The sequence below is a fragment of the Chloroflexota bacterium genome, assembly GCA_016235055.1.
Lineage (GTDB): Bacteria > Chloroflexota > Anaerolineae > JACRMK01 > JACRMK01 > JACRMK01.
Genome location: JACRMK010000039.1, coordinates 1 through 47,692, shown reverse-complemented (window position 1 = coordinate 47,692; position 47,692 = coordinate 1). Strand labels below are relative to the sequence as shown.

Below are 47,692 nucleotides of genomic sequence, written 5' to 3'. Positions count from 1 at the left end.
CGCGCGCGGTGATGGCGGTTGTCGCTGGGAGGCTGGCTGGATTGGGTCATGCTTCATGCTACTCATTCCCACTCCGCAGTGCAAATTGCCACCTTTTACCCCTTGACAACGCCACTTTTACGCTAACCTATGACAATTAGGTCAGAGACCTGCCCCTACTGACGTCGTGTTGGTCATCCGTCCGACGGTACGGAACATCACCAGGGCAACGATACTCAGCGCCGCGCCGATCACGAAGATCGGTTCCGGCGGGACGCCCATCGCGTGCAGGAACACGCCGACATACAGCCCGACGATGCCGCGCACGCCCATCAGCAGCGACTGCGTGGCCACATACTCCGCGACACGCGACGGTTCCGCCAGTTGGATCGCCGCGTTCAGAAAGCCGATATCGGTGCCGGCCGCGATCAGTCCCGACGCCACGAACGCCGGGATCAGCGTCCATGCATTGCTCGCCCAGATGTAGTTGAGCGGCACGATCGCGCTCAGCGCCGCCGAAATCGCGAGCACGTACGGCCCGCCACGCCGGTCGATCTGCCGCCCCCAGTACGGGTAGCTGAGCATCCAGAACGCCGACTGCGCCAGCCCGAGTATGCCGAGGTCGGTATATGACAGGTGCAGCCGGTCGACCTGCATCAGCGGATAAAGCGAGCTGGGCATCAGGCCGCCAATCCCGAACATGATCATGCCGAGCAGGTGCAGCGCGTAGCGATGGTCGCGCTGCGGGATGCGCCAGATGAAGCTCAGCGCCGACGCCCGCTCGAACGACACGGTGCGCTCGTCCACCGGCAGGCGGCTGTACACGAGCGCGGCGCCGATGCCGGCCAGCCCGGCCAGCGGGTACAAAGCCTGCGGGCCGCCCAGGTCGAGCAGGCCGCCCATCAGCGGCGCGACACAGACCATCGCCAGCGCCATGCCGAAGCGCACCAGCGCCATGACGCGGCCGCGCTGGTCGGGCGGGTACAACCTCTGCACGATGCGCGCGTAAGCCGGGCCGGGGATGTACTCGATCAGCGCGAAGCCGAGCACGGCCAGCAGAAACCCGTCCAGTGACGCGTTCAGCCCCGTCAGCAGAAACAGCCCGCGCGACGCGACCCAGCACAGGACGACAAACCGCAGCGCGCGGCGCGGCCGCAGCGAGAACACCAGCGGCCCGGCCATGATCAGCGAGATGTAGCCGACCGCGCCGTAAGACGCGATCAGTTCCGGCCCGCCGCCGAGCCGCCGCACCACGACCGGCACGAACTGCGCGGCTGCGTTCAGCAAACCGTAGAGCATGCCGCCAGCCAACTCGACACGCAGGGCGGCGCGCGCGCCGGGCGCGAGATCGCCCGCGGCGTTGCGCTCCACGCGCCGCCACACCCTGCGCAGTGTTTGCGGCAGCGTCATGCGCGCCTTAGCCGCCGCGGTCGTGCAGCAGTGTGGCCAGCAGATCGATCTGGCCGATGTGGTGCGCGGCGTGCAGCAGGTTGCGGTGCAGTGCCTGCACGATGCTGTGCGGCTCGCCGCGAATCGTGATCGTGCGGTCGAAGTCCGCCGGCGACAGGCTGGCGAGCGCGTCGAACAGCGTCTGCCAGCCGATCTCCCAGCGCTGCATGATGCCGGCGCGCGTCTCGTCGGCCTCGGCGATGAACTCGCGCTCGCGGTACCGGTCGGGTTTCTCGCCGTCGGTCGTCAGGAAATCGGCCCAGCGCGAGCGCAGGTTGCCGCCGAGATGCTTGACGAGGATCGCCACGCTGTTGGTGTGGTCGTCGCCGGTGCCGAGCCGCTCGAAGAACGCGCGGTCGCTGATACGTGCCAGCGCCGCGTCGGCCATCTCTTTCTGCGCCCGATACTGGCTGATGATGTCAGCCTTATATGATTCGATGAACGAACACACTGCCGCCTCCCGCATGATCAAGATTAAAAATCTCAACACAAAGACACGAAGACACCAAGGAACAAACCAGAAGAAGTCTTCTTTGTGTCTCCGTGTCTTTGTGTTGGATTGTTTTTCTCTAGTCCAGCAGCTTCTCGCCGCGCGTGTAGCGCTTGACGGCGTCCCAGTCGAGCGTCAGGCCGAGGCCCGGCTTGTCCGGGATAGCGAGCATACCGTCGGCGTCGAGTGTCCACGGCTCGGCGACGATGTCGTCGATGAACGGCGAGCCGGTGAGATACTCGACGAAGTCGGTGCCTGGGATAGCCGAGGCGAGGTGCAGGTCGGCAGCTAGCCCGACGGCGGTGTTCCAACCGTGCGGGATGAAGCGCACGCCGTGCTCCTGCGCCATCCACGCGATGCGCCGTTCCTCGCTGATGCCGCCCACCTTTGTCACGTCGGGCTGGACGATGTCGAACGCGCCCGCCTCTAGCCATGGCTGGAATGCCTGCCGCCGCGTTAGCACCTCGCCGCCGGTGATCGGCAGGGGCGCATGCTCGCGTAGCCGCACGTAGTCGTCGAGCGCGTCCGGATGCAGCGCCTCCTCAAACCAGTATACGTTGTATTCGGCCAGCATGTCGGCGGTGCGCCGCGCCCATTTGTAGCCGTTCGTCCAGTGCGCGTCGCTGCCGCCGGCGTCCACCATCAAGTCGCCGTCCGGGCCGAGCGCGTCGCGGGCGGCGCGCACGATCGCCTCGTCCTTCTGATGCGAGTGCCGCCCGAACGGGCCCCAGCCCATCTTGACGGCGCGGAAGCCCTGGGCTTTGACTTGCAGGATGTGCTCCCGCAACGGCTCCGGCTCGTCCATCAGGATGGAGCCGTAGGGGCGCACGCGCTCGCGGTAGCGCCCGCCCAGCAGGCGGCCGACCGGTTGGCCGGTTGCCTGGCCGAGGATGTCCCACAGCGCGATGTCGATGCCGCTGACGGTGTGCGTGATGCTGCCGCCGCGCCCGAGCCAGAACATGTGCTGGTGCAGCTTTTCGCTGACGCGCTCCGGCTCCAGCGCGTTCTCGCCGAAATAGAGCGGCGCGAGCACGTCGAGCGCGGCGCGCGCAAGCGCGTCGTTGGTGAAGACGCTCCCAACGCCGGTTAGCCCTTCGTCGGTGTGCACGACGACCAGCGTGTGCACGCAGTCGTCGGGGCGCAGTTCGTTGCTCCAGCCGCCTTCCGGGGTGGCCCCGCGCAGGCCGGCGCAGCGAATGTCGCGGATTATCATAGTCGATCTCGTCCTGTGCTTTGGTAATGCTCGGACTGTCGGCCGCTCAACTATCGACGCGTATTGCGTGGCACGCCATTTCGGCACGGGAACGCGCGATGACTCGCAGCGTGGCGGGCCGAGCATTCTTACCGCAGAGCACGCAGCGGCAAACAGGGTTCTCCTCAGCGGCCTCTGCGCTCTCTGCGGTTAGTCCTTCTTCAGTTCATGCAATAACTTCAAACTCGCATCGACCGTCACGACCGGCGCGCCGGGCGCGAACGGGCAGACCCACAACTCGTAGCCGCCTTCCTCGAACGCGTACGGCATCGCCATGTACCAGTGCACGCCGTTGGTATAGCCGCTGAAGAAGGTCGTCTCGAACGGCGATTCTTTCTTCACCGCCACGCCGATCTCGGCGAACGGCTCGACCGGGATGCCGACGAGCGCGCAGTTGCCCAGCCGGATCGCCTGGAACTCGATCTCCAGCGACTGCCCGGTAGAGCGGATGCGGTTGCAGTTCTGGTGCAGCAACTGGCGGCGCACCTGCATGTTCGCCTCGCGGATCTGCGTCTCCGGCGCGCCCTGTTTCCGCAGGTCTTCCAGCCGCTGTTGCAGGTCGCGCAGGTGCTGCTCCTCGGCGGGCGTCGGCGGCTCGCGGTAGTCGAGCGGTACGGCGACCTTGCGCGCGATGGCGTGGACCGTGCCGTCGGCTTCGCCGGCCGGCACGCGCTTCACGACGCCCATCGGCCACGACGACTCGACGACGCGCACGACCTCACGCTTGCGCGGCTGCGTCTCGATCAACTCGGCCACACGCCCCACTTCCAGCGCGATCATCTTGCCGACCCAGCGCGCATCAGCCGGATCGCAGGCGGCGTCGCGCACGGTGTCCTGATTGCCTGCCGCGCCCTGCAGGAAGAGGCAGAGGCCGCCCATGACCTGCTCCACGGCGTGCGCGACCGTGCCGGGGTAGTCCGGCGACAGCAAGCGGTTGTCGAACGCCATGATCGTCGGGTGCGCCTGGTAGTTCACCAGAATCGCGATCACGTTGCCGTCGAGGTCATCGATGCGGATGACGCCGACCTCATGATCGACGAAGCCGTCGGGGTTAGGCCCCATCAGGATCGGCGTCGGATCGCCGCCCTTGAACGACAGCGTGGCCGGGTGGTTGACCAGGTCGGACTTGCCTTCCGGCCAGACGATGCGCCGGTTGCTGTTGACCGCGCACGAGCCTTTGCCGCCGGCGACGCGCGCGGGGCGCATGGCACGGTGCGCGGCCAGCGCGGTGCCCGCCAGCCGGTCGGTCAGGCTGGCAACGTACGGCTCGATCATCTCCGCGCCTCCGCTGAACCACGGCTTGGAGAGGTTCGGGCCGGCGTGCGTATGCGTGGCCGAGAGGCGAATATGCGTGGCGGGAACGCCGGTCAGTTCGGTAATGCGGTGGCGGCACTCGACCAGCCAGTCACCGCTGGGCGGGAACAACAGATCCCAGACACCGATAATGACCTCTTCGTTGCCGTCGGAGGCGGCCAGCACCGTGCAGTTCAGCGGGCGATCGACGCCTTCGGCGCGATCGTGCGCCTGCGCGCTCCAGTTGCCGTGCGCGATGCCAACCGGGGGTGTCACATCACAGCGCGCCGCGCCTGCTTTGAATGATGACATGGCAAAACCTTTCATCGCAAAGGATTCAGAATCATTATTGACCGCAAAGAGCGCAGAGAGCGCAAAGGAAAACCATAAGAGCAGGCCGGGAGGTTAAAGGTTGAGTGCCAGCCGGCGAATGCCGGTGCGTATGACGCGCACGTTGAAGTTGAGCAGCAAGCCCAGTTTGCAGCCCGTCAGTTTCAGGTACGTCAGGACCTGGGCGTCGTGAATAGGCGCCAGCGTGTCAATCGCTTTCAGTTCGACGACAACTAGACCGCTCACGAGGAAGTCAAGGCGAAAGCCGCAATCTAGCCGAACATCTTTGTACTGCACAGGGACTGGCTTCTGTCGTTCGAAGCTGATGTTGCGCAACGCAAATTCATGCGCAAGGCATTCTTCGTACGCGGATTCGAGAAGCCCGGGTCCCAGATGCCGATGGACTTCTATGGCCGCGCCAATAATTTGGTTCGATAGCGAATTTTCGTCCATCAGTTGTATTCTCAGGTTTTACTTTGCGCTTTTTGCGTGCTTTGCGGTTAGCCGGTAGTTTTCTTGGCGCTCTTTGCGTGCTTTGCGGTTAGCGTGATTTTCTCTGCGGCTCTTTGCGTGCTTTGCGGTTAGCCGGTAGTTTTCTTGGCGCTCTTTGCGTGCTTTGCGGTTAGCGTGATTTTCTCTGCGCTCTCTGCGTCCTCTGCGGTAAGTGTTTTTCCTTTGCGCTCTTTGCGTGCTTTGCGGTTAGCCGGTAGTTTTCTTGGCGCTCTTTGCGTGCTTTGCGGTAAGTGCCTTTCCTTTGCGCTCTTTGCGTGCTTTGCGGTTAGCCGGTAGTTTTCTTGGCGCTCTTTGCGTGCTTTGCGGTTAGCGTGATTTTCTCTGCGCTCTCTGCGTCCTCTGCGGTAAGTGTTTTTCCTTTGCGTGCTTTGCGGTTAGCCAGTTTGCCCCGCTCCCTGACCCCTATTCCTTCAAGCGCGGGTCGAGCGCGTCGCGCAGGCCGTCGCCCAGGAAGTTGAAGCCGAGCACGGCGAAGACGATGGCCAGCCCGGGATAGACCGCCAGCCAGGGTGCGATCTCCATGTATTTGCGGCTTTCGTTCAGCATCACGCCCCACGACGGCTCGGGCGGCTGCGTGCCCAGTCCGAGGAACGAGAGCGAGGCCTCGGTCAGGATCGCCGTCGACATCTGCAGCGTCGTCAGCACGATGACGGGCGCCATGATGTTGGGCAGGATGTAGTTCCAGATGATGTGCAGATCGCGCCCGCCGACCACCCGCGCCGCCTCCAGATACAACTCGTTGCGCACTGCCAGCACCGAGCTGCGCGTGACGCGCGCGAACGCCGGCGCATAGATGATGCCGATCGCCAGCATGGCATTGGTCGTGCTCGGGCCGAGCAGGCCGGCGATCACGATCGCCAGCACGAGGCTCGGAAACGCAAACATCACATCCACCAGGCGCATCACCAGATTGTCGAAGCGACCGCCGATGTAGCCGGTCAACACGCCGGTGACGCCGCCCAGCGCCAACGCCAGCCCGACCGCGACGATGCCGACCCACAGCGAGATGCGCGAGCCGTAGATGATGCGCGAGAAGACATCGCGGCCCAGCACGTCCGTGCCGAGCAGATACTGCGTCTCCGGATACGGCGACATCAACCGCTTGCCGCCCTGCGACGTGGGGCTGTACGGCGCGATGACCTGCGCGAACAGCGCCACCAGGATGACCAGTGTAATGACCGCGGCGCCGATCGCGCCGATCGGATGGCGGCGCGGCAGGCGGCCAAGCTGCACCCACCAGGGAATTCGGGGTCGTTCGACAAAGACGGGGGCCGGCGAGAGGGTCAACGGAGCTTCGCTCATAGGTTTGCGGCCGTCAACTGTATTGGATGCGCGGATCAAGATAGGCGTACGCGATATCCACCAGCAGGTTCACGACGACGAAGACCGTCGCCAGAAACAGGGCGGTGACCTGCACGACCGGATAATCGCGGCCGAAGATGCCCTGCAGCAGGAACCAGCCCACGCCGGGCAGGCCGAAGATCTGCTCGATGATGACCGAGCCGCCCATCAGCGAGCCCATCTGGATGCCAATTACGGTGATGACCGGGATAAATGCGTTGCGCAGCGCGTGCCTGAAGACGACGCGCGGCTCGTTCAGGCCTTTGGCGCGCGCCGTGCGGATATAATCCTGCCGCAAGACTTCCAGCATCGACGCCCGCGCCATGCGCATCTCGACCGCCATCAACTGCACCGAGAGCGCCAGCGCCGGCAGGAACATCTGCTGGAGATTGCCAAACAGGTCCTGCGTCGGCGGGATCCAGATGATCGACGGCACCCAATGGAACCAGACGGACGTGATCAGCAGGAACATCGTCGCCAACCAGAAGTTCGGGAACGCCAGCCCGATCAGGCCGCCGCCGCGCGCCAGCAGGTCGATCGGACCGTCGCGCCGCACCGCCGACAGCACCCCCAGCGGTATGGCGACGATCACCGACATGGTAATGGACAGGAAGGCCAGTTCCAGCGTGATCGGCAGGCTCTGGACCAGCTTGTTGACGATCGGATCGCGGGTGCGGAACGAGCGGCCCAGGTCCCCACGCGCGATATCGGTCAGCCAGCGCACGTACTGCACCGGAATCGGCTCATCGAGCCCGAACTGGTGACGCAGCACGGCCTTTTCTTCCGGCCCGTAGGTAGGATCGGCGCCGACCATTGCGTCCACGATATCGGCCGGCATCAGCCGCACCATCAGGAAGATCAGCAGCGACATGCCGATAATGGTCGGCACGAGCAGCACCAGCCGGCCGAGAATGTATTTGCCCATAAGCACGATTAATACACGGGGCCGGCCGGAGCATCGCAGTGACACTCCGGCCGGCCGAAACGCTATATGTTACGCCAGCCAGGCCGTGCGCAGGCCGGTGAAGAAATCGGTGAACGCGACGTACATATCCTGCACCTGCTTGCGGACCGCGATGAACTTGTATTCCTGGCACAGCGTGATGTGCGGGAACTCGTCCAGCGCGATCTCCTGGATGCGGCGCGCCTGCTGGTGCCGCTTGGCGCTATCCAGTTCCGTCACCAGTTGGTCGTACAGCTTGATCGCCTCGTCGTTCTTCCAGCCGTCGCCCTTGTTGAACCAGGTGGCGGCCGCGCCGGTGGTCGGGCGGCCGTACTCGTTGATGAAACCCGACACGTCGTGGCGCATGCCGCGCGCCGTGCAGCAGAAGTCGAAGGTACCGTCGCCGTTGCGCTTGGCGAACGGGCCGATCTCCTCGGCCACCACCGTCACGTCGATGTTGATCTTCTTGAGTTGCTCTTTGACCACCTCGGCGACCTGCGTTGAGGGGTTGTTGCTGATTGCATACAGCGTGATCGGGAAGCCGCCCGCCAGGCCGGCGTCGGCCATCAACTTCTTCGCGCCGTCCACGTCGTACTTGTAGAACGAGGCCGCCAGTTCCTTCGGGTCGATGAACCAATCGCCATAGCCGGTGGTGACCGGGCCGGTCAGCACGGCCTCGCCGGCGAACACCTTTTCCATGATCTCCTGGCGGTCGATCGCCTTGCTCATCGCCTGGCGCACCGGCTTCTTGTTCCACGGTTTGCCGTCGCCCTTGATCGTGAACTGCAACTGGCGCGGCGCGGAGAACACGCCCTTCAGAATCACGAGGTTCGGATCGTTCTTCAGCGTGCGGGCGGTGTCGGCCAGCACGGTGGTGCCGTCAATCTGCCCGGCGCGCAGCGCGGCCACGCGCGAGTTCTCGTCCGGCAGGACCTTGTAGACCAGATCGTCGAGGTAGGGCAGCCCCGGCTTCCAGAACTCCTTGTTGCGGGTGTAGACGACGCGGTCGCTGGCCACGTACTCGACCAGTTTGAACGGGCCGGTGCCGATGCCGGTCGTGACGAGGTTGCCTTTGTCGTATGCACCCTTCGGGATGATCGGGCTGTAGCGCGACCACGCCAGGTAGCCCAGCACCGTCGGATCGGGGCCTTTCATGTTGAACTTGATCGTATACTTGTCCACGATCTCGGTGCTGACGATGCTCGGATACTGCGCGATCTTGATGCCCGGCGCCGGCGGGTTGGCCTGCAGGTCGATCGAATACTTCACGTCCTCGGCGGTCACTTCATCGCCGCTGTGGAACTTGACGCCCTTGCGCAGCGTCCAGATCCAGGTCTTTTCGTCCGGCGTCTCCCATTTCTCGGCGAGTGCGGGCTGGACTTTGAGGTCCTTGTCCCACTCGACGAGCGAATCATACATCATTTCCTTGCCCCAGTGGTTTGAGGTGCTGATCGCGCCAAAGGGAATCAGGTTGACCGGGTCCTGGTCGAGCGCCCAGGTGACCTTGCCGCCCGACTTCGGCTTGGCCGCCGCGGGGGCCGTTGTCGCGGCGACCGGGGCCTTAGTGCCGGCGGCCGCCGGGGTGTTGGCTGCGGGCGCTGCGGTCGGTGGCGCGCCACAGGCCGCGAGAACCACGCTGGTCACTGCCGCGCCGCCGAGCGTGAGTGCGCCACCCAGGAACGTGCGGCGGGTCATCTTGGGTGTTTGTCCTGCCTGATGTTCGTCCATGCTCAATCCTCCTCAGGATGATGTGGCTGACTGGGGACGGTGTCCCCGATGGCCGCCGTGTGCGGCGGAGTCGGTCGGTTCCGGCATCCACCTGCACCGGCGTATTGAGGAAATGATTGCTGTGCCGAAATTCCGGCGCATCGGTGCGCCGGTGCGGGCGCGGTGCAGCGACCCGTTCGTCCAGATCTAAGCCATGCCCGGAAGCGGGCGCCGGCGACCAGCAGCCGTCTATTTGTCGGTGCGATAGTGGTTGACCACGTCCATGTTCAGCGTCACGCCGAGGCCGGGTTTCTGCGGGATCGTGGCGACGCCGCCCTTCAGCGTCGTCGCGACGTCCACCAGTTCGCGGCGCAGCGGCGACTCGCTGACGGTGTATTCGCAGAACGGGATGTCGGGCGTGATCGCCGCCATCTGCAGCGTTGCGGCGACGAGGATGCCGGACTTCCAGGCATGGAAGACGCACAGGCGGGCGTGGCGCTGCGCCATGAGCATGACGCGGCGGCACTCGGTGAAACCGCCCGCGCGTGACACATCGGGCTGGATCACATCGACCTCGCCCTGCGTGATCAGCGCCTCAAACGCATTATAGGCGCAATCCTGCTCGCCGGTCGCGATGCGCATGTCGCCGTTGGCGGCGCGCGACAACCGGCGGTAGCCGTCCAGATCGTCGCCTTCCAGCGCTTCCTCGAACCAGAACGGCTTGTACGGCGTGAACGCGCGCACGCGCTGGATCGCATCGCGCGCCTTGAACGGGCACCCGGCGTCAATCAGCAGATCGGTCGCATCGCCGACCGCGCGGCGCGCCGTCTCGACGAGCTTGACATCACCGGCCAGACTGCGTCCCATCGGCCCCCAGCCGAACTTGACGGCGCTGAAGCCCTGCGCGACGTACTTCTGCCCAACGGCGGTCATTTCGCCGGGATCTTCGGTGAAGAGCGTGCTGGCGTAGACGCGCACACGGTCGCGGTACGCCGCGCCGAGCAGTTGGTGCACCGGTTTGCCGAGCGCCTGCCCGGCGATGTCCCACAGCGCGATATCCACCGCGGCAATCGCCGACTGCGCGACGCCGTTGCGCCCCAGCCACAACGTCGCCGTCTGCATTTTCTGCCAGAGCATCTCGACGTTCAGCGGGTCCTCGCCGACCAACACATTGCGCAGGCCCTGCGAGCGCGGCCAGGACGACCAGGCTTCGACGATCGCCTTGACCGCCAGCGGCATCGAGTCGGCTTCGCCGACGCCGATGATACCCTCGTCGGTGTGCACGCGGACAATCACATCATCCTGAATGCCGTCGGCGATATGGATATTGTGCTGCGGAATGCGCAACGGGATGACTTCGACTTCGGTGATCTTCATCGGTTGTACCCCGGATAGTGAAATGGGCGAGCCGGCGTCAGGCACCGCACCGCTGGTATGGTGGCGATTTTATACCAGATTTGCCCCGCTCTTGTCAAGAATTGTATGTCACACAATTGACACGCGCACCGTTTTTTTGTTATTATTCGGGCGACAAATCGACCTTAGTCCCTAGGACTATAGATCGTTCCGGCAAATTGTACCTCAGACATGAATACAAACCGAATTCCGTCCCACGCCCGCACGTCGGTGGAAATCGAGCAGTGGCTGGAGGAGCGCATCCGGCAGGGCACGTACGGCGAGGGCAAGCAGCTGCCGACCGTGCGCGACATGGCCGGGCGCATGCATGTGAACAAGAATACCGTCGTGCGCGCATACCAGGCACTGGAGCGCAAGGGTTACCTGGAACTGGTGCGCGGACGCGGCGCTTTCGTGCGCGAGAGCGAGCCGGCGCTCGGTGTGGCCGATAGTCGCTGGCTGGCGCGACTCGACCAGTTGCTCGACGACGCCAAGCAGCGCGCCGTCAGCCGCGACATCGTGCTCGGCGAGATCGCGCGCCGCATCGACCACGTGTACGGCGCGCCCGGCCTGAAGCTCGCCTTCATCGAATGCAACGCCGCCGACATCGCGGAGATGGGCGGCACGCTGAGCGATGCCGTCGGCCGGCCGCTGCAGGGCATGATGCTGGCCGACTTCCTGCGCCGTGCGCCGGAGTACGCCGCGCGTTACGACCTGCTCGTGACCACCTTCTACCATTTGAGCGAAGTGACGCAGGCGCTCGGCGCGGAGAGCAAGGGCAAAGTGATCGGCGTCCACGCCATGCCGACGCATGACGCGCTGCTGAAGATCGCGCGCCTGCACGCCCAGCAGATCGGGCTGGTCTGCGACCGCGCGGGCACGGTGGATAATCTGAAGCACATCATCCGCACCTACCATCCGTCGGCGACCATCACACCCGCGTTGATCGAAGATTCCGCGCGCCTGCGCGCCATGCACGAGCGCGCCGAAGCGATTGTGGTGACGCGCTCGTGCATGGCGCGGCTCGATGCGCTCAAGCCGAAGGCGCCAGTCATCACCGTCGTGTTCACCATCGACCAGCAGTCGATCGACTTCCTGCGCGAGCAGATCGCCGTGCGCGAGGGCGCGCCGGTTGCGGCCTGACGCCGCGCCTCCATGGACCCCATCAAGTTTGAAGTGATTCGCAACGCGCTGCTGGAGGCGACCGAGGAGATGGCCGTCTCGCTGCGGCGCAGCGCCTACTCGACCAACATCAAGACGCGCGCCGACTTCTCCTGCGCGTTCTTCGACCGGCAATTGCGCGTCGTGGCGCAATCGTTCGCGCAGCCGAACCACCTCGGCTCGTTCGTCGAGCTGGTGCCGCGCGCCGTGCGCGAGTTTGGCGCGGACAACCTCGGTCCCGGCGACGCGATCCTGACCAACGACCCGTACCGCGGCGGCGTGCACCTCAACGACATCACGTTGATCGCGCCGGTCTACGCGTCGGGCGACGCAGACCGGATCGGCTACGTCGCCTCGCTGGCGCATCACGTCGATGTGGGCGGCGGCGCGCCGGCCAGCATCGGCGCGTTCCGCGAAGTGTTCCAGGAAGGCGTCATCATCCCGCCGGTCAAGCTGGTCAGCAGCGGCCGCATAATCGACGACATCTTCCGGCTGATCCTGTCGCAGATCCGCTCCAAGCACGAGACGGCCGGCGACTTCCGCGCCCAACTGGCGGCCAACAACACCGGCGCGCGCCGCCTCGCCGCGCTGGCCGCGCAGGTCGGCCCCGCCGTCCTGCAAACGTACATCGACGAGTTGATCGTCTACACCGAGCGCCGCGCGCGCGCCGAACTGGCCAAACTACCGCGCGGCACGTTCCGCGCCGAAGGCTGGCTGGACAACGACGCGTACAGCGACCAGCGCGTCAAGCTGGCCGCGCAGGTTGTCATCGACGAGCAGGGCGTGCTGTTCGACCTGACTGGCTGCGACCCGCAACGGCGCGCACCGGTGAACGCAACCTACGCGCAGACGTTCTCCGCCTGCGCGTACGCGCTCAAGTGCCTGCTCGACCCCGACTTGCCGACTAACGCGGGGTTTTACGCATGCGTGCGGCTGATCGCGCCGGCGGGCACGGTCGTCAACTGCCAGTCGCCCGCTCCGGTCGTCGCCGGCTGGGAGACGAACGCGCGCCTGACCGACGTCATTTTCCACGCGCTGGCGCCTGCCCTGCCGGAGCAGATGCCGGCCGGCACCAAAGCGATGATCTGCCACGCCGGCTTCGGCGGCATCAACCCGCGCGATGGCGACTACTACTGCTTCCTTGAAACGGTCTCCGGCGGCTACGGCGGACGGCACGCCAGCGACGGTCCCGATGCGGTGCAGACGCACGGACAGAACACGGAGAACGCGCCGATCGAGGAGACGGAACGCAACTACCCGGTGCAGATCACGCGCTACGAACTGGTGAACGACTCCGACGGGCCGGGCCGCTTCCGCGGCGGGCTCGGCGTGCGGCGCGACTACCGCTTCGACCATGCGCTCACGTTCACGGTACTCGCCGACCGCGACCGCGAGGGGCCGCACGGGCTGTTCGGCGGCCACGCCGGGCTCAAGGCCGAATACGTGCTGAACCCCGACGGCGCGATGCGCGTGCTCTCATCCAAGACGACCGTCGAACTGGAGCCCGGCGACGTGGTCAGCTACCGCACCTGCGGCGGCGGCGGGTACGGCGACCCGCGCGAGCGCGAGCCGGAGCGCGTGCGGCGCGATGTGCGCGATGGCAAGGTCAGCGCCGAGCGCGCGCGAACGGTGTACGGCATTAACCCGTAGGGGCGAAGCATTTGCACGGCTGTATTTGGTTTACGCTTGGCCGCGCACGCAAATGCTTCGCCCCTACCATGATTATGATATGGAAATCAACCAATGTTCAATCTGATCAAAACGTTATGTGAGCTGCCCGGCCCGGGCGGCGACGAGAAGTCGGTGCAGGACTACCTGAGCGAGAACTGGCACGAGCGCGTCGAATCGCTGTCGCTGACGAAGGTCGGCAACCTGATCGCCAAAGTCGGCGGGCGCGGACCGCGACTGCTGCTGGCGGCACACGCCGACGAGCTCGGCTACATCGTCCGGCATATCGACGACAACGGCTTCGTCTGGATTTCGACTGGCCAGCTCGATACATTGCAGAAGCCGGCGATGCGCAGCATGCTGCTGCCGCTCGGGTTCCCGGCGCTGGTGCTGACCGCCACCGGCTATGTCGAGGGCATCTTCGCCACGCTGACTGGGCACATCCTGAGCGAGGAGCAGCGCGCCAAGACGCAGCTCGACTGGAACGACGTCTGGGTCGATATCGGCGCGCGCAGCCGGGCCGAGGTGCTGGCGCGCGGCGTGCAAGTCGGCGACCGCGTCATCTGGAACCCGCCGACGCGCCGCATCGGCGACATCGCCTACGGCAAGGCGATGGACGACCGCATGCTGCTGGCAATCATGGACCGCCTGCTCGACGTGCTCGACCGCAGCAAGCTGGCGTACGAACTGCACTACGGCTCGACGATCCAGGAAGAGATCGGTCTGGTCGGCGCGTACTCGGTGACCGACGACGTCAGGCCCGATCTGGCGATCGCGCTCGATGTGGGACTGGTGGGCGACGTGCCGGGCGTGGACCCGCGCCACGCCGACGCGAAGCTCGGCGGCGGGCCAATGCTGGTGCACAAAGACAGCATCTCGTACAACCGCGCGCTGACGCTGGCGTTGGGCCGCGCGGCGCAGAAGGCGAATATCCCGATCCAGCAGGCGATCTTTGCGCGCTTCGGCAGCGACAGCGGCGCGTTCATCCGCAACGGCGTGCCGGCCGCGCTGATCGCCGTGCCGACGCGCTACACGCACAGCCCGTTCGAGATGATCCACCTTGGCGACGTGGAGCAGATGGTGCAGTGGCTGAAGGCGTTCCTGGAAACGGCGGCGTAAAGGGAGAGGGCGGTACACCGGGGCGCGGTTCAGGATGCTCGGATCTTGCCCCAAAGATCGGCAACGCCGAGCGTTTGCGCCCAGCGATCAATATACGATTGGTCGAGTTCGTCGCCAACCGTGCTAACGATACCCGAGATATCGCGCACGTGTTTCTCGGACTCGCCCATGCGCAAGAAGCGCAGCTTGTATAGAATCACATCTTCGGCGGAAAGCATCATAGCCGAAGCGCCCGTGCGGGCGTCATATTGAATGCGTCGACGGCGCGCGAGGGCCGATTCGTCAAGCGGAGCGCCCGTCGTCAGATACAGGTCGGCCTTGTAGCTGCTGATGCCGTCGATGATGTTGAACGGCTGACCATGAACCAGGGCATCGACAATGCCTTCGTGGGAGATGTAGTAGCCGAGCGCGCGGATCGCGTCGACCAGCCGTCCCGATTGCTCAAGCGGCATGCGCATGGCGATGTCGATATCTTGCGTCATGCGCGCTTCACCATACAAGCTGCTGGCAAACGAACCGCTGACCGCATAGACGATATCCAGCGCCTCGAGCGTGCGGATAATGGACGCAGCGAATTCAGGCAGGCTTTGTGGTTGCATAGGTCGCGTGGATGTGCCTACGGTAGCGCGCGCACAACTCTTCGTCGCTGATGTCCGGCGCGCGCTGGCGCTCGTACGCGATGATCGCATGATGCACGAACTCGCATAGTTCAAACATCAACTGCAGGCGGCGCTCAGGCGTGAACTGCCGAAGCACGGCCAGTTGCGCGAGGTCCAGATCGGCCCGCGCGCGCTCAATCACGCGGTCGAGATCGGTGTCAGAAGGGTGTGCCATTCCAAACATCCTTGAACGCTATCTTGGCATCAGCGACGGGCACGGCCATAGGCATACGCCGACCTAAATGACATTGGCAAGTTTGAGTCAGAATCCAATCGGAGGATGCTGTGAGTGCCGTACGAACCAAGGTTTTTGTCAGCTATAGCCATAAAGACAAGAATTTCCTTGATCGGCTTCAAGTGCATCTTAAACCAATAGTACGCGAAGGCATAATAGACGTATGGGTAGATACGAAGATATCCGCTGGCGACAAATGGCGCGAAGAAATACGGGCCGCCATCAATTCCGCTACCATAGCCATTTTATTGGTGAGTGCAGATTTCTTGGCATCCGAGTTCATTGCTAGCGATGAATTGCCGGGGATATTGAAGGCGGCAGAAACTGATGGAATGCGTGTATTAATTGTTGTGGTAGGGCATTGCTTGTTCGGGCGAACGAAGACTTTATCGCAGTTTCAGGCAGTCAATTCACCCGACAAACCATTGACTAGCCTATCGAGAGCCGAACAAGAGAAGGTTTTTAATCGGGTTGCCGTGGCTATCCTACAGCCGATCCAGCGGGTTGCGATACCGAAGAGAAACTTTGTGCCTATACCTCTCATTAAGACACAGTTGGCAAATCACGATCTGAGCATCTATGCAAAACCACCATTTGGGGATTTCTTTGTACAAGGTGTTCCCTTCAAAATGGAAAATGCCAGGCTCAGTTTGGGCGATCCATCCGTGAACAACAAAAGGGTTCTCATATTCCACCAGAAGGCCTTCGCAAACCTTAAGGCCATGCACTTGCTGATTAACGCTGGAGATGGAAGGAAAAGTTATGGCGCAAAAAAGATTGGACACATCATGCTCGTTATGCAACCGGGACCGAATCCAGATCCAACAGCAATTGTGCTTGGAGTCAATGTTAGGGAGTGGGCGATTGGCAATTTCGTTCGAATTGCACCAAATGAACCATGGCCCGAACCATTAACAGATACCGTAACGGATCCTGATTCGTGTGAAGCTTGGAGAGGAACAACAAGCAACGGTCAAGTAGCGGTAATTGATATGCTTACCATAAATATCCCCACTGAACGACAAAATGATCGACTTGTGGGAATTGAGTTCATCCGCGACATTCAGCCAAGCACAATACCTTTGGACTACTTTGTGTCAGGGTTGACCCTGGAGTTGTATGACTAGGTCCCAAGCTCATTCCCAACCTGTCCACGAAATCCGCTTCCTGTACGACCTCAAGACGCCGATGCGCGACGGCGTCAAGCTCTCCACCGACGTGTTCCTGCCGAAAGGCGGCGGCAAGTGGCCGGTCGTCTTCCTGCGCACGCCATACGAGTCGCTGCACGGCCCGCACGTCGACTGGGCGTGCTGGTGGGCGCGGCGCGGCTACGCGGTCGTGATCCAGGACGACCGCGGACGCTTCAAGTCGGAGGGCACCTTCTACGCCTACCACGACGACGGACGCGACGGCCACGACGCGCTCGCCTGGATCGCGGAGCAGCCGTGGTGCGACGGCAAGATCGGCATGAGCGGCCGCTCGTACGGCGGCATCGTGCAGTGGCAGCTCGCGCCGCTGCGCTCGCCACACCTGACGGCCCTCGCGCCGCAGGTCATCATGGGCGACTACTACAGCGGCTGCCACCGCATCGGCGGCGCGGTGCAGTGGGCGCTGACCGCGACGGCCGCGCTCACGTTCTCGACTGCCGTCGCCTACACGCAGATCGGCGCGACGCACATCTTCGGCAACCAGAAGATGTACCGGCACCTGCCGCTCGCGACGATCGACGTCGAGTTGATCGGCCGCGAGATCCCGTTCTACCGCGACTGGTTCAAGCACTCGTTGTACGACGACTACTGGCGCGCGATCAACACCGAGGAGAAACTGCACGAGATCGACGTGCCGGTCTACCAGCAGGCGGCCTGGTACGACCCGTACACCGCCTCGGCGTTCCGCATGCACACCGGCATGCGCGAGCGCGGCTACTCCGAGCGCGCGCGCAAGAACCAGAAGATCTACTGCATCCCGTGGACGCACCACCTGCCGGAGTCGTCCAAGCTCGGCGACCTGGACTTCGGGCCGCAGGGCTACGTCGATCTCAAGATCGAGGACTTGCGCTGGTTCGATTACTGGCTGAAGGGCGTCGACAGCGGGGTGATGAGCGAGCCGCCGATCCGCCTGTTCGTGATGGGCGCGAACGAGTGGCGCTTCGAGAACGAGTGGCCGCTGGCGCGCACGCAGTGGACGCGCTACTACCTGCACAGCCGCGGGCACGCCAACACGCTGTACGGCGACGGCACACTCACGCCCGACGCGCCGAGCAGCGAGCCGGCCGACCGCTACGACTATGATCCCGACAACCCGGTGACGACGCTGGGCGGCAACAACTCAACCTGGACGTTCATGAAGTTCGCGAAAGACCCGATCTACCCCGGGCCGATCGACCAGCGCTCCGTCGAGCGGCGCGACGACGTGCTGTGCTACACGTCGCCTGAACTGGATCAGGATCTGGAAGTGACCGGGCCGTTGGAGGTGGTGCTGTACGCCTCGTCGTCGGCGCGCGACACGGACTTCACGGCCAAGCTCGTGGATATCTACCCGGACGGCAAGGCGATCCACCTGGCCGAGGGCATCGTGCGCGCGCGGCACCGCAAAGGGTTCACGAGCATCGAGTTCCTGGAGCCGAACGAGGTCGCGGAGTTCCGCATCGAGCTGGCGCCGACGAGCAACGTCTTCAAGGTCGGGCACCGTCTGCGCGTCGAGATCTCGTCGAGCAACTTCCCGCGCTTCGACCGTTGCCTGAACACGACCGACGATATCGGCTACGGCACGCAGTGGCAGATCGCGCAGCAGACGGTGCTGCACACGAGCGCGTACCCGTCACACATCGTGCTGCCAGTTATCAGTAGACAGTAGACAGTCGTCAGTAGCCAGACAACAGTGAACAGTCAACAGTGAACTGTACGGCGGGCGTGACGACGAGGAGCGTAGGGGCGCATTGCATGCCCCCGGTGCGATGTGACGAGGCGTCATTGCGAGGAGCGCCGTTTGCGACGAAGCAATCTCGGTTTGACCGTGATGAAAGATTGCTTCGCCCTCTTTGGAGGGCGCGCAATGATGAGAATGAGCCCTAATGGATCCAATCCAGTTTGAAGTCATCCGTAACGCACTGCTCGAAGCGACCGAGGAAATGGCCGCTTCGCTGCGGCGCAGCGCGTACTCGGTGAACATCAAGACGCGCACGGACTTCTCGTGCGCCTTCTTCGACCGCGAACTGCGTACGGTGGCGCAGGCGTCGGGCCAGCCGGTGCACCTCGGCTCGCTGGCCGAGTTCGTGCCGTGCGCCATTCGCCGCTACGGCCCGGAGAACCTCGGACCCGGCGATGCGATTCTGTGCAACGACCCGTACATGGGCGGCGTTCACCTGAACGACATCACGCTCATGTCGCCGGTCTTTCATGCCGCATCGGGCGAGCGGCTCGGCTACGTGGCGGCGCTGGCACACCACGTCGACGTCGGCGGCGGCGCGCCCGGCAGTATCGGCGCGTTCCGCGAGGTCTTCCAGGAGGGCATCATCATCCCGCCGGTCAAGCTCGTGCAGGGCGGGCGCATAGTGGACGATGTCTTCCGGCTGGTGCTGTCGCAGATCCGCTCAAAGCGCGAGACGGCCGGCGACTTCCGCGCGCAGGTGGCGGCCAACAACACCGGCGTGCGCCGCATCGGCCTGCTGGCCGACACGTACGGCATCAATATCCTGCAGCAGTACATCGACGAATTGATCGCGTACACCGAGCGCCGCGCGCAGGCCGAGATCGCGCACCTGCCGCGCGGCATCTTCCGCGCCGAGGGTGTGGTGGACACTGACGGCTTCAGCGCCGATCCGGTGCGGCTCAGCGCGACGGTCACGATCGACGAGAGCGGCGTGCTGTTCGATTTCACCGGCTGTGACGCCCAGCGGCGCGCGCCGGTCAACTCCACGCACGCGATGACGTTCGCCGCCGGCGCCTACGCGCTCAAATGCCTGATCGACCCCGACGTGCCGGTCAACGAGGGCTTCTACCGCCAGGTGCGCATGATCGCGCCGGAAGGGACGGTCGTCAACTGCACCGCGCCCGCGCCGGTTGTCGGCGGCTGGGAGACGCAGACGCGGCTGGTGGATGTGATCTTCAAGGCGCTGGCGGCCGCGCTGCCGGAGCGCATCCCGGCCGGCACCAAGGCGATGATGGCGCAGGTCGCCTTCGGCGGCATCGACCCGCGCGACGGCGAGAGCGGGTCAGAGACCCGTTCCTACTACGCCTACTACGAGGCGATCGCGGGCGGCTACGGCGCGCGCCTGACAAAAGACGGCGCCGACGCCGTGCAGGCGCACGGCCAGAACACCGAGAACGCGCCGATTGAGCAGACCGAGAACAACTACCCGATCCGCATCGCACGCTATGAGTTGATCGAGGACTCCGACGGCGCGGGGCGCATGCGCGGCGGGCTGGGCCTGCGGCGCGACTACGAGTTCCCCGGCCACGACGTCTCGTTCACGATCCTGTCGGACCGCGACCGCTGGGGCCCGCACGGGCTGTTCGGCGGCAGCGCGGGACAAACGGCCGAGTACATCCTGAACCCGGCCGACACGGCGCTGCCCGGCCGTGCGGCGCAGCGACTCGGCTCCAAGACGACGCTCCAATTGCACGCGGGCGACGTCGTCTCGTTCCGCACCTGCGGCGGCGGCGGGTACGGCGATCCGCTCGAGCGCGACCCGCACCAGATTCTGCGCGACGCGCGCGAAGAGAAGTTGAGCATCGAGCGGGCGCGTAAGGTGTACGGCATTGAAGTGGACCCGGCGTTCTGGACGACGATCAATGCCGACTTCGCGTGGCTGGACCCGGGGCCGCTGGTGGACGGCGAGCTCGAACTTGTCATCGCCGAGCGCCAACCGGAGAACCCGGCCAAGCGCTACGTGCCGGCCTACGAGGTTCAGATGCGGCACGCTGGCCACGCTGAAGCGGCTGGGCGCATCAATCTGCGCATCGGCAACATTCCGGGACTGGTGCTGTACGGCGGGCACATCGGCTACGGCGTCGAGCCAGCGCATCGCGGGCGGCACTTCGCGGCGCGCGCGGTGCGGTTGCTGCTGCCGCTGGCGCGGCGGCACGGCATGACGTCGCTGATGATCACCTGCAACCCACAGAACATCGCGTCGCGCCGCAGTTGCGAACTGGCCGGCGCGCACCTGCTGGAAATCGTGGACCTGCCGCCGACGACGGAACTGTATGCGCGCGGCGAGCGGCAAGTCTGCCGCTACCGGATCGAATTGTAAACCAACCGACCCGAAGGGTTTTGCAAACCCTTCGGGTCTATACACATCGGAGCATTCAGCATGCCCTACCGGCTTGGCATTGACATCGGCGGCACCTTCACGGACGCCATGCTGATCAACGAAGAAACCGGCGAGATTCGCATCGGCAAGGTCTCGTCGACGCCGCGCGACCCGTCGCTCGGATTCCTCGAAGCGAGCGCGCGCATCCTGCGCGAGGCGGCCGTGTCGCCCGGCGATGTACGCTACGTCGTGCATGGCACGACCGTGGCGACCAACGCGATCATCGAAGGCAAGTTGGCCAGCACCGGCTTTATCACGACCGAGGGCTTCCGCGACCTGCTGGAAATCCAGCGGCAGATTCGCCCCTCGCTGTACGACCTGCAGTTCGAGAAGCCGCGCCCGCTCGTGCCGCGCTACCTCTGCTTCGGCGTGCCGGAACGGCTCGACTGGCAGGGCAACGCGCTGAAGCCGCTCGACACGACGGCGGCGCGGCAGGTCGCGCTACAGTTGAAGGCCGAGGGCGTCGAGGCGGTCGCGGTTTGTCTGCTGCACGCGTACATCAACCCGGCGCACGAGCGGCAGATCGGCGCGATCCTCGCCGAGGTCTTCCCGGAGGCAATCGTCTCGCTCTCGTCCGACGTCGCGCCGGAGATTCGCGAATACTACCGCGCCAGCACGACCGTCATCAACGCCGGCATCCGCCCGATCGTCGCGCGCTACCTGCAGAGCATTGAGGAGCGCCTGCGCGCGATGGGGTTGAGCGCCGAGCTGCTGATCATGCAGTCAAGCGGCGGCGTCTTCACGTTCGCAGCGGCGCGCGAGAAGCCGGTCTTCATGGTCGAGTCGGGCCCGGCGGCCGGCGTCATCGCCGCCACGCATCTCGGCGACACGCTCGGCTTCCGCAACATCCTCTCCTTTGACATGGGCGGCACGACCGCCAAGGCTGGGTTGGTCGAGGACGGGCGGCCGAAGGTGACGAAGGAGTACGAGGTCGGCGCGGCGGCGCAGAGCGGCAGCGGCCGCGCGCGCGGCAGCGGCTACCCGATCCGCACGCCGGTCATCGACCTGGTCGAGATCGGCGCGGGCGGCGGCTCGATCGCCTGGGTGGACTCCGGCGGCGCACTGCGCGTCGGACCGCAGAGCGCGGGCGCGGACCCCGGCCCGGTCTGCTACGGCCAGGGCGGCACCGAGCCGACCATCACCGATGCAAACCTGGTGCTGGGGCGGCTGAACCCGGACTACTTCCTCGGCGGCGAGATCAAGCTCGACGTGGAGCGGGCGCGCGCGGCGATCAAGGAGAAGGTCGCCGACCGGCTCGACATGGACCCGATCGAGGCGGCCTACGGCATCGTCGAGATCGCCAACGCGGCGATGGTCAACGCGCTGCGGCTCGTCTCGGTGCAGCGCGGACACGACCCGCGCGATTTCGTGCTGATCGCGTTCGGCGGCGGCGGCCCGGCGCACGCCAACCGGCTGGCGCAGACGATGGAGGTGCCGACGACGTGCGTGCCGATGAGCCCGGGCATCTTCTCAGCGCTTGGTCTGCTCGTCACCGACCTGAAGCACGACTACGCGGCGACGTTCATCCAGCGCGCCGACCGGATCGACGCACCGGCGATTGCGCGTGTGTTCGCGCGCATGGAGGCTGAGGGCCGCGCCGAACTGGCGCGCGAGGGCATACGTCCCGCCGACATGGCGTTCGCGCACATGATCGACATGCGCTACGTCGGCCAGTCGTTCGAGTTGACGATCCCGCTGGCGGCGGGAGACGCGGGCGAGTTGAACGCGGAGCGCGTGGCCGGCCTGCTGGCGCTGTTCCACGCCGAGCACGAGCGCGCCTACGGGCATGCCTCGCCGGGCGAGCCGGTCGAGTTCGTGAACCTGCGGCTGACGGCGATCGGCCGCATCGGCAAGCCGCGCCTGCGCGCGGTCGGCGCGGCGGACGGCGCAGCGCACGCCAAGGGTGCGCGCTCGGTCTACTTCGCGGAGCGCGGCGGCTTCAGCGATGTGCCGCTGTACGACCGCTACGCCCTGCGCGCCGGGCACGTCGTCGCCGGGCCAGCGATCATCGAAGAGTTCGACTCGACGACCGCCGTGCACCCCGGCTATGCTGCAAAGGTGGACGAGTACGGGAATTTGCTTCTTCAGAAAGTTGAAGTCCCTGAATAACGCGACTGGATCGCGACATAGTCGCACAGGAGACATTGCATGAGAATTGAGGTTATTCCTAACCGTGGGCCAGCGACCATGTCATACGAAATCGGTGACGGTCTTGATTGGGCTACTAATGTTGGCATTGCTACAGCTTTTACCTCGCTGTCAGCTTGCCGCGAAATCGAAGGCCAAATCCGCGATATGTTGCATAGAAAGCCTTCATCCAAGGTGCGAGTAGTTGTTGGACTCTATCAGAGGTTTACAGCGCCATCGGCACTCAACAAGCTCTTCGCGCTTCAAACCGAAAAGCCGAATCAAGTTGAGATCAGAATCGCGAGGAACAGGCGTTTCCATTGGAAGCTCTATCTATTTAGTAAAGGACAATCAATGCGACTGTATGTTGGGTCTGCAAATCTGACAGACGATGGATTACATGCATCGGGCGAACTTTCTGTGAAGATTTCTGCCAAACGAAGTGAAGTAATATCAAAAGTGCTCACGCGGGAATTCAATAGCCTTTGGGGCAAGGAATCTTTTCCACTTACTCGACAATTCCTACGCAATTATCAAAAGGTAGAGCGGCCCCCGAAAAGATTCACTCCGTCTGCTCAAGATAACAAGATCGCCTCCTTGCTCCAAAAAGAAGATCGAACTCCACGTATGCCCTCAAGGACAGCACGTCCGCGCATAGCGTTTGTCTCGGATGATGTATCGAAAACGACAGCGAAGCAAGTCCGAGACAATACCGATTGGACATCTAAAGGGTGGGATTACATTTGTTATCCGAGAAAGGCATGGTTTGAGCGTATTCGGGATGCCGGTGTAATCGTTGAGATTATCAGGGCGAGCTATCACACGTTTCAGGTACAGTTTCGACGTATCGAAGATACGATCCAATTGAAGACAGACGATGGAACCTATTTCATCGCACACTCTCAGATTGGAAATGGGCAGCGGCGCAAGTATTCTTTGGTAAAGCAGGAATTGAAACAGATCGGGCTAACTTGGGATCGCATTAAGAAAGACCCTGTTCTGACTCAAGAACAACTCAAAGTTCTGTGTGAATTGTGTCATCTGAAGAAGAATCAAGTGCTGAAGACGTGGTAGGGCATCGGAACACGAAAGCCGCAACATGCAGCGCGCTGCTCAGTTGTGACATGGTTTGTTTCGCGCATCTCGCGCTGTTTCGTGCCGTTCGCGTTCCAAACGGCCCAACGCCATAACACACTTATGACCACACCTCCATACGCCCTGGCCAAATTCAAGAACGTCATGATTCCCATGCGCGACGGGGTGCGGGACGGCTTGGAACACGAAAACCGCGAAAGCACGCGAGAAACACGAAAGGAAGCCGCAGCATGCGGCGCACCGCTCGCTCGCGGCGGGGTTTCTTTCGCGCCCTTCGCGTCATTCCGTGTGTTTCGTGTTCCAAAGAGTTGAGCGTGCATCTGTCGTTTGATTCGCGCAGATTCGCGTTATTAGCGGAAAGATGATTGAGAGTTTCCGTTGAAACCATCATACGCCTTGGCCAAATTCAAGAACGTCATGATTCCCATGCGCGACGGGGTGCGGCTCGCTTCTGATGTCTATCTACCGGCGCAGGACGGCGCGCTTGCGCCCGGGCGCTTCCCGGCGATCGTCTGCCGCACGCCGTACGACAAGAGCGCGGCGCGCTACGTCGAGATCGCCGAGTTCTTCACGCCGCACGGCTACGCGACCATCCTGCAGGACCTGCGCGGGCGCTATGATTCCGAGGGGCGCGGCCAGTATCATCACGTCGTCAACCCCGGCGAAGGCGACGACGGCTACGACACGATCGAGTGGATCGCCGCGCAGGCGTGGAGCAACGGCAAGACCGGCATGGTCGGCAGTTCGTTCCCCGGCCTGACGCAGACGCGCGCCGCCCTGCATCGCCCGCCGCACCTGACCGCAATCTGGCCCGACGTGATGCCGATCAACAGCTACGTGCACCAGGCGCGGCGCGGCGGCGCGCAGCAACTGCAGATGTTCGGCGCGCTGTTCGTGCATGCCGTCGAGTCGCAGGAGGCGCGCGACGACCCGGCGATCTTCGAGTCGATCGTCTGGGCAATGGAGCAGATGCGCGAACTGGTCTATACGCTTCCGTTCAAGCCCGGACACACCGCGCTGGCCGTCATCCCGAACCTGGAGCAGGTGTTGATCGACTACGCCACGCGCGGCACATACGACGACTACTGGGCGCAGGAGGCCAACGACTTCGCGCGCCACTTCGACCGCCACGCCGATATCCCGGTGATGCTGACCGGCGGCTGGTACGACCTGTTCGCCGACGCGACGCCGCAGTACTTCAACGCCATGCGCGCGCAGAACAAGGCGCCCGCGAAGCTGATCATGGGGCCATGGACGCACACCGGCATGCGCAACGGCATCACCTATTCCGGCGACGTGGATTACGGCGCGGATGGCGCGTGGGGCAACGGGCGCTACTTCGCGGCGCAGTTGCGCTGGTACGACCGCTGGCTGTCCCCTGACAGGGACCGCGAGCGGAACAATTCTGATGCTCCGCTTCGCTCCGCAACGCTGAAGGGCGAGGACAACGGCGTGGAAAACGACCCGCCGGTGCGACTCTTCGTGATGGGCGGCGGCAGCGGACGCAAGACCGCGCTCGGCAAGCTCGACCACGGCGGCCGCTGGCGCGACGAGCAGGAGTGGCCGCTGGCGCGTATGCGGCCGGCGACGTACTACCTGCACGGCGACGGCGCGCTCTCCACCGATGCGCCCGCGGCCGACTCCGCGCCGCGCCGGTACACTTATGACCCGGACCATCCGGTGCCGACGCTCGGCGCGAGTTCCAGCGGCCTGATGGAACTGATCAAGCTCGGCGACGGGCTTGACCCGTTCTGGGGCCGCAACATCTCGCTGCAACTGCGCCTGCGCAGCATCGTCGTCGAGGGCGGCATGCACCAGCAGCCGGGGCCGGGCATGGTCGCCGCCGAGCCGCCATACATGCCGCTGTCGATGCGCCCCGACGTGCTCGTCTTCCAGACGCCGCCGCTCGCCGCCGACGTGGAACTGACCGGACCGATCACCGTCAAGCTCTGGATCGCGTCGTCAGCGCCCGACACCGACTTCACGGCCAAGCTCGTGGACGTCTACCCGCCGAACGCGGACTACCCGGGCGGCTATCACTTGAACCTGGTCGACTCGATCATCCGCTGCCGCTACCGCAACTCGTGGGAGCGCGAGGAGATGCTAACGCCGGGCGAGGTCGCGCCGGTGCAGATCGACCTCGCGCCGACGAGCAACCTGTTCAAGGCGGGGCATCGCATCCGCATCGACATATCGAGCAGCAACTTCCCGCGCTTCGACCGCAACCCGAACACGGGCGAGCCGATGGGGCGGCACACACACATGCAGCCGGCGCACAACAGCGTCTATGTGGACGCCGCGCACCCGTCGCATGTGGTGTTACCAGTAGTCAGAAGTCAGTCGTCAGAAGACAGTGAGCAGTGAATGGTCAACGGTGAACAGTGGGCGGCACCCCGAGCGTCATGCCGGCATGTTGTTAGCCGGCATCCACTCTGGCGAGTATATGGCGCGTGCCAACTGTGAATTCCGGCCAAAACCATGTCGGAATGACGAGCCGTACGAGTGAGAACGCCGCGACGCAGGCGAAGGATCCAAAGCCCGGGGCACATTCAGCAGGTTTTCGATTCGCGTTCATTCGTGTTATTCGCGGATAACTCCTTGCGATGAAGGCTTACGTCGCCATCAAATATCATGCCGATCAGGCAAACCGGCTGCTGATCGAGGCGTTGTGCGCCGCGCTCGCGGCCGCCGGGTGGGATACGGCGGTCGTGGCGCGCGACCTTGAGCAGTGGGGCGCGTTCTCGTTCGCGCCGGACGACCTGATGCGCGAGACGTTCGCGCTGATCGAATTGTGTGACCTGGTGGTGATCGATCTGACGGAGAAGGGTGTCGGCGTCGGGATCGAGGCGGGTTACGCGCACGCGCGCGGCATCCCGGTCGTCACGGTCGCGCTTCGCGGTTCGGACATATCGGAGACGCTGCGCGGCATCTCGCGCGCGGTGCAGGAATACGACAACCCGGCGGAGCTGGCCGCGTTCTTCCGCACGATGACGCAGTAGCCAGACAAAGCCACTGGGCGCGAAAGCAAAACTGTCATCCTGAGCGCGGACGCAAAACGCAGCGCCTTGCTGATGCAACGCGCGCAAAGGATCTGAAATGCGGCGATTCAGGTGGTTCGCGCTTGCATAGCTCCCACGCGGAAGCATGACCTCCGCGCTTCATCCTGTGCCCGCCGCACCGCGGCGGACGGCGACGTAGCCGCCGTGCACAGGACATACACGACAATCTGGGACTTGTTCAACAATCGATCGATTCGCGTTATTCGCGGATAACGTTTTGTATTCAGAGGACTGACCTATGACCGAAACGACAGACTTTCTCGTCATCGGCGGCGGGTGCACCGGCACGAGCACGGCGATGCACCTCGCGCGGCGCAAGGCTGGGCGCGTGATGCTCGTCGAGAAGCACGGCATCGCGATGGGCGCGACCGGCAAGTCGTCGGCGATCGTGCGCACGCACTACACGCACGAAGCGCCGGCGCGCATGGCGCTGGCCGCCCTGCGCATCTTCGAGCGCTTCGGTGAGATCGTCGGCGGCGAGAGCGGCTTCCGCCGCACCGGCTTCCTCGCGCTGATCGGCCCGCGCGACGTCGACGCGATCCGCTCCAACGTCGAGATGCACCGCTCGCTCGGCATCAACGCCGAGGTGCTGCTGCCCGAGACCATCCGCAAACTGGAGCCGCGCATCAACGTCGAGGGCGTCGGCGCGGCGGCCTGGGAGCCGGAGTCGGGCTACGCCGACCCGCACGGCACGGCGGTCGCCTTCAGCGAGGCGGCGCGCGCGGCCGGCGCGACGATCCAGATCGGCCCGACCGTGCGGCGATTGATTCACTCGGGCGGGCGGGTGCGCGGCGTCGAGACCGACCGCGGCACGATCGAGGCCGGGCTGACCATTGTCGCCGCCGGGTTCCGCGCGAAGGAACTGCTCGCGCCGCTCGGCTTCGACGCGCCGATCAAGCCGGTGCGGCACAATATGGCGATCGTCCAGCGCGCCGCTGCGTTCGGCGCGCCGCACCCAATCGTCTCGGATCGCGTCTCCGGCAGCTACTACCGGCCGGAGGGCAGCGAGTTGACGCTCGTCGGCACGACCGCCGCCGACGAAGGGCACGTGGACCCGGAGGTCGAGGCCGAGCGAGCGGCGGATCGCAGCGAACTGCTGATGATGGCCGAGCGGTTCCATCACCGCTTCCACGACATGGGCGACGCGACGCTCAACGGCGGCTTCACCGGCGTGTACGACTGCACGCCCGACCTCCAGCCGATGCTCGGCCCGCTGCCCGGCATCGATGGACTGATCGTCGCCGCCGGCTTTAGCGGCCACGGTTTCAAGCTGAGCCCGGTGATCGGGCAGATGCTGTGCGAGCAGGCGCTGGACGGCCGCGCGTCGCTCGTGGACATCAACCTGTTCAGCCCGATGCGCTTTGTCGCAGGTAAATTGATCGGCGCACACGCGGCGTATACTGTGCAGACGTTGGGTTAGCAAATCGGGCGCATCGCAATGCGCCCCTACACTGCAACACAGGAGGTTGATTATGACCAACCGTTATCTGGTGACTGGCGTGATGGGTTGCATCGGCGCCTGGACAATCCACGAACTGACGAAGCAGGGGCAACACGCCGTCGGCTTCGACCTGAGCACCGACCCGCTGCGGCTCAAGTTGCTGATGAGCGACGAGGCGCTGGCGCAGATCAAGCTCGTCAAGGGCGACATAGGCGACTTCGCGCAGGTGGAGAAGGTCGTGGTCGACAACGGCATCACGCACATCATCCACCTGGCCGCCCTGCAGGTGCCGTTCTGCCGCGCCGACCCGGTGCGCGGCGCGATCGTCAACGTGACCGGCACGGTCAACGTCCTCGAGACGGCCGCGCGACACAAGGACCTCGTCAAGCAGGTCGTCTACACCAGTTCGGCCGCCGTCTACGGCCCGGCCAGCATGTACGGCGAGGGCGCGCTGACCGAGAGCGCGATTCTCGCGCCCGCCACACACTACGGCGTCTACAAGTTCGCCAACGAGGGCAACGCGCGCATCTACTGGCAGGACAACGGCGTGCCGACTGTCGGCCTGCGCCCGCATACCGTGTACGGGCTGGGCCGCGACCGCGGCATGACCTCCCTGCCGACCAAGGCGATGCTGTCGGCGGCAATCGGCAAACCGTATACAATCACCTACGGCGGCGCGGGCACGTTCGTGCTGGCCGGCGACGCAGCGCGCGCGCTCATCGGCTGCGCTGACACGCCGAGCGGCGGCGCGCGTGTATTCAACCTCGGCGGCAGCAACGTGAAAGTACAGGAAGTCGTCGACGCGATCGCCGAGACCGTGCACGACTCGCAGGTGACGATAACCGGCGCGCCGCTGGCGGTGCCGTCGTTCCTGGACGACGCAGCGCTGCGCGCGTTCGTGCCCGGCCTGAAGTACACGCCGCTGATCGACGGCGTGCGCGAGACGATCAGCGCCTTCCGTGACCTGGTCGCCAGGGGCCGTATCGACGTAGCCAATGCGATGGCGTAACGACAAATCCCAACCCCCAACGTCCAAATCCCAAGGGTGATCTGCGACCAAGTCATGGGCGAGCAAAAACAGGCGGTGCGTATCGGCGCGGCAACGGCTTTCACCGCAAAGCACGCAAAGAGCGCAAATGAAGAACCAAGGAAGGTCTTCTTTGTGTCTCTGTGTCTCCGTGGCGAATATGGTTTTGACGGCACACGATGACTGACACCGGACACATGGTCAGGACCTCGTGGGTTCTCAAAACCCGCGAGGTCTGGTCGATGTGGGTGATCACCAGAACGCTCCTTTCCACATGACAGTGTCTTATGCTCCGACCTGGCTGACAGTCCCGGCGGGCGAGTTCCTGATGGGCAGCGGCCCGCTCGCGGACGCGGCGCCATACCGCAACGAGATGCCGCAACAGCGCGTCGAGTTGTCCGCGTTCGTTATTGGCCGCATGCCGGTCACGAACGCGCAATACCGCGCCTTCGTGCAGGCGACAGGCCACCCGCCGCCCGGTCACTGGCCCGGCGGCAGGATGCCGGCAGACAAGGCCGCGCATCCGGTCACTTATGTGGACTGGCACGACGCGCAGGCGTACTGCGCCTGGGCCGGCGCGCGATTGCCGAGCGAGGCCGAGTGGGAGAAGGCGGCGCGCGGCGACGATGGGCGGCTGTGGCCGTGGGGTGACGATGCGCCCGATGCGACGCGCTGTCACTTCAACGGCAACGTCTTCGGTGTGTCGCCCGCCGCGCAGGGGACGATGGCCGTTGGGCAGTACCCGCGCGGCGCGAGCGTGTGCGGCGCGCTCGACCTGGCGGGCAACGTCTGGGAGTGGACGAGTTCCGCCTATCGGCCGTACCCCTACGACCCGGGCGATGGGCGCGAGAACCCGGCGAGCGCAGCCCGGCGCGTTGTGCGCGGCGGGACGTACAACCACGACGCGCGCGGCGTCCGCTGTGCCGACCGCACCGGCATCGAAGCGGGTGCGCGCGACGTGTACATCGGGTTCCGCATCGCAGCCGATGCGCCACGCGATGGGCTCGATCTGGTGGAAGTGCCGGCGGGCGAGTTCCTGATGGGCAGCGACGCGCAGGATGAGCATGCGGCGTTGCAGACCGTTTGCCTGCCCGAATTCCGTATCGCGCAGACGGCGGTGACGAACGCGGAATACACGCAGTTCGTCGCCGCGACGGGCCATGCAACGCCTGCGCACTGGCGCGGCGGCGCGCCGCCGCCGGGCAAAGAACAGCACCCGGTCACTTACGTGGACTGGCACGACGCGCAGGCGTTCTGCGCGTGGGCTGGCGGACGCTTGCCGAGTGAGGCCGAGTGGGAGAAGGCGGCACGCGGCACGGACGGGCGCGCATATCCGTGGGGCGATGCGCGGCCCGACGCGACGCGGCTCAATTTCCGGCGCGGCACCAAGCGGGCTGCGACGATGCCGGTCGGGCAATACCCGGCTGGCGCAAGCCCGTACAGTGCGCTCGATATGGCGGGCAACGTCTGGGAGTGGGTCAATTCCGTCTACCGGCCATATCCTTACGACGCAGGCGACGGCCGCGAGGACCCGGCGTCGCCGGAGCAGCGCGTGCTGCGCGGCGGCTCGTTCGCCAGCCGGAGCGCGCGCTACGTGCGCTGTGACGCGCGCAGCCTGAGCTATCCGGCGCGGCGGCGCGAGCATATCGGCTTCCGGGTCGCAATATAGAGCGGTCAGCGAATAGCGCGAATTGGTGCAAGTGGTGCAACGGTGCAGTCGCGGCACGGCGCTGATTGTCATTCCGGCGCAAGCCGGAATCCAGGCAGTCGCGTCAGGGGTCTGCGGGTTTCTTACATGTGGTTGTGGATGCCGGCGGTGCTCAGCGGCCTCAAGCCGCTGAGCGTTAACCGCCCGCTGGCCCGCTGGCTTCGGGCCAGCGGGCAACGCATGCCGGCATGACAACCATTGAAATGACGGGGACTGAAATTGTTTCGCATTCATTCGCGTTATTCGCGGACAATCTGGTATTTCTTCGTGGATAGTGACCTATGACCGTTGACCCGATCACCGGCGAGATGGCGCCGGCGCTCTACCGCACGGCGTACTCGCTGTGCGACGCGACCGGCACGGTGGCCGAAGCCGCGACCGAAGCGCTACGGCGGCATAGTGGTGGTTGCGCGTGAAAGTCACCCTGCTCGGCACGGGCACGCACATCCCGAACCCGGCGCGCCATCCGTCGGCCAGCGTGGTGCAGACGCCGCTAGGGCCGTGGCTGCTCGACTGCGGCGGCGACGCGGCGTGGCAGATGCTGCGCGCGGGCATCCAGCCGGGCGACGTGCGGCACGTCATCTTCACGCACCTGCATTCCGATCATACGCTTGGGTTCGCGGCGTTTGCATCGGGCGGCATGATGCAGGGGCGCAAACAGTTGTCGGTCTGGGGGCCAAGCGGCACACGGCGCATGGTGGAGATGGTCACGCAGTTCTACGGCACGCTCGACCCCGACGCGCATGCGCAGACCTGGCCGTCTGAGATACGCATCATCGAGTACGGCACGGGCACAGTCTTCGCCTGCCCCGAGCTGACGATCGACGCCCTGCCGGTGCGACACAGCGTTGAGACGTTCGCCCTGCGCTTCCGCGCAGAAGGGCAGATGATCGTACACAGCGGCGACACCGGCTACCACGAGCCGCTGGCGGAGTTCGCGCGCGGCGCGGATATCCTGATTCACGACGGGCAGTTGACCGCGTCGCGCATGTCCGCGTACACGCCGGAGCGGCTGGCGTACCAGCAGAACCGCCACGCGACGCCGGCACAGGCGGCGCGCATCGCGCGCATGGCCGGAGCGAAGCGATTGGTGCTGACGCACCTGTCGCCGATGAGCACGGACGCGGAAGTGCTGGCGGAGAGCTGCACCGAGTTCGACGGCGAGATTATCGTCGCGCAGGACCTGCTGACCCTTGAGTGCTCGGAGGCGGTTGATCCGCGAGTAACGCGAATCGGCGCGAATTAGGAATGATATTCGCGTTATACTGTTTCAGTTTGATTATGTCCCCATACCTGATGGTAAGTGTGGCTGTCACCCCCTCATCCCCTGGCCCCTTCTCTCCCGCGCGCGGGGGAGAAGGGGAAAAGCTGATTGGGGATTGGGGCGGCGATTGCTATACAGTACTGACACATACAACAATCGCTTGGGGACATACTCATCAGAAAACAGTATTAGGTCTTTCGCCGCGAGAGCGCAACGAGATGTTGATGGTTGCCCGCGCCAAAGGTGGTCACTCTGAGCGCGAAGGTGGCACCAGGGCCTCCCGCGCGCCCTACGCTCGCGAAGAGGCTACTATCTGCAACCTGCAATTTGTGACGAACAGCTCAGGTGCTTCGTGCGCGATGCGTTCATCAAGCCGGCGACACCGCCTTCGCACTCAGCAGGACAAGGTGCTTTGGTTCGTTAAGATCGACGTTACTCGCAGATAGCAGGGAAACGGCCATGACCCAGGTAGATTCGCTATATGGCATCATCATCGCCAAGGACGTGATGGTTCTGATGCGCGACGGCGTGCGCCTCGCGACGGACATCTACTATCCTGCGCGCGACGGCGAGCGCGTGCCCGGCGCGCATGCGACGATCCTGATCCGCACGTCGTACGACAAGTCGGCGGTGCGCTATGTCGAAACAGTCGCCAACTACTTCACGCCGCGCGGCTACGTGACCGTGCAGCAGGACCTGCGCGGGCGCTACAACTCCGAGGGCCGCGGCCAGTACCGCCATACCGCCAACCCGCACGAGGGCATGGACGGCTACGACACGATCGAGTGGATCGCCGCTCAGTCGTGGTCGAACGGCAAAATCGGCATGGTCGGCAGTTCGCATCCCGGCCTCGTGCAAACGCACGCCGCGCTGCACAGCCCGCCGCACCTGACCGCCATCTGGCCGGACGTCGCGCCGAACAACTCGTACCGCCACCAGGTGCGCTGCGGCGGCGCGATGCAGTTGCACATGTTCGGCGCGCTGTTCCTGCACGCGCAGGACTCGCAAGCGGCGGTGGAGGACCCGGCCCTGCGCCGCCGCATCTGGGCGGCGATGGCGCAGATGCGCGAGCTCGTTTACGCGACGCCGTTCAAGCCGGGGCACACGCCGCTGGCCGGCGTGCCCGAACTGGAAGAAACGCTCTTCAACTACTACACGCGCGGATCGTACGACGAGTTCTGGTCGGCCGAGTTCAACGACTTCACGCGCTACTACGACCGGCACGCCGACATTCCCGGCACGTACACCAGCGGCTGGTACGACCCGTACGTGGACGCGGCGACCTATGCCTTCGCGGCGCTGTCGCAGCAGAAGCGCGCGCCCCAGCGGCTCGTCATCGGGCCGTGGACGCACATGGGCATGCGCACCGACAACACATACATCGGCGACATGGACTTCGGCGCTGAGGGGCGCTGGGGCTTTGGCGCGTACAATGCCGCGCAACTGCGCTGGTACGACCACTGGCTGAAGGGCGACGACAACGGCGTCGAGAACGACCCGCCCGTGCGCATCTTCGTGATGGGCGGCGGCAGCGGACGCAAGACCGCGCAGGGGCACCTTGATCATGGCGGGCACTGGCGCACCGAGCGCGAGTGGCCATTGGCGCGCATGCACCCCACGACCTACTATCTGCACGGCGACGGTTCGCTGTCCACCCGCACGCCTAAAGCCGACGCCTCGCCGCGCCGCTTTACGTGCGACCCGACCGACCCGGTGCCGACAATCTGCGGTCCGGTGACCGGCTTCTTCGAGGAGATCAAGTTCGGGCAGGCGATGGACCCGTTCTGGGAGAAATACTTCCCGCCGTGGGCGCGCATGCGCCAGATCGTGCAGGACGGGCCGCTGCATCAGCAGGCCGCGCCCGGCATTGTTGGCTGCAAGCCGCCGTATCTGCCGCTCTCGATGCGCCCCGACGTGCTCGTTTACCAAACCGCGCCGCTGGCCGAGGCGGTCGAACTGACCGGATCAATCAAAGTGCACCTTTGGATCTCGTCGTCAGCGCCCGACACCGACTTCACGGCGAAGCTGATCGACGTCTACCCGCCGAGCGCGGACTACCCGGAAGGCTACGACCTGTACCTGTGCGATTCGATCATCCGCTGCCGTTTCCGTGAGTCGTTCGAGCGCGAGAAGCTGATGACGCCCGGCGAGATCGTCGAGGTCACGATCGAATTGCCGCCGACGAGCAACCTGTTCGTGCCAGCGCATCGCATCCGCATCGACATTGCGAGCAGCAACTTCCCGCGCTTCGACCTGAACCCGAACACGGGCGAGCCGCTCGGGCGGCACACCGGGTCGCAGCCGGCGCACAACGCGGTGTATAGCGACGCGGCGCACACGTCGGTTGTGGTGCTACCAGTCGTCAGCGGTCAGTAGCCAGTAGTCAGACGTGAACAGTGAACGGTCAACCGGTGCCAGCAGCAGGGCTGGCTGTAAGTCGGCCTACAAGAGCAATAGAGGTGAAGCATGCGCAAACTGATTGTGAACAATTTCGTCACGCTGGATGGCTACTACGAAGGGCCGGGCAAGCGCATCGACTCGCTGTTCGACTATTATCACCAGGCGTACGCGGGCGACCAGCACTTCGATGAATACAGCGCCGAGCGCCTGCGCGCGGCCGATTTCCTGCTGTTGAGTCACACGGCTTTTTTGAGCAACAAAGGTTTTTGGCCGGGTGTGGCAACTGATCCCAATGCCACTGCGGTCAGGCATGAGATTGCGGGACTCATGAACTCCATCGAGAAGCTGGTTATTTCGGATATCCTGACCACGGAAGAGTTAGCGCCCTGGGAAAATACGCGCATCATCAAACGGGCAGATGCTTACAATGAGATCGCCGCGCTAAAACAGCAGCCTGGCAAAGACATCCTGGTGCTCTTGAGTCGCCTGCTCTGGAATGATCTGCTGGCGCACGGTCTGGTCGACGAACTGCACCTAACGTTCTTTCCCGTGATCGCCGGCGCGGGCACGCCGATCTTCGATGGCCGCCCGCCCGTGTCGCTGAAATTGCTGCACACCCGCTCATGGCAGGGCTCGGGCAACATACTGGCCTGCTACGAGGTGGATTACAGGAAAGCGTAGACAGAGCGCATACAGCCACTCACTTATGCCGAAAGGAGGGCGCGGGAATGCAATTCGATTCGGCGGACGCCGTGAAACAGGCCGGCTTTGTCGGTTTCAAGACGACCAGAACCCTTCAGGCAATCGGTACCAGTGAAATTCCTGAAGTGGCGGGTGTGTATGTCATACTTCGGGATTCACTTCAGCCGCCTCGCCTGCTGCCCAAGAACAAGGGCGGTTGGTTCAAAGGAAAAGACCCTACGGTACCCACTGTGTTCTTGCGGGACAACTGGATTGACCAGACCGTGGTCCTCTACATCGGTCAGGCTGGCGGCGGAACTTCTGCCAACACGCTGCGAAAACGTGTGCGAAGTTACATGAAGTTTGGTGAAGGCGAAGCAGCGAGCCATTGGGGTGGACGCTTGATTTGGCAACTTGAAGACAGTAACCCGTTGCTTGTCAGTTGGAAACCAACTGGATCAGCCGACGCGCGGCAGGTTGAGCGCCGTCTACTGGAAGAGTTCAAGCTGATCTATGGGAAGTTGCCATTCGCAAACCGGCAGCAATGAATGGACCTGAGGGGGAAGCGATTTTGTTTTCGTACCTTTCGCGCCCTTTCGCGTCTTTCGTGTTCCAAATTCCATCACAGGAGCCATGCATGACTGTTGACACGCAGTTGTTCACCGATATCGACTACGAGCAGAACGGCAAGCAACTCGGCTGGATCGGCATCCCGCAGTCGCTGAACACGTCGGGCTGGGCGAACTACTACCTGCCGCTGGCCGTCATCAAGAACGGCTCTGGCCCCACGGTGGTGCTGTTCGGCGGCAACCACGGCGACGAGTACGAGGGGCAGGTCTCGCTGATGAACCTCGCGCGCCGCATCCAGCCGGAGCAGGTGCAGGGGCGCATCATCATGCTGCCGATGCTGAACCGCCCGGCCGCCGAGAACGGCACGCGCCTCTCGCCGCTCGATGGGCGCAACATGAACCGCGCCTTCCCCGGCCAGCGCAACGACACGATCACTGGCATGATCGCGCATTACGTCTCGCAGGTGCTGTTCCCGCTGGCCGAAATGGTGATCGACATCCATTCGGGCGGACGCTCGGCGCACTTCATGCCGTCGGTCAACATGCACCGCGTGCCGAACGCGAAGCAGATGCAGCAGATGCTCGACGCGGGCATGGTCTGGGGCGCGTCATACGTCTTCATCTACCGCGACGTCGGCGGCGAGGGACTCCTGCCCGGCTACGCCGAGTCGCTCGGCAAGGTGACGCTCGGCACGGAGATCGGCAGCGCGTCGCAGTTCAGCAAGGAGATGGTCCACATCGCGGAGCGCGGCGTGCAGAACGTACTGAAGTCGCGCGGCATCCTCGACGGCAAGGTCGAGGCGCCGGCCCGCCCGCCGCAGATCGTCGCCGCCGACGAGCGCGACGACTACGTCATGGCGCCGGTGAGCGGCATATACGAGCCGCGCGTCGAGATGGGCGAGCAGGTGAAGACAGGTGATCTGCTCGGCGTCGTGCATTCGTTCGAGCAGCCGTTCGCGGAGCCAACGCCAGTCAAGGCGCTTACCAGCGGCATGCTGATCTGCCGCCGCGCCTTCCCGCTGACGAAGCAGGGCGACAACGTCGCCACCATCGTGCGCCCGGCGTAACCGGCGCATGGTTTTGCATGGGCGGGGACTTGCGTCCGCCCGATCCGGGCGTCACGTAGGGGCCGACCGATGTGTCGGCCCTCTTAAGGGCGGACACGCCGGTCCGCCCCTACCAAATAATCGGAGATCGTATGCCCAAAATACTGGTGGCCGAGTGCCGGCAGGAAGTGTCGTCCTTCAACCCGGTCGCGAGCCACTATGGCGACTTTATCATTTTTCGCGGCGCCGACCTGTTGACCTATCATCGCCGCACCCGCGACGAGACGGGCGGTGCATGCAGCGTCTTCGACCCGCTGTCCGACATCGTCCTCGTGCCAACCCTCAGCGCGCGCGCCATCACGTCGGGCGGCACGCTGGCCGCAGCCGACTGGCAGCGCGTCGCCGCCGAGTTCCTCGACGCCCTGCGCGCCGCACCGCCGGTGGACGGCGTATATTTCTCTCTGCACGGCGCGATGTCGTCGGAGGGCGAGGACGACCCGGAGGGCTATCTGCTGCAGGAGGCGCGCAAGATTCTCGGCGAGCGCGTGCCGATCGTGGTCTCGCTCGACCTGCACGGCATCCTGACCGACCGCATGATGATGCACAGCGATGCCATCGTGGTCTATCACACCTACCCGCACGTCGATTTCTTCGAGACCGGCGCGCGCGCCGCGAAGCTGCTGCTGCGCATCATGGCCGGCGAGGTCAAGCCGGTCATGGCGAGCGTGGCGGTGCCGGCACTGGTGCGCGGCGACGAGATGATCACCGCCACTGGCTCAATCCGCCACGTCATTCAGGCGGCGCAGGCGATCGAGGCGAGCGCGGGCGGCCTGTCGGCCGGCATGTTCTGGGGCAACCCGTTCACCGATGTGCCTGACCTGCGCTCCAACAGCCTCGTCGTGACCGACGGCGACGCCGAGCGCGCCGGGCGCGAAGCGGCCAACCTGGCCGACATGTTCTGGGAATACCACGAACGCATGCGCGTGCCGCTGACCAGCCTGGCCGACGCGGCCCGCATCGCATGCGAGACGACGACCGGCACGACCGTGCTGGTCGATGCCGCCGACGCGCCGAGCTCGGGCGCCAGCGGCGACAGCAATGCGATGTTGCGCGCGCTGATCGATGCCGGATACAAAGGCCGCGCGCTGCTGCCGATCGTCGACCCGCCGGCGGTGGCGGCCGCCTTCAAGGCCGGCGTCGGCGCGACGATTGATGTCACGCTGGGCGGCGCGCTCGATCCGGCGCGCTACACGCCGCTGCCGATGAAGGCGCGCGTGCGCATGCTCTCCGACGGCGACCATTACGGCGAGACGACGCGCGCGCTGTTCCGCGCCGGCCACACCGCCGTGCTGGCGTGCGGCAACCACACGATCATCGCGACCACGCGCCCGGTCAGCCTGTACGACCGCTCGCTGTTCTACGCGCACGGGCAGGACCCGCAGCGCTTCGACTGCGTCGTCGTCAAGTCGCCGCACTGCGAGCACCATATGTTCAAGGCGTGGGCCGCGCGCTACGTCGACGTGGACGCGCCCGGCGCGACCAGCGCTAACCTGAAGAGCCTCGGGCACGTCAAGACGAAGCGCCCGGTCTTCCCGCTTGACGGGAACGTGGCCTACAAGCCGAAGGTCAAGATCTTTCAGCGCAAGGGGTAGCGCAACCGGTTGTCAGCACGCGCCGCCTGGACAGGTCAGAGACCTGTCCCTACGTCTTTGGCTGAGCGATGCATTGCGGCGCCGAATTGTTTTGCAATGCGCCCTCATCTCGGACAGACAGGAGCAACCAGCATCATGAGTGATTCGACGTACACCATCCGGAAAGACCTCGAACAGCGCATGCGCGATGGCACGATCCTGCGCGGCGACCTGTTCCTGCCGGACGGCGACGGCCCGTTCCCCGCGCTCGTCGAGCGGACGCCGTACAACAAAGAGAACTCCCCGGAGATGCAGGTCGGCGGGCCAAAGTTCTTCGCCGCGCACGGTTACGCCGTGCTGGTGCAGGATGTGCGCGGCCGCTTCAAGTCGGGCGGGAAGTTCATCCCGTTCCACGACGATGGCTGGGGGCCGAACCGCGACGGTTACGACACGATCGAGTGGATGGCGGCGCAGCCGTGGTGTAACGGCAGCGTCGGCATGATCGGCGGCTCCTACGCCGGCGCGACACAGTACCGCGCCGCCCCGACGCGCCCGCCGCACCTGCGCGCGCTGTACTCGCGCGAATCGTCCGCCAACTACCGCGACGAGTGGGTCTATCACGGCGGCGCGTTCGAGCTCGGCTTCATGCTCTCGTGGACGCTGGCGCGCACGAAGGATGGATTGGCCGCCGGCGCGCCCGACGAAGAGCGCGCCGCGCGCCGCGGGCAGGTGGAAGGCGCGCTGGCCGATATCGCACAGTGGTACGGCCATCTACCGCTGTACCCCAACCCGCTTGTCGCCGGGCTGGACGACTGGTACAACGACTACCTCGCCAATCCGGCGGATGGGCCGTTCTGGTGGCCGTGGAACATCGACCAGAAGTTCCAGGAGATCGAGACGCCGATCGTGCACCTCGGCGGCTGGTTCGACATCTTTCTCGCCGGCACGCTGAAGAACTACGTCGGCACGCGGCAGAAGGCGCGCACGCCCGCCGCGCGCGCCGCCCAGCGCCTGCTGGTGGGCCCGTGGATTCACGGGCCGTGGAACATGGCGACCGGGACGCAGGGCGAGATCGATTTCGGCGCGGATTCGACCCGCGATTACAACGCCATTCGCTTGCCGTGGTTCGACCACTGGTTGAAAGGCGCGCCGAACGGCGTGCCGGGCGAGCAACCGGTGCAGTTGTTCGTGATGGGCGAGAACCGTTGGCGCGGCTTCGACGAATATCCGGTGCCAGGCGCTCATGATGCGGCGTGGCACCTGCGCGACGGCGGGCAGTTGACGCCGGACGCGCCATCCGGCGCGGAGCACGCCGACGGATACGTTTACGACCCGCTCGACCCGGTGCCGACGCGCGGCGGCAACACGCTCGGCCTCCCCGGCGGCTCCTTTGACCAGCGGCCGATCGAGTCGCGCTGTCTGGTCTACACGAGCGAACCGCTGAGCGCGGACCTGACGATTATCGGCGACGTGAAGTGCATCCTGCACGGCATGTCGACTGCGCCGGACACCGACTGGGTCGTGCGGCTGACCGATGTGCACCCCGACGGCTGCTCGCGCCTGTTGTGCGACGGCATCCTGCGCGCCCGCTTCGCCCGCTCGGCGACGGAGCCGCAACTGCTGGAGCCGAACCAGGTGCACGAACTGACCGTCGACCTGTGGGCGACGGCCAACACGTTCAAGGCGGGCCATCGCATTCGCGTGGCGGTCACGTCCAGCAGCTTCCCGCGTTTCGACCGCAACCTGAACGACGGCGCGCTGAACAACGCCGCATCGGCGACACCGCAGACGGCATACAACACGGTCTTTCACGATGCCGCGCGCCCGTCGCGCATCATGCTGCCGGTGGTTTCGTGAATGATTATCCATAGGGGCGAAGCATTCGCGGCGATTGGCTTCCGGCAAAAACCGCAATGCTTGCGAATGCTTCGCCCCTACCTGCATCGGGGGAACCATGATCATCGACGTCCATACGCACCCGCCGCGCTCGCGTGAAGGCAAACCGGACACCGCTGAAGCGCCGCCCTGGCGCCCCGATAAGGCGGTCAGCCTGCCGAGCACGTGGGCGGAGTACGAGCAGCAAGAGCTGTCGGTTGTGGATTACGCGCTGGCGTTCAGCATCGCGACCTACCCCGCGACGCCGGACGACCTGAAGGGGCAGTACGACATCTTCGGCCCGGCGGTCGAGGTCAACAACGCGGTCGCGGAGTTCGCGCGCGAGCACGATGGCCGTGTGATCGGCTTCGGTTCCGTGCATCCCGACGACCCCAACGCGCTCAACGAGATCGAGCGCTGCCAGCGCGAACTGGGACTGCGCGGCCTCAAGCTCGGCCTGAACTACCAGCGCGGCAAACTGCTCGGCGCGAACGCGTTCGCCGTGTACCGCAAAGCCGAGCAGTTGGGCCTGCCGATCCTGTTCCACATGGGCACCTCGCCGGTGCAGTTCGCGCCGCTCGAAGAGGCGTACCCGCTGTACGTCGACCGCATCGCCATCGCCTTCCCGAAGCTGAAGATCGTCATGGCGCACATCGGCCACCCATGGCAGATCGACACGATCGTCGTGATCCGCAAGCACCCCAACGTCTACGCCGACATCTCGGCGCAATTCTTCCGCCCCTGGTCGATGTATAATGCATTGCGGCTGGCGACGGAATGGAGCGTGCTGCCCAAGCTGCTGTTCGGCAGCGACTACCCGATCGCCCTGCCGCAGGAGACGATTGACGGCACGCGCCGCGTCAACGAGATCCTCGAGGGGACGAAGCTGCCGCGCGTGCCGGAGGACGAGATCGAAAAGATCATCCACCGCGACGCGCTCGGCCTGCTCGGCCTCGACCGCTGACGCCCGGCCGCACTACACAGGAGCCAACGATGACCACCGAGCAACCCGAACGACCGAACAAAGGCTTTCACCCGCTTCTCGAGCAGGACATCCCGTACCTGTTCGTGGATACCTGCATGCAGTGGTGGCCCGATGCCGACACGCCCAACGCGCACCGGCACGGCGTCACCGCCTATGCCGCCACGGCGTGGGACCCCAACGTCACGGTCGACGTGGCGCTGGAAGGGCTGATGTATTTCCACCTGCTGGCGCGCCAGAACGCCAACGTGCTGATCGCCACCAGCGCCGCCGACATTCGCCGCGCCAAAGCCGAGGGCAAGGCGGCGATCATCCTCGCCGCGCAGGACGGCGACTTCATCGGCAACAAGCTGCACCGCGTCGAGGCGTTCTACCGGCTCGGCCTGCGCATGATGCTGCCGGCCTACAACGCGTCGAACCTGATCTGCGGCGGCGCGCTCGACCGCGCCGACAGCGGCCTGACGAAGTTCGGCGAGTTGGTGGTGGACGAGTGCAACCGCGTCGGGCTGCTGCTCGACGGCACGCATATCGGCCGCCGCTCCAGCCTGGAGATGATCGAGCGCAGCCACCTGCCGTGCGTGTTCAGCCACAGCAACCCGCGCGGCATCGTGGACAATGCGCGCAACATCGATGACGAGCAGATCAAGGCGTGCGCCGCCAAGGGCGGCGTGATCGGCGCGGTGTCGTGGGGCCCGCTGGTGATGAAGGCCGGCAGCCGTACGCGCCCGACGGTTGACGACTTCGTCGGGGCGATCGACTACATCGCGCAACTGCTCGGCAACAGCGACCACATCGGCATCGGCACCGACAGCAGCCTCGGCACCTACCCCGACCACAAACACGATCCATGGGGTGCGCCGGACTACTTCGGCGGCGTGTGGGACGAGTACCAGACCTACGTCACCTCGAACGTGCGCTCGCCGCTGCGCGCGGTGCGCGGCTTCAGCGCGTATCCGGAGATCGTGAACGTGATCGCGCGCCTGCAGAAGCGCGGCTACAGCGAGCGCGACGTGCGCGGCATCCTGGGCGAGAACTTTATGCGGGTGTTCGAGCAGGTGTGGAAGTAGCGACAGGGATCGGGGAGCAGGGATCAGGGATCGGGGCTCAGGGGCAGAGATCTCTCATGGCTCGCTTTGGTCGGGGCGATACGCACCCTGAGCCTGTCGAAGGGTGCAGTTCGGGCCTCCTGCCACACAATGCAAACCCCGCGAATGGAACATGCTCTTTCGCGGGTCTTGTGTGTTTTCGAGTTGTTCGTGTTCCGAACGCTTCTGCCTGTTCCCTGAGCCCCGATCCCTGTTCCCTGAAACCCGTCCCCTGCGCTACAATACTCCCATGACCAACTCCGCGCCTTCTGCGCTGCTCGACCTGCGGGTGCGGCCCGGTGCGCCCGACTTCCTCGACCTGCCGTGGCACGCGCCGCTGGCCGAATGGCCGGCGTACACCGCGCGGCTGGTGCAGGTCCAGCGCGGCATCTCGCGGCATGAGGTCGTCTTCGTGAACTACGACGATGCGATCTACGCCGTCAAGGAACTGCCGCCTGACATCGCCGAGCGCGAGTACCAGACGCTGCGCGCGATGGAGTCGGCGCGCCTGCCGGTCGTCAGCCCCGTCGGCCACGCCCACGTGCGCCACACCGAGGACGGCGAAGCGGCCAGCGTGCTGATCACGCGCTACCTCGATGGCTCGCTGCCGTACCGCCTGCTGTTCATGCGCCCCGGCCTGGCGCGTTACCGCAACCGCCTGCTCGGCACTATCGCCGGGCTGCTGGTGCGCCTGCACCTGGCCGGCTTCTATTGGGGCGACTGCTCGCTCTCCAACACGCTCTTCCGCCGCGACGCCGACGCGCTGCAAGCGTACGTCGTGGACGCCGAAACCTCCGAGATGCACGAGACGCTCTCCAAGGGCCAGCGTCAGACCGATTTGATGATCATGGAAGAGAACGTCAGCGGCGAACTGGGCGATCTCGCCGCGCTGATGGAGCGCGCCGAGGATCTCGACGTGTATGATACCGGCCGGCGGATCATCCAGCGCTACGAGCAGTTATGGAAGGAGATCACGCGCGAGGAAGTGATCGCGCCGACGGAACGCTACCGCATCCGCGAACGAGTGCGCGCGCTGAACAACCTCGGCTTCTGGGTGGACGAGATCGAACTGCTGCCGACCGCCGACGGCAGCCAGCTCAAGCTGCGCGCGATCGTCGCCGACCGCAACTACCATGCGCGCCAGTTGCACAGGCTGACCGCCATCCGCGCAACCGATGTGCAAGCCAAGCACATCCTCAACGACATCTATGAATACCGCGCATCGCTGCAGCGCGAGTTGAACCGCAGCGTGCCGCTGAGCAACGCCGCATACCGCTGGCTGGAGGAGGTCTACAGCCCGACGGTGCGCAAGCTGGCGCCGCTGATCGACAGTCATAGCGACGTGCCGGAACTGTACTGCGAGGTGCTGGAGCACAAATGGTTCATGTCGGAGCAGGCCCGGCACGACGTCGGCATGGAGCCGGCGATTGCGGACTACATTGAATGGGCGCGCCTTCACCGGCCTGCGGACAGCGAGCCGCCGGACGACGATGGCGGCGACGAACCACCGTTATAGGAGCGATATGACTCTCAACATCGGGATTATCGGGTGCGGCTATATGGGCGGCACCCACGCGAAGCTGCTGGCCGCCGACCCGCGCGTTAAGATCGTGGCGGTGGCCGACGCCGCGCGCGAGAAAGCGGATGCGCTGGCGCACAGCGCGCAGGCGCGCGCCTTCAGTTCGGCGCGCGAACTGCTTGGCGCGGGGGTGGACGCCGTCTATGTGACGACGCCAAACACCATGCACACCGAGGCGGTGCTGGCCGCGCTGGACGCGGGCCTGCACGTCTTCAGCGAAAAGCCGATGGCGACGACCCTGCCCGATGCGCGCCAGATCCGCGCGGCGGCGCAGAAGGCCAAGGGCATCTATCAGGTCGGGCACAACCGCCGCTTCGCGCCGGTCTACCAGTACTGCAAGCGCGCGCTGGCGCAGGGCTTCACGGTGACTTCGGCGCACATCAAAATGAATCGTGGCGAACTGCAGAACCCGCCGTGGGTCGGGGACAAAGCGGTGACGGGCGGCTTCCTGTATGAGACGACCGTGCACCTGCTCGACATGGCGCGCTGGCTGATCGGCGAGATCACGGAGATCGAGTGCCGCGGCGCGGCGCGCGTCTATGGCGAGATCGACAACTTCACGATGCTGCTCTCGTTCGCCGGCGGGCAATTTGCGACGTTCGCCTCGTGCGCGCACACGACCTGGGCGTTCCCGTTCGAGATGATCGAGCTCTACGGCGCGCACGCGCAGATCGTGACGCAGGAGATGGAGAAGGTGACGCATTCGGTGCGGCTGGCCGAAGACGTAATCACGCACGACTTCTACCAACTGCCGCTGCCGCAGAAATGGGGTTACCTCGAGGAGGATCGCCTGTTCGTGGATTCGATCCTGAACGGCACGCCGCCCGCCGTCAACGCGGACGACGGCTACCGCGCGATCGAACTGGTCGAGGCGGTGTACCGCAGCGCCGCGAACGACGGCGAGCGGGTACGCCTGCCATTGGCGTTATAATAACCGCATGAGCACTGTTGTTCCGTTGCCTGCCGCGCAGGCGCAAAAACGCTCGATCTGGGAAGACTTCCGTGAAGGGAGTGAATTCTTCATGCAAGAGGGCGCAATTTACGTCACGCTCCGGCAGTTGGCCTTGCGCCTGCGCGAGGAAGGTATCGAATATGCGCTGATTGGTGGGATGGCGCTGGTTGCCCATGGTGTGCGCCGTTTTACCGAGGATGTCGACGTGCTGCTCACCCGCGAGGCGCTGGCGGCCTTCAACGAACGGCTCGTCGGGCGCGGCTATCGTCCCGCGTTTCCAGGCGCTACCAGGGCATTTCGTGATACCGCGACGGGCGTCAAGATCGAAATTGTGACGACTGGCGAGTATCCGGGCGACGGCAAGCCCAAACCGGTTGTGTTCCCGCGACCATCGGATGCCAGCCTGGAGCGCGATGGCATCCGGTTGATCGAGCTGGAGAAGCTGATTGAGCTGAAACTGGCTTCGGGGCTCTCCGCACCGCACCGCGCACTGCGCGACCTGGGCGACGTGCAGCGTCTGATCGAGGCGCTGCAGCTACCTGCGGATTTCGACGAGCGGCTGGACGCCAGCGTCCGCGCGGAATATCGCCGTTTATGGGATTTGGCGCAGGCGGCTGCGCGGGATATGTAGTTGAACGCGGCGAGCGTGATTTCAGGCAAAACGAAACGGGGTCGGTTCATCATCGGCCCCTGCATCGCATAACGCGTTCCATTAATCATCCCACGACTCGCCAGTAGTGTGGGCCAACGCCTGGCGTATTGTTCTGTCATCGAGCCGAAAGCCCGCGCGGCGCAGTTCCCGCAAAAGTGCGGCAGCGGATGTGATGAATCCGCGCTGTTTGGCCAGAATGATCACCGCGAGTGTGCCTTTGACCGGCACCGACAGGCTGCGCGCACAGCGCCGCGCTTGAGCATCATCAATGATCGCCGTCCATCGCTGGTCTTGCAGAGCTAGCGCCAGCACAGCGGTTTCGCCCGCGCCCAGGTCCCACGCTATCAGTTCAGGCTCCAGTGGCGGGGACTCCACGATTTCAAGCTCGCCGGCTGCCAGCGCCAGTCGCGCCGGGTCGTCGGTTGCGCCTGCCTCGATCTCCCGTGCCACAGCGCGCGGAATGATGGCCTTCCGGGCAAGTTGGCCTAATAGGCGCGTCTGCCCGATTCGTGCGAGCGCAATCAAGGGCGACGAATTGACAACCCAGTCCTCACTCAATGCGGACTTCCTCGATGATATCATCGGCATCGTACTGGAACGGCGTTACGCTGAAACGCCCCAACGCATCGATGAAACCGGCGCGAGGCAATCCCGCGATCTCGGCGGCTTTCGCCTGGGATACCAAGCGCATTTCGTACCATTTCACGGCCGCGGCCAACCGCATTTCGGCCACAAAATGGTCTGGGTCTTGCCGTAGCGCCGAGAACACATCACGGGGCAACGTAACTGTTACATTGACCAGATCCATTGATCACCCTCCATGCGCCGTCACCTGCATGGTCGCAGTATTCAAAACGGGGCCGGTTCATCACCGGCCCCGCGTGTTTTATCTCGTTACGCGCCGCGCTCGATCGTCAGCGGTTCGGGCGGCGCCAGCTTCGTGCTGGTCGTCGGCGTCGAGATCGCCAGTTCGCTCGGCACGTGGCCGCAGTACGGGCACAGGTTCCACTTCAGATGCAGCAGCTTCTTGCAGTTCTGGCACTCTTTCTTCAGGCGGGTGTGGCAGTGCGGGCAGACCTGGTAGTCCGGCATGATGACGTGGTGGCACGACGGGCACGCCTGCTTCTCCTCGATGTCCTGCAGCAGCGCTTCTTCGGCCAGTTCGCGCTCGTACGCATCGGCCAGCGTCTCTTTCGGCCGCAGGATGTAATACAGGAACAGCCCCGGCAGGTTGAAGATCGCCACCATGAGCGTCGCCAGCAGTTGCGCGAAGATGTCGCGCGAACGCGAGCGAATATCGCGGAAGGTCCAGATGATCAGCGCCGCCGTAAACGCGACGATATACGCGCCAATCAGCGCGATCATAATCTGCAACAACAGCCCGAAATTGACTTGCATCCCCATTCATCCTTGATCCGGTATTATCTAGGATTATACCATGCGGGCAAATCGATGCACGAATCATCGATTGACCGCAGCAATTCTCAATTTGGCTTTGGACGCGTACTGTCCAATGCCGGCTTGCCATGAACTTGGCCCTCTGGTGCTTGTCACGCACGCTGGCTCGACAAGTAAGCGGCGTTGCCCTCCCCCCGACCCCCTCCCAACTTTGTTGGGAGGGGGCGACTTTCTAAGGGGAGGTGCGCGGCGGCGCAGCCGCCGCGCACCTCCCCG

Annotated in this window: 39 protein-coding genes; 25 read left to right on the top strand and 14 right to left on the bottom strand. The window is 64.6% G+C overall.

The features are described from left to right. Positions 1-141: 141 nt before the first annotated feature. The 9 genes from HZB53_09690 to HZB53_09650 all read right to left on the bottom strand — a co-directional run bounded on the left by HZB53_09690 (position 142) and on the right by HZB53_09650 (position 10,674). Positions 142-1,389 carry an MFS transporter gene (locus HZB53_09690; GenBank protein MBI5877912.1) on the bottom strand — a complete coding sequence of 416 codons (1,248 nt, stop codon included), beginning with the start codon at positions 1,387-1,389 and terminating at the stop codon, positions 142-144. A 7-nt stretch (positions 1,390-1,396) separates the two neighbouring features. Beyond that, on the bottom strand, positions 1,397-1,879 hold the full coding sequence (locus tag HZB53_09685) for a DUF1572 family protein (GenBank protein MBI5877911.1): 483 nt from the start codon (positions 1,877-1,879) through the stop codon (positions 1,397-1,399). Positions 1,880-1,997: 118 nt separating this feature from the next. Continuing rightward, on the bottom strand, positions 1,998-3,131 hold the full coding sequence (locus tag HZB53_09680) for a mandelate racemase/muconate lactonizing enzyme family protein (GenBank protein MBI5877910.1): 1,134 nt from the start codon (positions 3,129-3,131) through the stop codon (positions 1,998-2,000). A gap of 189 nt (positions 3,132-3,320) precedes the next feature. Then, a complete protein-coding gene (locus HZB53_09675) occupies positions 3,321-4,775 on the bottom strand; it encodes a hypothetical protein (protein ID MBI5877909.1) in 1,455 nt (484 codons plus the stop codon). 93 nt (positions 4,776-4,868) lie between these two features. Further along, the gene (locus HZB53_09670; GenBank protein MBI5877908.1) at positions 4,869-5,246 is read right to left on the bottom strand and encodes a GxxExxY protein; all 378 of its coding nucleotides are present in this window, start codon (positions 5,244-5,246) and stop codon (positions 4,869-4,871) included. A gap of 462 nt (positions 5,247-5,708) precedes the next feature. Beyond that, positions 5,709-6,608, bottom strand: coding sequence for an ABC transporter permease (locus HZB53_09665; protein MBI5877907.1), 900 nt, complete (start codon positions 6,606-6,608; stop codon positions 5,709-5,711). A gap of 13 nt (positions 6,609-6,621) precedes the next feature. Then, positions 6,622-7,572, bottom strand: coding sequence for an ABC transporter permease (locus HZB53_09660; GenBank protein ID MBI5877906.1), 951 nt, complete (start codon positions 7,570-7,572; stop codon positions 6,622-6,624). A gap of 69 nt (positions 7,573-7,641) precedes the next feature. Beyond that, a complete protein-coding gene (locus tag HZB53_09655; protein MBI5877905.1) occupies positions 7,642-9,318 on the bottom strand; it encodes a hypothetical protein in 1,677 nt (558 codons plus the stop codon). A gap of 228 nt (positions 9,319-9,546) precedes the next feature. After that, a complete protein-coding gene (locus HZB53_09650) occupies positions 9,547-10,674 on the bottom strand; it encodes a mandelate racemase/muconate lactonizing enzyme family protein (GenBank protein MBI5877904.1) in 1,128 nt (375 codons plus the stop codon). A 210-nt stretch (positions 10,675-10,884) separates the two neighbouring features. On the opposite strand from HZB53_09650, the gene HZB53_09645 reads away from it, so the two are divergent. The 3 genes from HZB53_09645 to HZB53_09635 all read left to right on the top strand — a co-directional run bounded on the left by HZB53_09645 (position 10,885) and on the right by HZB53_09635 (position 14,640). After that, positions 10,885-11,835, top strand: coding sequence for a GntR family transcriptional regulator (locus HZB53_09645; GenBank protein ID MBI5877903.1), 951 nt, complete (start codon positions 10,885-10,887; stop codon positions 11,833-11,835). Between the two features lie 12 nt (positions 11,836-11,847). Continuing rightward, positions 11,848-13,503 carry a hydantoinase B/oxoprolinase family protein gene (locus HZB53_09640; GenBank protein ID MBI5877902.1) on the top strand — a complete coding sequence of 552 codons (1,656 nt, stop codon included), beginning with the start codon at positions 11,848-11,850 and terminating at the stop codon, positions 13,501-13,503. A gap of 93 nt (positions 13,504-13,596) precedes the next feature. Beyond that, positions 13,597-14,640, top strand: a complete 1,044-nt coding sequence (locus HZB53_09635) for a M20/M25/M40 family metallo-hydrolase (protein ID MBI5877901.1) — start codon at positions 13,597-13,599, stop codon at positions 14,638-14,640. Positions 14,641-14,669: 29 nt separating this feature from the next. Here HZB53_09635 and HZB53_09630 read toward each other — a convergent pair whose 3' ends face one another. Then, entirely contained in the window at positions 14,670-15,239 is a 570-nt protein-coding gene (locus HZB53_09630) for a hypothetical protein (GenBank protein MBI5877900.1), read from the bottom strand. Then, complete coding sequence (locus tag HZB53_09625) at positions 15,217-15,474, bottom strand: hypothetical protein (protein MBI5877899.1); 258 nt, start codon at positions 15,472-15,474, stop codon at positions 15,217-15,219. Before HZB53_09625 ends, HZB53_09630 begins: the two co-directional genes overlap by 23 nt. A 110-nt stretch (positions 15,475-15,584) precedes the next feature. On the opposite strand from HZB53_09625, the gene HZB53_09620 reads away from it, so the two are divergent. The 22 genes from HZB53_09620 (at position 15,585) to HZB53_09515 (ending at position 45,997) form a co-directional block, all read left to right on the top strand. Then, positions 15,585-16,661, top strand: a complete 1,077-nt coding sequence (locus HZB53_09620; GenBank protein MBI5877898.1) for a TIR domain-containing protein — start codon at positions 15,585-15,587, stop codon at positions 16,659-16,661. Further along, a complete protein-coding gene (locus HZB53_09615; protein MBI5877897.1) occupies positions 16,654-18,390 on the top strand; it encodes a CocE/NonD family hydrolase in 1,737 nt (578 codons plus the stop codon). Before HZB53_09620 ends, HZB53_09615 begins: the two co-directional genes overlap by 8 nt. Positions 18,391-18,607: 217 nt before the next feature. Continuing rightward, positions 18,608-20,785: a GNAT family N-acetyltransferase gene (locus HZB53_09610; GenBank protein MBI5877896.1), complete on the top strand. Its 2,178-nt coding sequence runs from the start codon at positions 18,608-18,610 to the stop codon at positions 20,783-20,785. A gap of 60 nt (positions 20,786-20,845) precedes the next feature. Further along, positions 20,846-22,954: a hydantoinase/oxoprolinase family protein gene (locus tag HZB53_09605; protein MBI5877895.1), complete on the top strand. Its 2,109-nt coding sequence runs from the start codon at positions 20,846-20,848 to the stop codon at positions 22,952-22,954. A 39-nt stretch (positions 22,955-22,993) separates the two neighbouring features. Beyond that, positions 22,994-24,046, top strand: a complete 1,053-nt coding sequence (locus tag HZB53_09600; protein ID MBI5877894.1) for a phospholipase D family protein — start codon at positions 22,994-22,996, stop codon at positions 24,044-24,046. A gap of 438 nt (positions 24,047-24,484) precedes the next feature. Next, positions 24,485-26,431, top strand: a complete 1,947-nt coding sequence (locus tag HZB53_09595; GenBank protein MBI5877893.1) for a CocE/NonD family hydrolase — start codon at positions 24,485-24,487, stop codon at positions 26,429-26,431. A gap of 239 nt (positions 26,432-26,670) precedes the next feature. Continuing rightward, the gene (locus tag HZB53_09590) at positions 26,671-27,066 is read left to right on the top strand and encodes a nucleoside 2-deoxyribosyltransferase (GenBank protein MBI5877892.1); all 396 of its coding nucleotides are present in this window, start codon (positions 26,671-26,673) and stop codon (positions 27,064-27,066) included. 298 nt (positions 27,067-27,364) lie between these two features. Continuing rightward, the gene (locus HZB53_09585; GenBank protein MBI5877891.1) at positions 27,365-28,546 is read left to right on the top strand and encodes an FAD-binding oxidoreductase; all 1,182 of its coding nucleotides are present in this window, start codon (positions 27,365-27,367) and stop codon (positions 28,544-28,546) included. 52 nt (positions 28,547-28,598) lie between these two features. After that, positions 28,599-29,576, top strand: coding sequence for an SDR family oxidoreductase (locus HZB53_09580; GenBank protein ID MBI5877890.1), 978 nt, complete (start codon positions 28,599-28,601; stop codon positions 29,574-29,576). Positions 29,577-29,868: 292 nt separating this feature from the next. Continuing rightward, entirely contained in the window at positions 29,869-31,263 is a 1,395-nt protein-coding gene (locus HZB53_09575) for an SUMF1/EgtB/PvdO family nonheme iron enzyme (protein ID MBI5877889.1), read from the top strand. Positions 31,264-31,714: 451 nt separating this feature from the next. Next, entirely contained in the window at positions 31,715-32,548 is an 834-nt protein-coding gene (locus HZB53_09570) for an MBL fold metallo-hydrolase (GenBank protein ID MBI5877888.1), read from the top strand. Positions 32,549-33,025: 477 nt separating this feature from the next. After that, complete coding sequence (locus HZB53_09565) at positions 33,026-34,942, top strand: CocE/NonD family hydrolase (GenBank protein MBI5877887.1); 1,917 nt, start codon at positions 33,026-33,028, stop codon at positions 34,940-34,942. A gap of 90 nt (positions 34,943-35,032) precedes the next feature. After that, positions 35,033-35,647, top strand: coding sequence for a dihydrofolate reductase family protein (locus HZB53_09560; GenBank protein ID MBI5877886.1), 615 nt, complete (start codon positions 35,033-35,035; stop codon positions 35,645-35,647). 47 nt (positions 35,648-35,694) lie between these two features. Continuing rightward, complete coding sequence (locus tag HZB53_09555; GenBank protein ID MBI5877885.1) at positions 35,695-36,195, top strand: hypothetical protein; 501 nt, start codon at positions 35,695-35,697, stop codon at positions 36,193-36,195. Positions 36,196-36,284: 89 nt separating this feature from the next. Next, positions 36,285-37,283: a succinylglutamate desuccinylase/aspartoacylase family protein gene (locus HZB53_09550; GenBank protein ID MBI5877884.1), complete on the top strand. Its 999-nt coding sequence runs from the start codon at positions 36,285-36,287 to the stop codon at positions 37,281-37,283. Positions 37,284-37,414: 131 nt separating this feature from the next. After that, positions 37,415-38,914 carry a M81 family metallopeptidase gene (locus HZB53_09545; GenBank protein MBI5877883.1) on the top strand — a complete coding sequence of 500 codons (1,500 nt, stop codon included), beginning with the start codon at positions 37,415-37,417 and terminating at the stop codon, positions 38,912-38,914. 135 nt (positions 38,915-39,049) lie between these two features. Next, positions 39,050-40,750, top strand: a complete 1,701-nt coding sequence (locus HZB53_09540) for a CocE/NonD family hydrolase (protein ID MBI5877882.1) — start codon at positions 39,050-39,052, stop codon at positions 40,748-40,750. A 97-nt stretch (positions 40,751-40,847) separates the two neighbouring features. Next, the gene (locus HZB53_09535) at positions 40,848-41,732 is read left to right on the top strand and encodes an amidohydrolase (GenBank protein ID MBI5877881.1); all 885 of its coding nucleotides are present in this window, start codon (positions 40,848-40,850) and stop codon (positions 41,730-41,732) included. A gap of 29 nt (positions 41,733-41,761) precedes the next feature. Continuing rightward, on the top strand, positions 41,762-42,817 hold the full coding sequence (locus tag HZB53_09530) for a membrane dipeptidase (GenBank protein ID MBI5877880.1): 1,056 nt from the start codon (positions 41,762-41,764) through the stop codon (positions 42,815-42,817). Positions 42,818-43,085: 268 nt separating this feature from the next. Continuing rightward, positions 43,086-44,351 (top strand): DUF4032 domain-containing protein, encoded by a 1,266-nt coding sequence (locus HZB53_09525; protein ID MBI5877879.1) that lies wholly within the window; start codon positions 43,086-43,088, stop codon positions 44,349-44,351. Positions 44,352-44,358: 7 nt separating this feature from the next. Then, positions 44,359-45,345, top strand: a complete 987-nt coding sequence (locus tag HZB53_09520) for a Gfo/Idh/MocA family oxidoreductase (GenBank protein ID MBI5877878.1) — start codon at positions 44,359-44,361, stop codon at positions 45,343-45,345. A gap of 7 nt (positions 45,346-45,352) precedes the next feature. Continuing rightward, a complete protein-coding gene (locus HZB53_09515) occupies positions 45,353-45,997 on the top strand; it encodes a nucleotidyl transferase AbiEii/AbiGii toxin family protein (protein MBI5877877.1) in 645 nt (214 codons plus the stop codon). A gap of 81 nt (positions 45,998-46,078) precedes the next feature. Here HZB53_09515 and HZB53_09510 read toward each other — a convergent pair whose 3' ends face one another. The 3 genes from HZB53_09510 to HZB53_09500 form a co-directional block, all read right to left on the bottom strand. Continuing rightward, positions 46,079-46,576, bottom strand: a complete 498-nt coding sequence (locus HZB53_09510; GenBank protein ID MBI5877876.1) for a DUF3368 domain-containing protein — start codon at positions 46,574-46,576, stop codon at positions 46,079-46,081. Further along, complete coding sequence (locus tag HZB53_09505) at positions 46,569-46,826, bottom strand: UPF0175 family protein (protein MBI5877875.1); 258 nt, start codon at positions 46,824-46,826, stop codon at positions 46,569-46,571. Before HZB53_09505 ends, HZB53_09510 begins: the two co-directional genes overlap by 8 nt. A gap of 86 nt (positions 46,827-46,912) precedes the next feature. Beyond that, entirely contained in the window at positions 46,913-47,416 is a 504-nt protein-coding gene (locus tag HZB53_09500) for a zinc ribbon domain-containing protein (protein MBI5877874.1), read from the bottom strand. Positions 47,417-47,692: the final 276 nt, after the last annotated feature.

Bases quoted from the DNA above. Each gene is read 5' to 3' on its own strand.
- HZB53_09655 (MBI5877905.1), bottom strand. From the start codon at position 9,318: ATGGACGAACATCAGGCAGGACAAACACCCAAGATGACCCGCCGCACG.
- HZB53_09575 (MBI5877889.1), top strand. From the start codon at position 29,869: ATGACAGTGTCTTATGCTCCGACCTGGCTGACAGTCCCGGCGGGCGAG.
- HZB53_09555 (MBI5877885.1), top strand. From the start codon at position 35,695: ATGCAATTCGATTCGGCGGACGCCGTGAAACAGGCCGGCTTTGTCGGT.
- HZB53_09610 (MBI5877896.1), top strand. From the start codon at position 18,608: ATGGATCCAATCCAGTTTGAAGTCATCCGTAACGCACTGCTCGAAGCG.
- HZB53_09680 (MBI5877910.1), bottom strand. From the start codon at position 3,131: ATGATAATCCGCGACATTCGCTGCGCCGGCCTGCGCGGGGCCACCCCG.
- HZB53_09650 (MBI5877904.1), bottom strand. From the start codon at position 10,674: ATGAAGATCACCGAAGTCGAAGTCATCCCGTTGCGCATTCCGCAGCAC.
- HZB53_09640 (MBI5877902.1), top strand. From the start codon at position 11,848: ATGGACCCCATCAAGTTTGAAGTGATTCGCAACGCGCTGCTGGAGGCG.
- HZB53_09565 (MBI5877887.1), top strand. From the start codon at position 33,026: ATGACCCAGGTAGATTCGCTATATGGCATCATCATCGCCAAGGACGTG.
- HZB53_09515 (MBI5877877.1), top strand. From the start codon at position 45,353: ATGAGCACTGTTGTTCCGTTGCCTGCCGCGCAGGCGCAAAAACGCTCG.
- HZB53_09635 (MBI5877901.1), top strand. From the start codon at position 13,597: ATGTTCAATCTGATCAAAACGTTATGTGAGCTGCCCGGCCCGGGCGGC.
- HZB53_09670 (MBI5877908.1), bottom strand. From the start codon at position 5,246: ATGGACGAAAATTCGCTATCGAACCAAATTATTGGCGCGGCCATAGAA.
- HZB53_09665 (MBI5877907.1), bottom strand. From the start codon at position 6,608: ATGAGCGAAGCTCCGTTGACCCTCTCGCCGGCCCCCGTCTTTGTCGAA.
- HZB53_09505 (MBI5877875.1), bottom strand. From the start codon at position 46,826: ATGGATCTGGTCAATGTAACAGTTACGTTGCCCCGTGATGTGTTCTCG.
- HZB53_09585 (MBI5877891.1), top strand. From the start codon at position 27,365: ATGACCGAAACGACAGACTTTCTCGTCATCGGCGGCGGGTGCACCGGC.
- HZB53_09520 (MBI5877878.1), top strand. From the start codon at position 44,359: ATGACTCTCAACATCGGGATTATCGGGTGCGGCTATATGGGCGGCACC.
- HZB53_09615 (MBI5877897.1), top strand. From the start codon at position 16,654: ATGACTAGGTCCCAAGCTCATTCCCAACCTGTCCACGAAATCCGCTTC.
- HZB53_09625 (MBI5877899.1), bottom strand. From the start codon at position 15,474: ATGGCACACCCTTCTGACACCGATCTCGACCGCGTGATTGAGCGCGCG.
- HZB53_09545 (MBI5877883.1), top strand. From the start codon at position 37,415: ATGCCCAAAATACTGGTGGCCGAGTGCCGGCAGGAAGTGTCGTCCTTC.
- HZB53_09550 (MBI5877884.1), top strand. From the start codon at position 36,285: ATGACTGTTGACACGCAGTTGTTCACCGATATCGACTACGAGCAGAAC.
- HZB53_09530 (MBI5877880.1), top strand. From the start codon at position 41,762: ATGACCACCGAGCAACCCGAACGACCGAACAAAGGCTTTCACCCGCTT.
- HZB53_09535 (MBI5877881.1), top strand. From the start codon at position 40,848: ATGATCATCGACGTCCATACGCACCCGCCGCGCTCGCGTGAAGGCAAA.
- HZB53_09660 (MBI5877906.1), bottom strand. From the start codon at position 7,572: ATGGGCAAATACATTCTCGGCCGGCTGGTGCTGCTCGTGCCGACCATT.
- HZB53_09675 (MBI5877909.1), bottom strand. From the start codon at position 4,775: ATGTCATCATTCAAAGCAGGCGCGGCGCGCTGTGATGTGACACCCCCG.
- HZB53_09540 (MBI5877882.1), top strand. From the start codon at position 39,050: ATGAGTGATTCGACGTACACCATCCGGAAAGACCTCGAACAGCGCATG.
- HZB53_09690 (MBI5877912.1), bottom strand. From the start codon at position 1,389: ATGACGCTGCCGCAAACACTGCGCAGGGTGTGGCGGCGCGTGGAGCGC.
- HZB53_09560 (MBI5877886.1), top strand. From the start codon at position 35,033: ATGCGCAAACTGATTGTGAACAATTTCGTCACGCTGGATGGCTACTAC.
- HZB53_09630 (MBI5877900.1), bottom strand. From the start codon at position 15,239: ATGCAACCACAAAGCCTGCCTGAATTCGCTGCGTCCATTATCCGCACG.
- HZB53_09605 (MBI5877895.1), top strand. From the start codon at position 20,846: ATGCCCTACCGGCTTGGCATTGACATCGGCGGCACCTTCACGGACGCC.
- HZB53_09645 (MBI5877903.1), top strand. From the start codon at position 10,885: ATGAATACAAACCGAATTCCGTCCCACGCCCGCACGTCGGTGGAAATC.
- HZB53_09500 (MBI5877874.1), bottom strand. From the start codon at position 47,416: ATGCAAGTCAATTTCGGGCTGTTGTTGCAGATTATGATCGCGCTGATT.
- HZB53_09595 (MBI5877893.1), top strand. From the start codon at position 24,485: ATGATTCCCATGCGCGACGGGGTGCGGCTCGCTTCTGATGTCTATCTA.
- HZB53_09590 (MBI5877892.1), top strand. From the start codon at position 26,671: ATGAAGGCTTACGTCGCCATCAAATATCATGCCGATCAGGCAAACCGG.
- HZB53_09580 (MBI5877890.1), top strand. From the start codon at position 28,599: ATGACCAACCGTTATCTGGTGACTGGCGTGATGGGTTGCATCGGCGCC.
- HZB53_09600 (MBI5877894.1), top strand. From the start codon at position 22,994: ATGAGAATTGAGGTTATTCCTAACCGTGGGCCAGCGACCATGTCATAC.
- HZB53_09525 (MBI5877879.1), top strand. From the start codon at position 43,086: ATGACCAACTCCGCGCCTTCTGCGCTGCTCGACCTGCGGGTGCGGCCC.